42 protein-coding genes and 1 other annotated feature (2 of these 43 running past the window's edge) are annotated in these 57671 nt (G+C 46.6%); of the genes, 5 read left to right on the plus strand and 37 right to left on the minus strand.

The window, feature by feature from the left end; translation table 11 throughout:
* Positions 1 to 685 carry the 3' portion of a hypothetical protein gene (locus A8709_RS01360; RefSeq protein ID WP_065850408.1) on the plus strand. The gene continues 515 nt to the left of window position 1, outside the view, so the window shows 685 of its 1200 coding nt (coding positions 516–1200); its start codon lies off the left edge, out of view; it ends in the stop codon at positions 683 to 685.
* A gap of 123 nt (positions 686 to 808) precedes the next feature.
* Here A8709_RS01360 and A8709_RS01365 read toward each other — a convergent pair whose 3' ends face one another.
* The 7 genes from A8709_RS01365 to A8709_RS01395 all read right to left on the minus strand — a co-directional run bounded on the left by A8709_RS01365 (position 809) and on the right by A8709_RS01395 (position 18799).
* On the minus strand, positions 809 to 2746 hold the full coding sequence (locus A8709_RS01365; RefSeq protein WP_141692380.1) for a stalk domain-containing protein: 1938 nt from the start codon (positions 2744 to 2746) through the stop codon (positions 809 to 811).
* Between the two features lie 212 nt (positions 2747 to 2958).
* On the minus strand, positions 2959 to 4062 hold the full coding sequence (locus tag A8709_RS01370) for a S1 family peptidase (RefSeq protein WP_244163063.1): 1104 nt from the start codon (positions 4060 to 4062) through the stop codon (positions 2959 to 2961).
* 773 nt (positions 4063 to 4835) lie between these two features.
* Positions 4836 to 8315: an SbcC/MukB-like Walker B domain-containing protein gene (locus tag A8709_RS01375; protein ID WP_065850411.1), complete on the minus strand. Its 3480-nt coding sequence runs from the start codon at positions 8313 to 8315 to the stop codon at positions 4836 to 4838.
* Between the two features lie 113 nt (positions 8316 to 8428).
* On the minus strand, positions 8429 to 9607 hold the full coding sequence (locus A8709_RS01380) for an exonuclease SbcCD subunit D (protein WP_065850412.1): 1179 nt from the start codon (positions 9605 to 9607) through the stop codon (positions 8429 to 8431).
* Between the two features lie 52 nt (positions 9608 to 9659).
* The gene (gene addA, locus A8709_RS01385; protein WP_065850413.1) at positions 9660 to 13610 is read right to left on the minus strand and encodes a helicase-exonuclease AddAB subunit AddA; all 3951 of its coding nucleotides are present in this window, start codon (positions 13608 to 13610) and stop codon (positions 9660 to 9662) included.
* Between the two features lie 22 nt (positions 13611 to 13632).
* Positions 13633 to 17163 (minus strand): helicase-exonuclease AddAB subunit AddB, encoded by a 3531-nt coding sequence (gene addB, locus A8709_RS01390; RefSeq protein ID WP_065850414.1) that lies wholly within the window; start codon positions 17161 to 17163, stop codon positions 13633 to 13635.
* A gap of 262 nt (positions 17164 to 17425) precedes the next feature.
* Positions 17426 to 18799, minus strand: coding sequence for a class I SAM-dependent rRNA methyltransferase (locus tag A8709_RS01395; protein WP_065850415.1), 1374 nt, complete (start codon positions 18797 to 18799; stop codon positions 17426 to 17428).
* Between the two features lie 120 nt (positions 18800 to 18919).
* On the opposite strand from A8709_RS01395, the gene A8709_RS01400 reads away from it, so the two are divergent.
* The gene (locus A8709_RS01400; protein WP_065850416.1) at positions 18920 to 19957 is read left to right on the plus strand and encodes a Na/Pi cotransporter family protein; all 1038 of its coding nucleotides are present in this window, start codon (positions 18920 to 18922) and stop codon (positions 19955 to 19957) included.
* Here the strand turns inward: A8709_RS01400 and deoC are convergent.
* From deoC to prmA, 5 genes are all read right to left on the minus strand, one after another.
* A complete protein-coding gene (deoC, locus tag A8709_RS01405) occupies positions 19920 to 20600 on the minus strand; it encodes a deoxyribose-phosphate aldolase (protein WP_065850417.1) in 681 nt (226 codons plus the stop codon). The genes A8709_RS01400 and deoC overlap by 38 nt on opposite strands.
* A gap of 139 nt (positions 20601 to 20739) precedes the next feature.
* Positions 20740 to 22080 (minus strand): tRNA (N(6)-L-threonylcarbamoyladenosine(37)-C(2))-methylthiotransferase MtaB, encoded by a 1341-nt coding sequence (gene mtaB / locus A8709_RS01410; protein ID WP_065850418.1) that lies wholly within the window; start codon positions 22078 to 22080, stop codon positions 20740 to 20742.
* 5 nt (positions 22081 to 22085) lie between these two features.
* Positions 22086 to 22853: a 16S rRNA (uracil(1498)-N(3))-methyltransferase gene (locus tag A8709_RS01415; RefSeq protein WP_065850419.1), complete on the minus strand. Its 768-nt coding sequence runs from the start codon at positions 22851 to 22853 to the stop codon at positions 22086 to 22088.
* Between the two features lie 107 nt (positions 22854 to 22960).
* Positions 22961 to 23632, minus strand: a complete 672-nt coding sequence (locus A8709_RS01420; protein ID WP_065850420.1) for a site-2 protease family protein — start codon at positions 23630 to 23632, stop codon at positions 22961 to 22963.
* A gap of 10 nt (positions 23633 to 23642) precedes the next feature.
* On the minus strand, positions 23643 to 24617 hold the full coding sequence (prmA, locus tag A8709_RS01425) for a 50S ribosomal protein L11 methyltransferase (RefSeq protein ID WP_065850421.1): 975 nt from the start codon (positions 24615 to 24617) through the stop codon (positions 23643 to 23645).
* Between the two features lie 208 nt (positions 24618 to 24825).
* Here prmA and A8709_RS01430 point away from each other — a divergent pair, with 208 nt between their 5' ends.
* Positions 24826 to 25632, plus strand: coding sequence for a glycerophosphodiester phosphodiesterase (locus A8709_RS01430; RefSeq protein ID WP_065850422.1), 807 nt, complete (start codon positions 24826 to 24828; stop codon positions 25630 to 25632).
* A gap of 70 nt (positions 25633 to 25702) precedes the next feature.
* On the opposite strand, the gene A8709_RS01435 is transcribed toward A8709_RS01430, so the two are convergent.
* The 17 genes from A8709_RS01435 to gpr form a co-directional block, all read right to left on the minus strand.
* Positions 25703 to 25978, minus strand: a complete 276-nt coding sequence (locus A8709_RS01435) for a hypothetical protein (RefSeq protein ID WP_065850423.1) — start codon at positions 25976 to 25978, stop codon at positions 25703 to 25705.
* Positions 25978 to 26142 (minus strand): YfhD family protein, encoded by a 165-nt coding sequence (locus A8709_RS33450; protein WP_279615836.1) that lies wholly within the window; start codon positions 26140 to 26142, stop codon positions 25978 to 25980. The genes A8709_RS01435 and A8709_RS33450 overlap by 1 nt, the downstream gene beginning before the upstream one ends.
* Before the next feature lie 71 nt (positions 26143 to 26213).
* On the minus strand, positions 26214 to 26999 hold the full coding sequence (locus tag A8709_RS01440; protein ID WP_244163064.1) for a hypothetical protein: 786 nt from the start codon (positions 26997 to 26999) through the stop codon (positions 26214 to 26216).
* Between the two features lie 12 nt (positions 27000 to 27011).
* Positions 27012 to 28226, minus strand: a complete 1215-nt coding sequence (locus A8709_RS01445; RefSeq protein ID WP_065850425.1) for an ABC transporter permease — start codon at positions 28224 to 28226, stop codon at positions 27012 to 27014.
* Entirely contained in the window at positions 28223 to 28900 is a 678-nt protein-coding gene (locus A8709_RS01450) for an ABC transporter ATP-binding protein (protein WP_065850426.1), read from the minus strand. Before A8709_RS01450 ends, A8709_RS01445 begins: the two co-directional genes overlap by 4 nt.
* Positions 28901 to 28982: 82 nt before the next feature.
* Positions 28983 to 30713 (minus strand): alkaline phosphatase, encoded by a 1731-nt coding sequence (locus A8709_RS01455; RefSeq protein WP_065850427.1) that lies wholly within the window; start codon positions 30711 to 30713, stop codon positions 28983 to 28985.
* A 196-nt stretch (positions 30714 to 30909) separates the two neighbouring features.
* On the minus strand, positions 30910 to 32022 hold the full coding sequence (dnaJ, locus tag A8709_RS01460; RefSeq protein WP_208607620.1) for a molecular chaperone DnaJ: 1113 nt from the start codon (positions 32020 to 32022) through the stop codon (positions 30910 to 30912).
* Between the two features lie 139 nt (positions 32023 to 32161).
* Positions 32162 to 34000, minus strand: coding sequence for a molecular chaperone DnaK (gene dnaK, locus A8709_RS01465; RefSeq protein ID WP_065850428.1), 1839 nt, complete (start codon positions 33998 to 34000; stop codon positions 32162 to 32164).
* Positions 34001 to 34070: 70 nt separating this feature from the next.
* Entirely contained in the window at positions 34071 to 34640 is a 570-nt protein-coding gene (gene grpE / locus A8709_RS01470; protein WP_244163065.1) for a nucleotide exchange factor GrpE, read from the minus strand.
* 75 nt (positions 34641 to 34715) lie between these two features.
* On the minus strand, positions 34716 to 36257 hold the full coding sequence (locus tag A8709_RS01475) for a TCP-1/cpn60 chaperonin family protein (RefSeq protein ID WP_065850429.1): 1542 nt from the start codon (positions 36255 to 36257) through the stop codon (positions 34716 to 34718).
* A complete protein-coding gene (gene hrcA, locus A8709_RS01480; protein WP_065850430.1) occupies positions 36254 to 37282 on the minus strand; it encodes a heat-inducible transcriptional repressor HrcA in 1029 nt (342 codons plus the stop codon). Before hrcA ends, A8709_RS01475 begins: the two co-directional genes overlap by 4 nt.
* A 110-nt stretch (positions 37283 to 37392) precedes the next feature.
* Positions 37393 to 37866 carry an N-acetyltransferase gene (locus tag A8709_RS01485; RefSeq protein WP_244163066.1) on the minus strand — a complete coding sequence of 158 codons (474 nt, stop codon included), beginning with the start codon at positions 37864 to 37866 and terminating at the stop codon, positions 37393 to 37395.
* 141 nt (positions 37867 to 38007) lie between these two features.
* The gene (gene hemW / locus A8709_RS01490; RefSeq protein ID WP_065850431.1) at positions 38008 to 39159 is read right to left on the minus strand and encodes a radical SAM family heme chaperone HemW; all 1152 of its coding nucleotides are present in this window, start codon (positions 39157 to 39159) and stop codon (positions 38008 to 38010) included.
* Between the two features lie 125 nt (positions 39160 to 39284).
* Positions 39285 to 41099: a translation elongation factor 4 gene (lepA, locus tag A8709_RS01495; RefSeq protein WP_065850432.1), complete on the minus strand. Its 1815-nt coding sequence runs from the start codon at positions 41097 to 41099 to the stop codon at positions 39285 to 39287.
* Between the two features lie 73 nt (positions 41100 to 41172).
* Complete coding sequence (locus tag A8709_RS01500) at positions 41173 to 41565, minus strand: DUF3679 domain-containing protein (protein WP_065850433.1); 393 nt, start codon at positions 41563 to 41565, stop codon at positions 41173 to 41175.
* Positions 41566 to 41635: 70 nt separating this feature from the next.
* Positions 41636 to 42868, minus strand: a complete 1233-nt coding sequence (spoIIP, locus tag A8709_RS01505; RefSeq protein ID WP_065850434.1) for a stage II sporulation protein P — start codon at positions 42866 to 42868, stop codon at positions 41636 to 41638.
* Between the two features lie 181 nt (positions 42869 to 43049).
* Entirely contained in the window at positions 43050 to 44048 is a 999-nt protein-coding gene (gpr, locus tag A8709_RS01510; protein ID WP_065850435.1) for a GPR endopeptidase, read from the minus strand.
* Between the two features lie 195 nt (positions 44049 to 44243).
* Here gpr and rpsT point away from each other — a divergent pair, with 195 nt between their 5' ends.
* The gene (gene rpsT / locus A8709_RS01515; protein ID WP_065850436.1) at positions 44244 to 44495 is read left to right on the plus strand and encodes a 30S ribosomal protein S20; all 252 of its coding nucleotides are present in this window, start codon (positions 44244 to 44246) and stop codon (positions 44493 to 44495) included.
* Between the two features lie 68 nt (positions 44496 to 44563).
* On the opposite strand, the gene holA is transcribed toward rpsT, so the two are convergent.
* From holA to A8709_RS34850, 7 genes are all read right to left on the minus strand, one after another.
* A complete protein-coding gene (gene holA, locus A8709_RS01520) occupies positions 44564 to 45583 on the minus strand; it encodes a DNA polymerase III subunit delta (RefSeq protein WP_065850437.1) in 1020 nt (339 codons plus the stop codon).
* Positions 45584 to 45791: 208 nt separating this feature from the next.
* On the minus strand, positions 45792 to 47036 hold the full coding sequence (locus A8709_RS01525; RefSeq protein ID WP_065850438.1) for an anti-sigma factor family protein: 1245 nt from the start codon (positions 47034 to 47036) through the stop codon (positions 45792 to 45794).
* Positions 47033 to 47581, minus strand: a complete 549-nt coding sequence (locus A8709_RS01530) for an RNA polymerase sigma factor (protein ID WP_065850439.1) — start codon at positions 47579 to 47581, stop codon at positions 47033 to 47035. Before A8709_RS01530 ends, A8709_RS01525 begins: the two co-directional genes overlap by 4 nt.
* Before the next feature lie 273 nt (positions 47582 to 47854).
* Positions 47855 to 49891 carry a methyl-accepting chemotaxis protein gene (locus tag A8709_RS01535; protein ID WP_065850440.1) on the minus strand — a complete coding sequence of 679 codons (2037 nt, stop codon included), beginning with the start codon at positions 49889 to 49891 and terminating at the stop codon, positions 47855 to 47857.
* A gap of 180 nt (positions 49892 to 50071) precedes the next feature.
* Positions 50072 to 52627: a DNA internalization-related competence protein ComEC/Rec2 gene (locus A8709_RS01540; protein ID WP_065850441.1), complete on the minus strand. Its 2556-nt coding sequence runs from the start codon at positions 52625 to 52627 to the stop codon at positions 50072 to 50074.
* Positions 52628 to 52835: 208 nt separating this feature from the next.
* Positions 52836 to 53348 (minus strand): deoxycytidylate deaminase, encoded by a 513-nt coding sequence (locus A8709_RS01545; RefSeq protein WP_065850442.1) that lies wholly within the window; start codon positions 53346 to 53348, stop codon positions 52836 to 52838.
* A 108-nt stretch (positions 53349 to 53456) separates the two neighbouring features.
* The gene (locus A8709_RS34850) at positions 53457 to 53939 is read right to left on the minus strand and encodes a ComEA family DNA-binding protein (RefSeq protein WP_208607621.1); all 483 of its coding nucleotides are present in this window, start codon (positions 53937 to 53939) and stop codon (positions 53457 to 53459) included.
* A gap of 319 nt (positions 53940 to 54258) precedes the next feature.
* Here A8709_RS34850 and comER point away from each other — a divergent pair, with 319 nt between their 5' ends.
* On the plus strand, positions 54259 to 55089 hold the full coding sequence (gene comER, locus A8709_RS01555; protein ID WP_065850443.1) for a late competence protein ComER: 831 nt from the start codon (positions 54259 to 54261) through the stop codon (positions 55087 to 55089).
* Positions 55090 to 55116: 27 nt separating this feature from the next.
* On the opposite strand, the gene leuS is transcribed toward comER, so the two are convergent.
* Positions 55117 to 57576, minus strand: a complete 2460-nt coding sequence (gene leuS, locus A8709_RS01560) for a leucine--tRNA ligase (RefSeq protein ID WP_065850444.1) — start codon at positions 57574 to 57576, stop codon at positions 55117 to 55119.
* A gap of 73 nt (positions 57577 to 57649) precedes the next feature.
* Positions 57650 to 57671 (minus strand) — a binding site (T-box leader); it runs 221 nt beyond the window's last position.

A 57671-nucleotide genomic window follows, 5' to 3' on the forward strand; every position in this document is an offset into this window, starting at 1 on the left:
AAGTTCTTCACGCATGATTCTACATCTCAGCAATCCAGATGACCGCAAACAATTCGGCGAGCCGGGATCTAAGGGGCGTGTTACGGTAACTATTCATCAGTATCAGAGCGTGTATGCAGACATTCTTGAAGGTGTCTCTGATACAGCCGAAGTCACACAATTAGACCACATCACTTCTACCCCACCACCGCTAACAGAGGTACTGCCTACCGAACTTACGCAAGCTCTCCGCTCTCACCCTTTGGTTCCAATTGAACTTAACGATAAGAGCTTAACAGCATCTACCACCTATGAACTTATTCAGGGTTGGTTTCTACAGCTAAACAAGCAATATATCAGTGGATTAGAACCGTTTACTCTTAAACGGATTAGCCCTGAACAGAAAGATCAGATTCAATCATGGCTCATGCAGGCTTTTACAGCAGCTCAAGCAGAAGAAATTTCAGCCATGTACGTCCAAAAATCCGGTATACACTACATCATTGGAGGGGGTTATTTACCCTTTAGACCAAATAGTGAAGTGAAGGAAATAAGCCAGCAATCCATACAAATGGAAGGTTCAGACACACTTCAATACACAGGTGTTTACATTCTTTCAGGTATGCATGATGTCCAATTTAGTTATACGTTGAAACGAATAGGCGGAGTTTGGAAAATAGATCAGATCGAGATGAAGCTTATTTAAGAAAAATGGATAACTCTGTTGGCTTTTAGGTGAAGCAATTAAATTTCTACATTCAGTAAAACAAAAAGCTGCTCTAGTCCTGACTTATCGTCAGAAATAGAAGCAGCTTTATCCATGATAAGCTTATTTCGTTGTAATCGTTACCGTTCTGCTTGTTCCATTCCAATTGACGATTCCGCCAAATGTTTCACCTACGAATCTAGCAGGAGCAAGCGTATAGCCGTTCACTAGTCTTGCCGGCTCTTCCAGCTGAGTCGCTTTACCATTGACATATACCGTCGTCTGATCCAGCGTTAGCTTCACCGTAGTAGTCCCCTTAGTCGCCGTTACTGTTCTAGTTGCAGCTTCATAATCAACCTTAGCCCCCATCGCTTCGAAAATAGCACGAAGTGGCGTAAAGGTTGATCCATTTACAATGACCGGGGCTTGCTCAAACTTCTGTACAGCACCGTTGATATCCACTGAAACCTGAGAGGAAATGCCAAACGTTCGCAAAGCTACCTGTTGTCCTGCTTTGTTCATAATCCTCAATTGAAGGACAGAACCCTCTGGCACATCACCAGCCTTCAAATCCAGTCCATAAGGTAAGCTCGTTTGCGAGGCAATGACTCGACCATTTAACAAATACTCCACCTTACCGATGTACACCTCAGGTATTTTGATAAAAGGAATGATCCTTGTCCCCTTAGTGAAAGCCTGATGTTCAGCATCAATCGGCACGTAACCAATATGGTCAGCCGGCTTGGATGCGTCCTTCACCTCAGAAAGCAAATAAGGGTTCGCAATCAATTGTTTATAGTAAGACTGAATTTCGGATGAAGTTGAAAGTGAATAATCGTTCTTCGCGCTCGCCATGCCTTGATCAACATTGAAATAAGTAATGGCCTTCAAGCGCGGATATTTATAGGGCATGATCTCATATAAACGTTGTAGATTCAGTTTCGCCCATTCCGTGTAATCTTCATCTGCTGAGTGTGAATAATGGGGAACCCCTGTCTCACTGAGCATTAATGGCTTTCGTGAAGCATAGGTGTTATATAATCTTGTCAGTCGTTCCACATTACTCGTTGCAAGCATGGACGGCAGGGACGGGTCTCCGTTCTCGTAGGGTTCAATGTACAAACTAACGCCAACCCAATCTACATAGGCATCCCCTGGATAATAAGGATCAATATCGTTTGCCGGAACATCCCCTGGACTCCATACCATCGCCACGTTCGGCGCCTCTGCAGCAAACACATCGTGCAGCATACGAAATTTCGCAATATATTGCGCCGGATTCCCGTGCCATTTCACCCATGCTCCATTCATTTCGCCAGCAAATCGCAAAAAGATTGGAATGCCTGCCACTTTGGCTTCACGCGCCCAATTCCTCAAATAGGCACCATCTGCTACAGGATCTAGCCCATCGTCTGGTTCCCAAGCAATTTGCAAGGCTCCACCAGCCTCTTTCGCCCGTTTAGCATATGTAGCAGGGAAGCTTTGCCCCCAATGTGCATACGCCAAGTAAATGGCGTGCTTTTTGCCGTACTCGGATGCCATTTTCGTGAAAATATTACCCACCTTAGGATCTTGCTCCGAATATACGCCAAGATATGTACCATAAGCAGGTTCAAACTTAGCTAGTTGAGCTCCCTTGGGATCGCTTAGCTGCTGAACTATGCTCTCATTGTTTTCTTCCCGATACAATTCGACCGTTGTTCGAATCTGGTCCGCACGCTGTAATTTGACTGCACCCCAATCCTTACCAGCGTTCACCCAATATTTATTTTCCTGCTCATAATAGTAAATGGCTTGATCATAATCACCTAATGCATCAAAGTAGGCATCTAGCTTCCCACTAAAAAGTGCCGCATTCTCCCAATCCCCTGTACTCGCGTAGTAATTGGTTAGATATTGCCAGTGAGGAACAGCGGCTTTGGAGTTTCCAGCAGCCTGCAAGGCTTCTGCCTGTGTCCAATGATCCCAAACGATATCAGCGCGGGCGGGCGCTGGTGATTGTACGATTCCCGCAGTCATGATTCCAACAGCTAGTGATAAAATCCCGATTCTTTTATTCATTTTCAAAGCATACAAACTCCCTTTCACGTGTTGCAAAATATGCGCATGTACTTCATACGTAATGAAACACGAAAAAGTAGCACAAAATTAAACAAATTGTCAAAATCGTTGATTATTGCTGATAGATGTGAGCGGATGCTTAGGAATACATGAAACAAGCCTTATGCACCTCCCAAATGGAAAGCACTGTGCACAAGACTTGTCATAGGATCCTATTTGGCAGGTTTAACAAGAATGGCTCGGATGCGTTTGCGCTGTTGCTCTGTTAAAGGCTGCACATACGAGGAATTGCCAATCGGTGCTACACCTTTTACCTTACCTGCTATATACGTACCGCCAGCTGTTGGAACTGCAATACGCACGCCATATGTGCTCATCACAAGACCAATTGGATTGCTAATAGAACGTATACCATCGGCTGTGCCCGCAAAATTGAGAGCTGCTGCATATCGATCACTTGCTCGCAGCCACACGGAACCAGAATCTCCAGGAAGTGAAACTGGGCCTGTATTACCATGGATGACGGTCTGATTCCGGAACAATAATGTCCCAAGACTCCCCCCATAGGACACACGCACATCCACATTGTTCGACTCCACTGTACCTCTTACAAAGCCTGATGTACGACCTGTTTTCATTACTTGAAGTCCAACCGGATAGCTTAACAGATGCCCTGGCACTTTAATAAGTCTGCCAGCCCCATTAATCAAATAACGCGGATTTAATCGATGGTTTGAAGTTGGAACCGCAAGCGAGGAATCTTGGAAATTTACTGCACCCGGGCGTAAAGGTACGAATTGAAAGGCTCTACCTACGCGATCTGCGCCAGATACGCCACCATCTGCAGGACCAGGTTGTAAGGTTTCCGAGAAGGAGGCTGAGTTATTTCTAATCAGAACATGATTATTACTGAGAATGTATAACTGATTGTTCTTAATAACAATGACGCCTGCTGTTCCCGTTGCTGCAGGAATGGCTTTACCGATACTGACGCCGCCAGGAACAGGTCGAATTCGACTTGTAAATGACTTCGGTCTAAACACTTTAGGTTTCAGAGCAGGCACCGAATGTGCTTTGAAACTTCCAGACGAGAGAAATCGTACAGGTACAGCTGAACCTAATTTAGCCGCCACGCTTTTTAAGTTATTCAAACCAGAGGGTACGATTTTATCATGCGTATACACGATAACACTCGCGCCCAGCGATGGTTTGTGGGGATCCACATAACCAACACCAACTGCCATAACCTCTGCCCGCTTCAGTAACATAGGTGAAATTCGATTCTTATGTTTCAAAGCTTCATGAAATGTTGCCATGCTCATTCCCCTTTACGTCATGTTGTTGCAGTGTATGCCAACTTGTACGCTTCGGATTGTTGGCTTTACCTAGGAGGGCTGGCTGCGGGAGGAAAAAGGGCTGCAGGGAAGAAAGCTCTGAGGGAATTGGCTGCGGGAAGAAAGCTGTGAGGAATTATTTGCATATATGCGTACGATGCAGGATGTCAATTAAGGCGAGAAAGAACACTGCAGGCGTATTGCATATTAGCTCGGAAATGGCATATTGGGGGATTTTAGACCTCCATGAGAGCTTATTGAGTGAGTGAGTGAGGGGACACTTTGACAAGGACTTATTCGCAGGGAGAGAAGGACTTTTCTAGAGCAATATCACAAAATACGCACTCGCAGATTGCTTATTGTGGCAGAAGACACACAACTGGGGGAATTAAGATCTCTGTAAGAGCTTATTGGGCGGAGGTGAGGACGTTTCATCTGAAGTATCACACAATAAGAACTCCTAGCTTGCTTATAACTACGGAAATCGTAGATGTTGGCAATTTAAGACCACGCCGAGTGCTTATTGGTTGCTTATTGCTGATTCATTCCTGATCGCTACTTATTCAGGTGAAGGTGTATGATACGGGGAGAGTGTTTGGCCCACTTCAGACTCAAAAAGTATTATTAAGTTGGACCTACATTGCCCTCCTAGGAAAGTGCATTTCCCAAGTCATTTAGCTGTCATATGATTTGGAACTCATGGCATTATGAATTAAAAAATGCTAATAACGATTAAATCGTCATTAGCATTTTCCTTATAATCCCTCTACCACTATGCGACTTCCACGCCCTGTAGGCTCTGCAGGTTGAACGATTAATTTGCGAACTAATCGAGCCCTGAGCTCTGGCACGTGGGAAATGACGCCTACAGCCAAACGATCTGTATGAAGTTTCTCTAGTGCACCGATAACCATATCAAGCAGCTCTTGATCCAAGGTTCCGAATCCTTCGTCGAGGAAAAAAAACTCCAGCGGATATTCACCCTTCAGCTGAATCTGTGCGGACAAGGCTAACGCTAAGGCCAACGAGGTGAGAAAGGTTTCGCCACCTGAAAGCGTTCCTACAGGCCGTTTCACGCCACCATTCGCATCATCGCGAATAACAAAGCCACCGCCAGAGTCGACTTCAATGCCGTAACGTCGACGAGTCAATTCGCCCAGTCGCTCAGAAGCCGCGCGACTCACTTGCATTAACTGCTCCTCGGCTAAGTACTCGACGAAGGCATTGGCCTTCAACACGGCTTGCAGCTTGCCAAGCCGCTCCAGCTGAGTCGCCTGCTCAACTCGCTGCGACTCCAGCTCACACCAACGCAAGTGCCGCGCAGCGAGCTCGCTTGCGCCTTGCGCCGCTTTGGCGCGCGCTTCCAGCGCGGCCTCGGCGCCGGCCTTAGCGTCGCTCAGCTGCGCCTGCGACTGCGCCCACTCGGCCGCGCTCAGCAAGCGGCCCTGCAGCTTCGCTGCCAGCTGCGCCAGCTGGGCGCGCAGCGCCTGCTCGCGCTCGCGGTGCTCTGCCGCGAGCTGCGCCCATTGGCGGCGCTGCTCAGGCGCCAGCGCCGCTGCCTCTGCGGCTTCGCGCGACGCGAAGCCGTTGTCTGCGAGCGCGCTATGCAGCGCGCGCTCGGTCTGCGCCAGCTGCCTCGAGGCAGCGGCAGCCGCTTCGGCGGCGGCGCTGAAGCGCTGCGCCGCCAGTGACTGCTCGCGCTGAGCAGCCGCGTGCGCGAGCTTGGTCTGCTGCGCGAGCTGCCGCAGCTGCGCGAGCGTATTGTTCGCCTCCGCGATGAGCTCACTCACCGCAGCGCCAGGCGCGCGCATAGCCAGCTGCCGCGACTTATCAGCGGCAAGCTGTGCTAGACCTTGCAGCCTCTCATGGAGCTGTAAGGCTGTACGTTCATGCTCTTGCGCAGCAGTTTGAAGACTTTCTATGTTAGCGAGCAACTCTTCTAAGAAAGGAATACTCTTCTCAATGCGCCCTCGGATTTCTTCAGCAATTCGCTCATTCTCTAGGATTGCAGTCAATAGATCATCAATAGCATCCCAAGATAACTCTGCAAATCGCGTTTCCCACTCTCGAATTCGCTTCTCAACTTGCTGAACGAGGCCATTCCATCTACTTTGCGCCTCTGCCATTAAACTAGCAGCAGCCTGCGCTTGCGCACTTGAAATTAACGCTTGGCTGGAAAGTTGATGATATGCCTTCGTGATATCTTGAAAAGTTTGCATACATTCGTCTGCCCGAGACATATTCGAATGAACGACTGACTCCAATATCGTCCATTCTTGCTGCCATTTCTCAAATGGCAGCTCAACACGCAAATTACTCTCCGTCAACATAGCATTTTCTAAGCTTACTGCGGCCTCTTGCATCGTCAAAACTCCGCTCTCACTGTATGCATGACGTCCTGCTTGAGCATCTATTTGAAGGACTAATTCCGTTGCTTGCGTGTTGACATCTTTTATTCTACGTGTCATTTGTTTATTTGAAAATTGAACCTCCTTCACCATTTGAAGAAAGGTCTCGTTTTTTTGCAAACTATCTTCTGACAAACCAGTCTCATACGCTCTTTCTGAGCTTCCTTGAATGTTTGTCTTAAGAGGATGTTCCGTTGACCCACAGACAGGACAGGGGGCACCTAATTCCAGCTCTTCTGCTAAACGAGATGCTAACGCATGTCTCTCTTGATGCTTCAAGAGCTTTTTCTGATGCTCCTTCCAACCCTGGAAATCTAGGAGAAAGCTTGTTATTCGGCCATCTTGTTGCACAAGATTTTCTGAACAAGTTGAATGCGAAGTCAACCAGACCATTAACTTCTCTTGAAGACTTCCTAGTTTCTCTTTGATTATCCGGACAGAAAGTTCTTCTGCTGCAAAAGCCTTCGTCCTATCATCACTACCTTGCTTCGCTTCCTTCTCTTGCTCTTGAATTAGAAGAATTGCTTTCTTATCTTGAACTGCGGTTTGCAACAATTGTCTCTTCGCAGTATCCGTCTCCACCAACTTCAATTGCGCTTTTAGCTCCGCTTGTTTAGTTACGGCTTTTTGTTTCGTTTCATTGGCTTTTGAAATTTCTGCTCTTACCTTCGTAAGTGCTGCATTGACCTCAAGCTCACTCGTTTGCATCCTTTGCATTTGAGCTTGAACTTGCTCAAGTTCTTGCTGAATGATTCTCGCTTGCTCCAATTGATCCAAACGAAGTAACAAGGGGCCTTCCTGTGACGCAAGTTCTTGCTGTGCCTTTTCAAAGGCTTGAGTTGTCTGCTCATAGTTCGTTTCTGCTTGCACTTGAGCAGCACTAGCAGTTTCAAGCTGGGACTGACTTGCGAGTACATCTTTTTGGGCCAATGCATGTTGTTCCAAATAAGGGACAACCCGCTCTGCTTGCTCCGCTAATTGAATAAGACGTTCTTTTTCCGCAATAAGTCCACTCTGTTCCTCATGTTTGTGCTTTTCTTGTTGCAGTCCATCTGACTCCTTGAGCCATTGATAGACTTGCTTGCTTTCCTCAAATTGCTTTTCCTGTTGCTCCAAATGAAGCTTACTTCGAGTTGCCTCTGCTTCCGCTTCTAGCAGCCGCTTGTTCGCATCCTCTAACGCAGCCGATGTCGCCTCACCCAATCCCTGCTGTTCTGCAGCAAGTTGTTTGACTGCGCTGTCCGTTTCTTTCACTTTAGAACTAACTTTCGCGCTTAACTGGTCACCATACGTTTCAAGATGAAAAAGTCGTTGCAGCATTTGTCTGCGATCCTTGCCCGTCAACGTCAGAAACTCTGCAAACTTCCCTTGAGGCAGAACCACCGCTCTCGTAAAATCCTGCATCGACAATCCCAAAATATGCTGGACTTGCTGGTTCACTTCACCAGCTTTATCCGCAAGCACAATGGTTTCATCCCCAAGGATATGTAAGAGCCTTGCAATCGTTCCGTTAATGGACATCTCTGCTCCACGTTTAAATTGCCGTTCAACCCGGTAACGCTCAGTCCCAGACGCATTCGTCAGCTCAAATGTAAAAGAAACGAACAACGTTTGCTCAGCATGGTTCATAATCGCTTGTGTACCGCCACTTGCTCTTTCTACTTTGCCATATAAGGATAATGTTATCGCATCTAAAATAGAAGACTTCCCACTCCCCGTTGGCCCAAATATACCAAAGACCCCTGCATCCAAGAGCTGACTGAAATCAATGGTTTGCAGCTCTCGATAGCTTTGTAGACCGGACATCTGTAATTGGATTGGACGCACTGTATCTTCCTCCTTTCATTGGCATCGATTAGTTATCCACAAGTACTCAATGGGAATAAATCGATTCTTGAGCAGCCGCCATTTATGCTAACCCTTCAAATTCGACATCAGTATTATTCGCCTGAAGCGTCGCCTAGATCTTTCTCCTGTAGCAGCTCCAAAAACAACTGAACCAATGCTGGTTCTGGCTGTGCACCGCCGGTTTGACGTGCATAAAAGCGTGTAAAATGCTCTTCCATCGAGAAAGTAGCTTTAGGCAATGCTTCACGCACCGCTTCCATCTCTGGATAGATGGGACGAATATGAATGAAGCCTTCATACGCTTTACGCAATGCTTGTATTTGTTCAATGGACATCGCTGCTGTCATTGTAATTTCCAGATCGATCCATGCTGTGCTATCCCGTTGTTCATCAAGCCATTGATGCACCTGACCAATACCATCTCGGGCTTTCCAGCTCACTAACGGGCGTCCAGAGGTTAAGAAAATTTCTTTCGGTTCCGCAACTTGCCCTGGGGCAAGTTCAAGAATCGTGACGGACTTGGCTTGTCCCGCTTCGGAGAAACTATAAGCAATCGGAGATCCGCTATACCGAATCATAGCATCAGACTTCACAAATTGCGGCCGGTGCAAGTGGCCTAGTGCCACGTATTGCGCACCAGCGTTTAAAGCTTCTGTATCTACAGTATACGCACCACCTACTTGAATAGGTCGCTCTGATTCCGTCTCATGCCCGCCTAGTACATATAAATGACTCATAATCAAATTCACCGTGTTCGGCTCGAATCCGGTTGCCTGCTTGCGAATTAGAGCTCCAACCCGCTCCGAATACTTACTGCGCAGCACTTCTTCCTCTGCTACCTCTGACAACAGCTCCTTTAAGCGTGATTCCGAGGGGTAGGGCAATGCAATTAATCTAGCGAGCTCACCGGTTCTAGCAATTCCAATAGATTGAATGTCCTGAACAGGTAAACCAATCAAGGTAATTCCTTGCGTTGCTGCTAATGGACCTGAAGCTGCAAGTCGATCCGGATGATCGTGATTTCCCGAAATAATCGCCACTTGCCTTTTACCCCCATCAGCGAGCCGGGCTATACCTTCATAAAATAACTGCTCCGCAGCAGCGGGTGGATTCACACTGTCGTAAATGTCTCCAGCAATCAACACGAGATCGATCGCTTCTTCTTTCACAATGCTCACCAACTCATCCATGAAAGCGATTTGCTCACTCAATCGACTTCGCCCTTCCAACGAACGTCCAAAATGCCAATCGGCCGTGTGTAAAATTCGCATAACATGCCTCCTTTCTGACAACCACAAGTGGCCTCTATTCTATGAATGAACGTTACATTTCTACTAGCTTTGCACCATCAAAGAAATAGAGGAACTTCCCAAGGACTGGGCGTTTCCAAATGTGCTCGACAGCTCTCGCATACAAATTAATTTGCTTCTCGTAACGAAGCTGCAGATCCGCATCACTATTGCCTTTCACTGCATCTGTCTTATAATCTACCAAAACAAGGCCCAGCTCATCTTCAAATAAACAATCAATAACCCCTTGAATGAGTACAGTTTCTCCTGCAGCAGTTGAATCTGCCTCCATATAGACTTCATCGGCAGCTAATCCATAACTAAACGGGACCTCACGCTGAACGGTATGCGCTTGAATCATTCTCTTACCAACTGATGTCTCGAAAAATTTTAAAATAACAGGTATATCCACCACATCACGCTGTTCTTGTGTCATGGTTTGTTTATTCAACATATCTTCGAGCGTGGCTTGTATACTTGCTTCTGTAGGCAACTCGAGTAGGGAAAGATTTTGCATCACGGCATGTACAACTGTTCCTTTCTCAGCTGCAGTAAGCTTCTTCTCCTCCATAAATCTCGGTCTACGCCAAATTGTGTTGGCAGGTCTACTTAAAGCTGGCGAAGATTCTTCCTTAACAGAAGTCTCGGTAAGACTAGGAGTCTCAAATTCTGTAACGATACGATTGATCTCGGATAACCGCTTCATTTCTGAGACAGTCGTTTTGGCAAAATGCTTAGGTGCATCTGGAAAATCGTATCGCCAAGACAATCGATCCTCCAGTTCTTTTTTCCATCTGCCCGAGGTTACAACAGCATCACTTTGTTGAATAGCCTGTATACGATCATGGTCCGGGATGATGGCTTCTTCCTCAAGTATCGCGTCCATCTGCAGACTCTCTGGTGTAATGACACTCAGTTTCCATTTGGAAGGATCGTGCAACAAGCGGACATCTGATGCTGCTTCGCTAATACCAAGTCGTTCCCGCCATAAAACAGCATCTGGATGACGCAGCAAGGCAGGGCCTACCCAGTCCAAATAGCTTTTAGCTTTCGCTAACTCAAAATCGGGTAAGTACCAAGCCTCTCTTGACAGATGACGTCCCCAACCACGCAGCAGCTTATCTAGTGATTTCACCGTACCAAGCAAATATAATTTCTCTCTTGCTCGCGTCAGCGCTACATACAATACACGCATTTCTTCTGCAAGAAGTTCAAGTTTCAACCGCTTTTTAATCGCGAGTGAAGGAAGTGTTGGGTAACTGACCCGCAGCTTCGTATCCACAAATCTTGGTCCAAAGCCTAATTCCTTGTGCAGCAAGAACGCTTCGTTCAGATCGCGTTGATTGAACATTTTGGCCATACCTGCTACGAACACGACAGGGAATTCCAAGCCTTTACTTTTGTGAATCGACATAATACGTACGACATCTTCTTGTTCGCCAAGCGCACGTGCTGTTCCGAGGTCACCGCCGCTTTCTTTCATCCGCTCAATAAATCGTAAAAATCGGAATAACCCGCGAAGTGATGTACTCTCATATTGCCTTGCACGATCATAGAGCGCCCTTAAATTGGCTTGCCGCTGCATGCCACCTGGCAAACCACCTGCGAAGTCATAATAACCCGTTTGTCTGAAAATACGCCAAATCAAGTCAGCTAAGGAGCCTTGTCTAGCTTCATCCCGCCATTGCTCTAAACGCTCAAGAAAGTAGAATAATTTGTTCGATAACTCGTCTTGCCCTTCGTTACTCCCTTGGAGCGCCATGCGTAAAACGGACTCATAGAAAGGTACGGATTTATCCGCAGCTCGAATTTGGGCTAAATCCTCAGCAGTCAGCTGTACCATAGGCGAGCGCAATACAGCAGCAAGTGGTACATCCTGATACGGGTTATCAATCACCTTCAATAAGGACAGCATGGTCTCAACTTCCGTTGCTGAGAAATACCCCGTACTGAGCTCCGCATAAGCTGGTATCCCCTGCTTCTTAAGTTCGTCAATTAAGATAGGTGACCATGCTTGCGTCGCTCTTAATAAAATAACAATATCTCTATAGGTTGCTGGGCGATCTCCACCAGTTCGTTTATCAAAAACTTGAAAAACTTCCTGCCCACCTGCACCTAGTAGTCCACGAATTTGAAGAGCAATTGTTCTTGCTTCTAATTGTGCGGTTTCCAGTTCTTCCGCTTCAACAACAGGATCAACTCCGTCGGAACCCTCAACATGCATATCCGTCTCGATTTCATCGGATTCCTCTGTGAATGATTCGTCTTTGTCGGCCCCATCTTTAGCGCGATCAATGAGCAGCATTTCGACCGAGCAGTCGGATGCTGAAGGCGGATAACCCGCTCCATAGACTAGTTCCGCGCGTTCGTCGTAAGCAATTTCGCCTACCGTCTCATTCATCATTTGTTTAAAAATAAAGTTAACAGCATCAACAACTTGAACACGGCTTCGGAAATTCCTCGCTAAGTCAATTCTTCCACCGTTCATTGCCTGATCCTGCACAGGATCTTTGTTGGAACGATACGCTTTGTACTTCTCCATAAATAGACCAGGCTCAGCTAATCGAAACCGATAAATACTCTGTTTAACGTCACCAACCATGAATCGGTTGCCAGGTTTGGAGGTTGAAATCAATTCAACAATCGCCTCTTGGACTCGATTCGTATCCTGATATTCATCCAGCAGCACCTCAGCAAATTGTTTGCGATACGCTTGAGCCGCTTCTGAAGGATACAATTCACCAGGCATCGATCCAGGCGCCGTTAGAATTTGCAGGCAATAATGCTCCAAGTCAGCAAATTCAATCAGACCTTTAGCAGCCTTAGCAGCTTGATATCTTTTGCCGAAATCAACGATGAGATCAACAAGTACATGAAGCAAGGGGGCCATCTCTGCGATTTCTTGATGAAACTGTTCTGGCGTACGTCCGAACAATTCTTCCTTTAATTTGTTAATCTGATCTTTGGCCTTGTTCCTCAGCTCTTTGACTTCTTCCTGCATAGCTTTATCAAAGTCATCGCCTTTACAAGCTTTGAGCTTACCGAATTCAACGGTTTGGAAACCGCGATATAGAACGGACCACGGATACGTCGTTGTTTCTAATAAATTCTGAACAAGTTCTATATCATCTCGCAAATTGTCCAAATAAGGAGCCGGTCCTCCTGGAGACTCTGCGATAAATTGAGCCTGGCGCAGTAAATCAGCAGCCCCTTCAAGCTCAAGTGTCAAATCTCGTACAAGACTTTGTTCCCAAAGGGAGTAGTCCACTGGCGCAGAAGCCGCGGCAACATAAGGAAGCGCCTCTTCAACCAAAGGCACCGCTTCACTCTTCATTTCCTGCGGTGCAGGAGGACCAAACATCGATGCCGTTTCACGAAGCCAGAATTCTGGCCAAGGATGACTGCGAGATACATCATATAGTTTCTGAATGAGCTGCATAATGGCGTTGTCATTGCGTTCCCCACTAAAAGAATCAACAAGCTGCCAGAAGGCACTATGCTCGTCACTTGCAGCATAATACTCTTCAAGCATTTCACCAAGCAAGTCCTGACGCAGCAAATCACCTTCTGTCTCGTTCGCGATTCGGAAGCCGGGATCTAACTTAATTAGGCTAAAATATCGCTGAACAACCTCTAAACAAAAAGAATGCAAAGTCGTAATAGACGCCTTCCCCATAAGCGCGAGTTGTTTACGCAAATGTTGTGAATGGGGCTGTTTCATGAGCTCTTTCTCTAAGGCTTCTCGGATCCGATGCTTCATTTCTGAAGCTGCCGCCTTGGTAAAGGTAGCAACCAGTAATCGGTCCACATCGATAGGCTCCCACTCGCTGGAAATCCGTCGTATGATTCGTTCCACAAGTACAGCTGTTTTACCAGACCCAGCAGCAGCGGCAACCAGCATGTTTTGCCCTTTCAGGGTTATGGCATCCCATTGATCATCCGTCCATGTACTTCCAAGGGGTTTAGGTTCTTGCTGATGCGTCACACGGATACACTCCTTTCTGCCTTCACGGCCCGCTTACCTGTCCAGCCAATTCCGTCCATACCTGATCCTTCGCTCGTTGGCGGAAAACATGCACTTCATTCCCTTCGAATAAAGGGTCTATTTGACAAATAGCTGTATAGGAACAATGTTGGCATGCTGTCTTTTTACCCATGCGGTACGGAGCAATATCTACATGTCCATCTGTAATGTTGGTTCCAATTTGTTTCACTTGCTTACGTACATAGGTTCTAAGGGTATCCCACTGTTCTTCTGTCGCTACGGAGGAAGTTGAATAAAAACTTCCATCTTTCTTTAATGCCACTGGAATAAGCTGTGAATGCCCTGCACTTCGAATCAATTCATCATCCATTAAACCTGCAACTTCAGCATCCGCAGTAATTAAGCCCTTCATTTTGTAACGTTTACGAAGTTCTTTCTCTACAGATGCAGGATCAAGCGCATTTTTTTGCTGCAGCATAGGGTTATGCACATGGAAATAAAGCACGCCTGCCGGCTTTGCTTCTACACCTAGCCAAGTCTCTGCATGTGTAAGGATGACGTCTAGATACGTCAACATCTGAAGGGACAGCCCATAATACACTTCCGATAGCTGTAAAGCTGTCTGGCTTGATTTATAGTCAATAACGCGCAGTAATACACCTTGCTCGCCATCTGCTCGATCTACACGATCGATTCGCCCAATAATCTCCATTGTACAACCATTATCGAGCTCAAATGTAAGCGGAGGTAACTCTTTGCCTGGGCCAAAATCAATTTCCAATCCAAGCGGTTGAAACTGCCCATGCTTCGCATGTTCGCCTAGGACGACGGCAGCTCTACCGACCACCTGCTTGAGTTTTCTAGCAATATAAGCATATCGACTAGAACTTAGTAAAATTTCGCCTTGCAAGCGAGGCGCTAGCTCGTCCACAACTTGTGCCGAACGCTCCATACATTGCTCAGCGGATAAAGAACCCCAATCGAGCTGATCCTGCTGCAGCTTCTGAACGAACTGGTTCAGCGCCGCATGGAACAATTGACCAATATCAGGTGCATCCAATCGATATACACGACGTTCTTGAAGACGTAAGCCATGAGAAACGAAATGCGAGAATGGACAAGCCACATACTTCTCCATCCGTGAAACACTTGCACGTAAGTGCTGCCCATATAAAAGCTTACTTGTCTTGGAGGTGAGTCTCTTTTCTTTGTTTGTATAATTCAGAGCTTGCGCTAGGGATTGCAGCTTCAGCTGCCACTCGGGCTGTTCCGTATACCAATTGTAAGTATCCCACCATAACTCTGACATCCGACCACCCAGTAACCAGTGCTTCATACGTACGGATAAATACGAAATCGCCTGTGTCGGATGTGCTAAATAAGCCGCTTGCTCAACTTCAGATAAATCCACCGAAGGTTCAGCTAGGAGTAAGGATCCCTCTGTGCCAGGAAAAAGTTGCCGCATTTGCTGAATAAGTTCCGAAGGTAATAACGATTTGCCCTCTTCATCTGCCAAGGGATAACTCAACCAAAGTCGTTTACCCGGTACCGTGAGTGAAGTATAGACAATGAACTGCTCATCCAAAAGCTTCCTGCGACTGCCGTCGGCCATGGGTAATCCGGAGTCCATCAATACACTGCGTTCCGCTTCTGTCAGAACCCCTTTCTCAGCCATCTGAGCAGGGATAACACCGTCATTCACGCCTAAAATATAAGCATATCTGATACCGCTAGAGCGTGTACGATCCATACTTCCAATCAATAGCTGATCCATCGAAGGCGGCACTAATCCCAACTGCATACTTTCCATGCCCGTTTCAATTAGACCGTTAAACAGTTCAAGTGAGAGTTCATCGGTTCCCATGGTTTCTACCAATTGATCCAGCATATCCATGACACTGTTCCACATTTGGCTGTGCTCACGTGCCTTCTCCGGCCTTCCAGCAAGTGTAGCCTGTTGTGTCCATGCTTCCAGCTTCTCTGGCGCTTGAACGGTCACCAGCAGGTCATATAACGCTTCAACTTGATCTTTGACTGTCCGAGCCTGCCCCAACCGATTGGATAACGCAAGTAAAGGACGTACAACCCATGATTTACTTGTATTCAACGCTTGTAATTCTGCCGTTTGTTCCTTGATCTGGTCTTCCGCCTGCTCTAAATTCGCACGAAATTGATATGTCCATGGCTTGCCATCTGTCCATCTATAGCCTTGAATCCCGAAGGCAAGCACATAATTTTCTAATTTATCCAACTCTGTACGTTCAGAGGTCGCTTCTAGAGGCAGCAATAAATCCGTTTTGATGCAACGGAATACGGCATCGTAATGCCAATTATGCTGGACGACTTCTAGTGCGGAGCGAATGAACTCCACAAGTGGATGATGCAATACCGATCGTTTCTGATCAAAAAAGTGAGGGATTTCATGATCGGTTAGCACCATGTTTAACAGATCCTGATAGCCTTCCATGTTCCTCACCATGATGGCCATTTCGCGCCAACGAACCCCATGCTCACGAACGAGCTCAAGCATATCACGCACGGCACCTTCTACCTCAGCACGACGATGGACGGCTTCCCGGATGACGAGCTGATCAGAGAGCTTTTCCCCAATGGCAGGCTTATACTTATGCGCTCCTCCACCTATTCGGCGATGGAAATTCTGCTCTAAATACGCAAGCGCTGGGCTATCTTCATAACGAGGTGCATGCTCGGGACTAAGCTGAACGACTTCAGCTCTATCCAGTCCTAGCTGCCAAATCAACTCTTGTAACCGAACCATCGTCATAGCGGTCGGATGGAACAAATCCAACTCATCCGGCTTGTCTTCTGCCTGCAGTTCACGATCTAAACACAAGGTGATCGTCACTTGCTTACATGAAGCAAATAAAGCTCCCAATACTCTGAATTCTTGGGGTGTGAACCCATGGAAACCATCAATCCAAACCGAAGCTGAACGCAAATAAGCGGAATTCACCACTTGTTCAGCGAGCAGTGTCAAATAGTCCTCTCCATCCAAATACTGCTTGGCTACCGCCGCTTCAAACTCTCGATATACGAGCTGAATGTCGTGCATTTTATCACGCAGCAATCCATGCTCACCCAAGTTAGTGACACGTTTACTTTCGTGAGATTCCAACTGCTCTGCTGTTACACAATAGCGCTTCATTTCGGTAAAAAGCTGATTCAACCGATCCACAAAGCCCATTTGCTCAGCGGAATGTCCAAAGAGGCGTAACTCCTCCTTGTGCTTATGTAAAATGCTCGTTAGCAGTAGTTTCTTCCCTGTATCATCAATAGGCAGCCTTGCTGTACCGCCTTCTTCTTGCATTACACGCCAAGCTAAACGATGAAAGCTAAGTACCTGTGCGCGGATCATACCGCGAATATTGGGATCTGATACAAGGGCATGCTCAGCTTGAAACGTGGCTTGCTCAGGGACTAGTAAAATGAGTGGATCACCTTCAGGCGCTGACGCCAATTGCTGCTTGATCTCTGTCAGACAGCGCTCACTCTTACCGCTTCCAGCTCTACCAATAACGAATCGAATAGACATGCAGTGCCTCCTTACACTTTCCGTAGGAAAGCTTGCTTCGTAAGCAATTCTAGTTTTCTATCTCTCTATTCTAGCATACTATCACTTCAGAGTCGGCGTGGTAGATGATGGGGAGAACTGAACGGGACTCTTACAACCCCATAAATACGAACGTACATTCTATTATTATAGCATATTTGACAATAAACACCAGAAAAATTGAATTTCCAGCAACAAAAAACAGGCAAGTCAACCCTCGACTGCCTGTCGGTATATCAAACCTTTATTTACTGCGCACTTCAAAGATGGCAAATTTCAAATAATGACCTTCATCCACACCAAGGATACGCGGGTGGTCCATGCCGGCGCCACGGAACTCGATTAAACGCAGCAACTTACCTGCATCCGTCGCCGCAGCATGGATTGTCTCCAAGAATAACTCAGGATGCATGTGATAGGAACAGCTGGCCGTAACGAGATAGCCGCCTTCGTTTACAAGTTTCATCCCGTGTAAGTTAATGTCTTTATAACCGCGACAAGCCCCTTCAACAGCACTTTTCGTCTTTGCAAAAGCTGGCGGATCTAGAATGACTACATCCCAAGTACGTCCACTTGTTCCGACTGGCTTGGAGGTATCTACCTTAGCTTGCCCCGCAGCCCCTGCTGCAGCACGAAGCTTGCGCTCATCTAACCCTTTAACTTGCGTACGCAAGTACTCGAAGGCATCCGCGACCACAAACTCAACGCGGTCCTCAAATCCGTTCAGTGCAACGTTCGTACGTGCACTTTCGATTGCATGCTCAGAAATATCGAGACAGGTTACTTTTTTGGCACCAAATTGACAAGCATTTAGCGTAAAGCTCCCCGTATGAGAAAAGCATTCAAGTACAGACGCACCATCCCATAGCGGATAGGTAACCACTTTACCATTAGCGTTCACTGGAAGCATTTGCATTTCGCCGTTCTCTTCAACTTCAGCCAACTGAATCCCACTACGATGACCCCAGCCTGTCATAAGTGGAGCAATCGCTGCACGGTTCTCACGCTGATCGAAGAAATAACCCGTCTTCTGACCCTCTTCAATATCAACGCGAATCCGGAGACCATTTTCCAAAATATCCACATGCTTGGAGCAATCGCCGTATAGTAAACCTTTCGTCTGCTTCAGACCCTCAAGCTCACGAATGGGAACATCACTGCGCTCATAAATTCCCGCTGGCTTCATGACTTGCACTAAAGCTTCGACAATACTGTCTCTACAGCGATCCATTCCTAGGGTTAAAACTTGCACAACCAGTGTATCTTCAAATTTATCAACAATGAGACCGGGCAAGAAATCTGCTTCTCCATAGACCAACCGGTAGGATTGAGCTCCCTTCACAAAACGCTGACGGTGCTGGAAAGCACGGGTAAATCGCTCTATGAAAAAAGCTGTCGTCATGGCTTCAAGTGGACTGTACGATACAATTCGTACCGTTAATTGGGAAGCTTCATTGTAATAGCCCGTAGCTAGGTACTTGCCGAGATGATTTTGAACATCTACCAATTGCCCAGGCACAATATCTGCGTCTTCTCGTTCGATTTCACTCTTGTATACCCATGGGTGTCCTTGCTCTAAGCGCGGTTTACGTTTCTTATATAGAAATACTGCTGCCATCTGTTTTTGCCGTCCTTTGCGTGAAACCGTTCACCTATACCATCTGGCTTGTCATGCTTGTCTGTACGGTCACATATATTGGTTGAAAAAGTCGTACATCACGAAAAGGGGAACCCGCTCATGATTCATGCTATTATCCTGCCTGTTATCGCAGGCTTAGCCTTATTCCTACTTGGTATGAAGCTGATGGAAAACTCGCTTCAAACCTGGGCAGGCCCTCGCCTCCAGCTATGGCTGGAGCGATTCACCCGGACACCGGTGCGCGGCCTCATCACCGGCACCGTACTCACAGCGGCGCTGCAGAGCAGCACCGCAATCACAGTCATCGCCATCGGCCTTGTCGGCGCTGGCGTCCTGTCCTTCCCGAGAACACTTGGCGTGATTCTCGGAACGAACATCGGCACGTGCCTCACCACTGAGCTCATCGGGCTCAGCTTAGGCGGCATCGGTGTGCCGATCCTCATCGCCAGCGCCTGCGTCTGGCTGGCGAGCTGGCTCGCGGGTCCGCTGCCACAGCCCAGCGGACCCCGCACGAATGCCGCGGCTCAGTCATTGTCCGCGGCACTCCCTCAGACCGCCGTACAACTCGGCGGTCGCCCTTGGCTTCGCAGCGTCCGCTACGGATCGCTTGCGGTCGCCGGCTTCTCTCTCGTGCTGCTCGGCATCGAGATCATGCAAACCATCGGGCCTGCGCTGCAGTCCCGCGGGCTCTTCGCCTGGTTCGTGCACCAGGCCCAAACCAGCCTGCTCTGGGGCATCCTCGCAGGCGCAGCGGTGACAGCGCTCGTGCACAGCAGCGCAGCCGTCATTGCCATGGCGATGGGCCTCGCTGCCGGCGGAGGCATCCCCGTCGAACTCGGGATCGCGATCACGATCGGTGCCAACGTCGGCACCTGTGCTACCGCGCTGATCGCCGGCATGAGTTCCTCGCGCGCTGGGCGATATGTCGCCTGGTCACACGTGCTCCTAAACGTTGGAGGCGCGGTCCTTTTTTACCCTTTTATCCATCAGCTCGTTAGTCTATCTGCTTTGTTAGCTACTGATGCCTCATCGCAAATCGCCCGCTCACAAACCATATTCAATATCGTAGGGTCTTTAATCGCATTGCCCCTTTGTTATCTTAATATGTGGAAACGCCTTGAGTTCCGTTCACAATAGCTACGCCTGAACTCGTACCTAATCTTGTCGCACCAGCTTCGATCATGGCAATAGCCGTCGCCACATCTCTAACGCCGCCAGAAGCTTTTACGCCAATTGTGCTGGATACGTTTTGGCGCATCAAACGAACATCTTCCACAGTAGCTCCATCAGGACCAAAACCTGTGGATGTTTTCACGAAATGAGCGCCTGCTTCTTCCGAAAGTCGACAAGCTGTTGCTTTTTGCTCATCATTCAGGAAGCCCGTTTCCATGATTACTTTAACAATTGCTTTACCTTTAACAGCATCTACGACTTGCTTAATATCAGAACGTACTGCATCGAATTGACCTTCCATAAGCAAACCAATTGGCAATACCGTATCAATCTCAGCTGCACCATTTTCTACGGCTTTGGCTGCTTCGAAGGCTTTCACTTCACTCAAGCTAGCGCCAAGCGGGAATCCAACAACAGCAGCAACCTTAACCCCTGTTCCCTCCAACGCTTTGGCAGCCGTTGCAACAAACTGGGAGTTCACACAAACGCTGAAAAACTGATGTTCAGCAGCTTCTTTGCACAATGTAAGAATAGCCTCAGAGCTCGCATCTGCTTTTAATAATGTATGGTCAATATAACTTGCAATCTCTTTCGTATTCAATGTCATCTAGAAAGCACCTCATCTAATCATTTTAATGGTTAATTTACGTTTGCGACTTCAAGCCCACACATCGAGAAAACCTCTACGACAGCCATTCACGAATGTGTGACTGCAAGTAGAGGTAGGTTTTCTCACAGGAAATCTGTTACAAATTCACAACGTTAGCCGTTTCAAGCACACGTACGAGTTGTCCCTTACTTTCATTCACACCAGCTTCTGTAACTTTCACACGGCACACTTGACCAATCATATCTTCCGAACCTTCAAATACTAACTGTACATAGTTATCGGAATACCCGCTATATAATCCACTATCCGGAGCGCCTTTGTACGTACGTTCTGGAATCACTTCCAACACTTGCCCAACGAACTTCTGAGCGTAAGCTAGCTGCATTCTCTCTGATAGATCGATTAACTCGTGCACGCGTGCGTTTTTAATTTCCTCATCCACTTGATCCTCCATCCGCGCAGCAGGCGTACCCGTCCGTTTGGAATAAGGGAATACGTGCATTTCAGAGAATTTCATTTGCTCCATGAATTTCAAGCCATCACGGAACATCTCTTCGGTTTCACCAGGGAAACCAACGATGACGTCAGTTGTGATCGCAACATCCGGCATAATTTCGTGAAGGCGTTCAATTTTACGTGCAAACTCAGCTGTCGTATATTTGCGGCGCATCCGTGCAAGCACTTGATCATCACCCGCTTGTAACGGGATGTGCAGATGACGGCACATTTTGTCCGAAGACTTCAATACGTCAATGACTTCGTCCGTAATTTGGCTCGCCTCAATCGACGAAATACGAATACGTTTCAACCCTTGGACTTTATCCAAATCCTTGAGCAGCTTCGCCAAGCTGTAATCTTCAATATCTTCACCATATCCACCTGTATGAATACCTGTAAGGACGATTTCCTGATAGCCTGCAGCTACAAGCTGTTCCGCTTGCGCGATCACGCTTTGCGGTTCACGGCTGCGCATGAGCCCACGGGACCATGGAATAATACAGAAGGTACAGAAGTTGTTGCAGCCTTCTTGAATTTTCAAAAAAGCACGCGTACGATCTGCAAAATCCGGCACATCCAGTTCCTCGAACTGACGTGTTTTCATGATGTTTCTTACGGCATTAATCGGTTGACGATCTGTCTCAAATTGTTTTACGAGTGGAATAATCTTCTCACGGTCCTGCGTCCCAATTACCATGTCCACACCAGGAATAGCCATAATTTCGGCAGGTGACGTTTGCGCATAACAGCCTGTTACAGCGACAATCGCTTCCGGATTACGGCGAATCGCTCGACGAATCATTTGACGACTCTTTTTATCCCCTGTATTCGTAACCGTACATGTGTTAATGACATATACGTCTGCCGTATTTTCGAAATCGACTTGATCATAGCCCTCATTTTTAAAAAGCTGCCAAATCGCTTCTGTATCATAAAAATTTACTTTACATCCCAATGTATGAAACGCTACCGTTGCCATCTTGCTTATCCTCCCATTTCACCGGTTTCATAGAATAGACACGTAAGACCTACCATCGCGGCTGTCTCCGTGCGTAAAATGCGACTCCCCAGTGAAACTGAACGAAAGCCCGCTTCTTCAGCCTGCTTAATTTCTTGTTCTGTGAATCCACCTTCGGGGCCAACTGCTATCACTACTTGTTTACCAGGTCCTAGCTGGCCTGCTGCTACTGCCGCTTGAATGGCAGGCTTCAACTGTTGACCGTCTTCTTTCTCATAACAAATCCAAGCGACATCCGCTTCCTTCGCCCGTTGCAGCAACTGCTTCCACGTGTACACAGATTCAATCTGCGGCACACGATTCCGATGGGCTTGTTCTGCCGCTTCCTTGGCAATTTTCTGCCAGCGCTCTGTGCGCTTGGCTTCTTTCTTCGCATCATATTGTACAATGGTTCGTTCCGATAAAAAAGGAAGAAACCGGGCTGCCCCGATCTCGGTCCCTTTCTGAATAATAAGTTCCATCTTGTCGCCTTTGGGCAAGCTTTGGGCAATCCACACGCCAACAGATGCTTCTGCGTCCATCGTCAATTCCTCGACAATTTCAGCGGTGACCACGCCTTTGTCCAACAAAGAAATACGTACGAGTACCTCTCGGTCCACACCATTGCTGCAGATGACCTTATCGCCAACTTCTGCTCGCATGACCCGCCCCAGATGGTGAGCGTCGTCTCCTTCAATCGTAACGGTTGCTGTATCGGCATGGAACTGCTCATTCGGAAGAAAATAACGTTGCATAGTCAAGCCTCTCTATCTTCGATCTTATCAACATCTACATTAAATATCCACACACCATCATACCTTGTTTAGTCCCGAAAATCCATATGGAACTGTTTGGAGATGGATTACATGTTCAATATCTTTGTAATTACGATGGCAAACTGATTAAGTATGTCATTCCCCAAGCTTAGATAAGGATCCAACGTTACACGACGCAGCGGACCTACAAAAACAACTAAAAGGAATACAACAGATGCCCACTGTTCAAACTTTTGCAAGGAGGCTGAGTATCTAAGATCCACTAAATCTTGGATAATACGATATCCATCAAGAGGCGGAATTGGAATAAGGTTGAACATAAATAATGTGATATTAATATTCAACATCAGTTTTAAGAAAAGGACAATCGCATCAGCGCTTCCTTTAGACATTCCGTCTAACCAGCCATATTTCTGGAACAATGCAAAAATAAAGAGGGAAATAAAGGCCAAAATCAAATTACTAATGGGTCCTGCCGCTGTCACAATAATCCCATATAACCTGGGGCGCTTAAAGTTTCCACGGTTCACAGGTACCGGTTTCGCCCAACCAAAACCCGCAATCAAGAGCATGATCGTCCCGAAAAGGTCCAAATGGACCATCGGGTTAAGAGAAACACGGCCAAACTGATACGCCGTAGAATCTCCTAATTTATAGGCACTATAAGCATGCGCCCATTCATGAATGGTAAATGAAAGCACGAGCACTAATAGCACAAACGGCAACGTGTTCCAATCGTAATATAATAAACCTCCCATGAGCTAACACCTACAGCTTTCTAGCTACGATGGCAACCCAATTCGAATCATAGTTTTTCTCTACGATCGTGAATTTAGCTGCAATCAGCGCTTTTTCTACATCCGCTTCTTTGTTCGTTATAATGCCTGAAGTTATGTAATAACCGCCCTGCTGCAACACCTCATACACGTCATCAACAAACATAACAATGACTTCAGCCAAAATATTCGCTACGACAAGTTGTACCGGAATCGTAACGCCTAGTCCCGCGTCACCTTGGGATTCGCTTTCTTTTAATACGCCTAGCAAATCACTAAGTTTCACTGTAATTTGTTCTTCAAGATGATTCTGCTTCGTATTATCGAGTGCGCTCGTTACTGCAACTGGATCAAGATCAACCGCTAAGACATGCTTCGCGCCAAGCTTGGCTGCTGCAATGGATAGAATGCCTGAACCTGTTCCTACGTCAATAACGTCGTCTCCAGGCTGCATTACTTTCTCCAACGTTTTTAAACAAAGCGATGTCGTTGCATGTGTCCCCGTTCCGAATGCCATCCCTGGGTCTAATTCCAGTATGATTTCACCCTCGGATGCCGTATACTCTTCCCATGTTGGCTTAATCGTCAAACGATCGGACACGCGAATCGGTTTAAAATACGTTTTCCAAGCATGGGCCCAGTCCTCATCGTCAACCTCAACGACTTCGAACGTCGGATTCCCTGTGTCGATATCAAATTCCGTTAGTTGTTCGACGGATGCTTTCAAATTAGCGAGTACGGGCTCCATATCTGTGCCATGATAAAAGTAACCTTTGATAACGGCTCTTCCCTCTGGGATATCGTTGAACGGCGTTTCGTACAGTTGACCAAATGAAGTATCTCTTTCTTTATTTAAGGTTCCGGATTCCTCGATAGAAACACCTCCGGCGCCCAATTCATGAACAAAGTTAGTAATCATTTCTATTGCTTCTTCTGTTGTATGTACAGTCAATTCTTGCCAAAGCATCGGTATTGCTCCCCCTGTCGGTTATTCCTATACAAACCTTCACCTATATAGGCTATTTTCACAAAGAACATTGTACTACACTTCGCTTCTGGGGTAAAATGAAGAGAAAAATGTAAGCGCTTTTTATTTTTCTTAACACTGTTCTAACACTTACGTGCTACATTGAAGAAGTAATCATTATTAACTATCGTATGAACGGAGACTTCTTATGCGCAAAACACTTATGATCCTCCCAGTCCTCCTAGCGGTGGCATTTACTGCCCCTCAAATTACCCATACGATGCTCGCGAGCAACTACAGCCAGGTTACGGCTCATCGCGGAAGCTCAGGATCAACACCCGAGAATACACTGCGTTCATTTCAGCAAGCAATCCTGGATCATGCTGGTTACGCAGAATTAGATGTCCAAGAAACATCCGATGGCGTCGTGATGGTTATGCATGACGATAATGTATATAGAACGACAGGCATTAACAAAAACATGTGGGAAATCAGCTCGTCTGAGCTGAAACAAGCAAGTGCTGGAAGTTGGATGAAGGGCGATTTCAAAGATGTAAAAGTCCCTGAACTACGTGAAGTTATCGAGCTCGCCAAAGGACGTATCAAGCTGAATATCGAGTTAAAAAATAATGGTCACGGTGTTCAACTCGCTAAACGAACCGTAGATTTGATTCAAGCCCATGATTTTGTGAAGGAATGTACCGTAACTTCCTTTGATGCTAATCTGTTACATGAGGTAAAAACACTCAATTCATCGATTAAAACAGGCTTAATCGTTAGCCAAAAAACCGATCATATCGATGACCTGATGCGCAGCTCTGATTACGATGTCATTTCTGCGGCTTATCCGCTTGTAGATGAAGCATTCGTTAAACAAGCCCAGAATCACCATAAAGAAGTTTATGTCTGGACAGTGAATGACACTAGAACGATGAAGAGAATGCTTGCACTTAACGTTTCGAGTATCATTACGAATTATCCAGATAAGCTTATCAAAATAATGAACACAGATTAACCGTTGCATGAAAAAGCACCTATCCTTCCATCTCGTTTCAGGCGAGATCCAAGGCATAGGTGCTTTTTATTTACATCGTGCCGCCTGCAGTTTCAATGACACGAACCGCTTGATCATAGCACTGATCATCAATCACCGCAGCTAAGATAATATCAAGCCCAACAGCATGGAGTTCATCCTCTCGGCTGACCATACTATCGGCCATTGCAGCGTCTAACCCACTGCCCACATCATTTTGAAAACGATCCACCTGCACATCAACAGCTCTCAGCGCTTTAAGTTTGGAAGCGACTCCCTCTGCTTGTTCCGGGGAATGGAAATAGGCAAGAATCCCTCTCTCCGCCATTATTGGTCTTCCTGTCTGTCATCCGCCGCTTGCGCGCGTTCCGCAGCTTCAAAATCATCTCGATCTGCCACTTCAGCTGAAAACTCAACATCTTCCTGCTTCGCAACTGGCAGATTGCTTTTATTTTGCTCTTGATTCATATACCCATGCCTCCTATAAACCACAATTAAAAACCAGTTTATAGTTTGCCAATTGACGGCTCATTTATGCAAAAACCCAAATGTCCGAAGAACAATTATTCCTTCATCCGTTCAAAAGAAGCATCGTAAAGACGAAACATCGTTTTGTAACCCGATTCATCCAGCTTAATGCCCACATCAAGTTTTCCTGTAATGAGAAGCGGTCCTGACGTGTAACGCAGCTTAATGGAATCTGGGACATACACAATCATGATTTTGTTCCAGTATGTCTCATCCCCATTATCGAAGGGACATTCCGCCCCCGGCTTAGGGATTAGAAGAAACCAATGCTTGTCGAATGACAGAACTTCGCCCATAAATCCTTTAATTTGAACCGTTTTCCCATTCATATCCCAGAATTTATTCGATGGCGTATCCTGCTTCTCCGTATCGAAAAACTCATTCCAAGTGATTTCATTGGATAACGTTGGTTTTGGTTTGGCCGCGACTACAGCAGCAGGCTCTGCCTGCCTAGATTCAGGCTTCACCTGTGCTGCAGGAGAAGCGTCGACGACAGGCTTAGGTGATGCTACCGCAGGCACAGACGTGCTTTTATCAGCATCGGCCTGAGGAGAAGGCATCGGTGTGACCGTAGATGTGATCGAAGGAGAGGCTGTGACTCCCTGCACGACAGGTTTTGAGCTCGACACAGCAGACGGTGTCTCCTTGGAGGAGACAGGGCTAGAGCTCCCAGTCGGAGCCGGTGTAGCGGCTGTTTCTACAGGACTTACTATACTTCCGAAGGATTGTCCTGGCATCTCTGCTTTCTTTTGACCACAGCCTGAAACAACAACCATGATAGCTAAAAGACTAATCCAGGCGATCTTGCTTTTATTAAACATCATCCACTCACCTCAAGACCGAAATAGTTGTAACGGGTCAACTCTGTAAGCTTGAATGGCTGGACCGATTGACGCCAACACAGCGATTAGCAGCGTGATTGCAATGAGCAAAGATTCTCCTGGCAAGAAAGTTCCTGCTTGCATCTGCAGCCCCGTATAGGCGAAAACCGCTTCCCGGCTTAGATAGCCGCCAATATGTCCAATTAATAACCCGGCAATTAAGCCAACCAGTGTTAAAATAACACCTTCACCCATCAACGACATCCAAATGAACTGCTTGGATTTCCCGATAAGTCGAAGCAGCGCGACATCTTTTTTACGCTCATGTACGGCGGCTACCAACGATAGCAGAATCGATCCCGCAGCGAGCACAACGCATATCACAGTAACGAATTTCACTGCCTGTGTTCCTTTATCAACCACATTGACGACATCGGCCACCGCTTTACTCGTATACACAGCCTGCACATTGTTGTACCCGGCGAAGGTTGTTTTGATCGACTGCGCCCCTACAAGAGACTTCGGTTTTACAAGTATGGCGGTAATATCCTTTGTTCCGCTCTGCTGACTTTCGTGGACCGCCCATGCATAATCCAATGTCGTGAAGACAGCCCTATCGTCAGACGTCATTAGCGGCGGTAAGATACCTACTACCGTATACGTGAAGGTATGGTGGTGCTCTTCTTCCGCGCCATCCTCGCCATCTGCATCTTCATCTAGGCCTTTGATCAGTCCGTGAGCACCAACAAATGTATCTCCCACATGAAGTCCAAGCGAGCTTGCCACATAGGAACCGACGATGGTCTCTCCCAGCTTACCGTAAAGCGTGCCATGCGCCATTTGTTTGGCAGCGCCATAGCGCGTTAAGAAATAACCTGGTTCCATCCCAATAATGGGGAATCCATTATAGTTATCTCCGGTCGTCATCGCGAAGGCGGCATCAACAAGGTCATTTTTGCGAACATCCTCTAATACGGTGTAATGAATATTTCCTGTCGGCGCACCGATATGATAATAGGTATTCAAAGCAAGCTGTGACGCGCTGCCCTTAGCTCCAATCGTCACTTCGAAGGGGCCATAACCTTTCTCTGCACCTTGCTCAACCCCTTGACTGCAAAGCATGAGAAATACGACAAGAGCAGCCGTGATCGCCACGGAACATATGGTTAATAACGATAGCGTTTTGCGATGCCAAATCTGTCTCCAGAGCAAGGAAATCACTTTCATACGGATACACCCCTATGCAGATCATTCAGGTCTTGCATGTGGACACGTCGGGGGAACATATCTGCGATATGCCGATCATGCGTAACTGTCAAAAGCGTTAACTGCTCATCTTTACAAATTTCAAGCAATAGCGACATCATCTCGCTGGCCGTCTCCCAATCTAAGCTGCCTGTTGGCTCATCTGCTAATAGAAGCGGCGGCTTCGTGATCAATGCGCGCACAATGGCAGCCCGCTGTTGCTGACCTCGAGAGAGCTGTGAAGGCAGATGGTTTCCACGATCCGCTAAGCCCACACGCTCAAGCCAGTATCCGAGCTTCTCTGCCCTTTCCTTTTTCGTCCAGGTGCGCGGCAAAATTAATTCCACATTCTGCTTCACCGTTAGCGATGAAATCAGATGAAAATCTTGAAAAATATAGCCGATGTAATCTGCTCGAAAACGATCTCGTTTACTTTCGTTGAACAGATGAACGGGTTGACCATCGACCCACACTTCGCCTTGATCAGCCGTAATAATTCCGCTCAGGAGATGTAATAATGTACTTTTCCCGCAGCCGCTCGGCCCCATGAGTGCAAGGCATTCCCCCTTGAGAATCTGCCACTCTGCTACTTGGAGAATCGGTAATGTTTGACCGTGCAGTCGGAAGGATTTCGCTATTCCCTGCAGTCTGATCATATGAGCACCTCTCGTTTCATTTCAACTCCAAAAGAAAAGAGGACACAGGGAAGGAGCTCCCCATGTCCGTCTGCTCCTACGATTAATTTTTCACAATGCGCTCATTGAAGGAATCCCATGTAAAGCTTTTACCAAGCAATTGGTTGAAAGCCTCAAGCGGCAAGTACAACTTACCGTTATCCACATTGCCAACCCATGTACTTGCTGTGCCATTCACTGTAATTGCACCAGTGGAAACCAGTACGGATAGCTTTTGGCTGTCTTTTGTGAATGTAACAGTACGACTTGCTTCATCCCATGCTACTTGAATGCCTAAGGATTCAGCCAAAGATCTTGCTGTAAATAACGTTTTGTTATCACGCGTTACTTTGAAAAGTGGGTAGATGTATTTATCTTGAAGCTCTTTCGTTGCTGCAGCCAAATCAGCGCCGATCACTTTCGCACCATTTTTAGCAATATCCGTGTTATCTACATCGCCTTTTACTAATGCAGCAATTGGACCGTAAGCCCAAACACCAACATCAACGCCTGTATGACCATGTCCCGTCCAACCAATAGCAAGTCGCTTCGACACGACGTTGTTGTAACCACCAGCACGTCCATAGGAGGAACCGTCACCAGCTAAAATCAATTGAATTTCTTCATTCGTCAAATCCGTGAAGCCAATGTTGTCAGCAACGATTTTACGAACATCGTCAGCTGTTTGTGCTTTTTTCAAAATACCATCCAGGTACTCATAGGAGTGTTTTTCTTTGTTGAATAAATCAACATTCAATTCGTAGACATTATCACGACCCAAGGACAAACCGCCTGTCTCATGGTCAGCTGTTACGACAACAGATGTGTTTCCATCTTTTTTAGCAAAATCAACTAACGTTTTGAACGTCGCATCCAACTCTAGCATTTCTTGAATGTTCGCAGGAAGATCATTCGCGTGACCCGCGTGGTCAATACGGCCTTGCTCAACCATCAAGACGAAACCATTTTTATTTTGGGATAAAATATCAAGTGCTTTTTGGGATAATTGCGGCAAGCTAGGAATCGAATCTGTACGGTCTAGTACGTAAGGAATCTCTGCATCCGCAAACAGTCCAAGCGCTTTTTCAGCAGTCGCTGGAATCGCATCTAGCCCTTTTTTATCAAACGCGGTTTGGTAGCCTTTTGCTTGGAAGTCAGGAATAATATTTTTGTCTGTACGTTTGCCATTGTCTTCTTTCGTCGTGAAGTTGATTTTACCACCGCCGAAGAATACATTCACACCGCTATTCAAATATTGCGATGCAATCGCGTTTTGGTTGCTGCGCTGACGAACATGAGACGCCCATACTGCTGGTGTAGCCCCTGTGATGTTGTCTGTCGTGACAAGACCTGTTGCTTTGCCTTGCTTCATTGCGGCTTCAATAACGGATGCATATGGCTTTGCTACGTCTCCGTTGGATACGCTAATCGCGTTGTTATACGTTTTATTACCCGTTGAAAAAGCCGTACCTGCAGCAGCTGAATCCGTTACAGCTCCTGATTCTGTTGTATAAGGGCTAGGTTGGGAGTATGTAGTCGCTTTCCCTACATAATATCCGCCATCCAACTCCAGATGATCTTTATTCAGAAATTTCTTTGCGTAATAGCGCGCTGCTGTTACTTCTGCAGGACCCATGCCATCGCCAATGAGAACAATCAAGTTTTTGGAAGGTGTTGCTGGAGCTGCTGGAGTCGTTGTTGTTGAATCCGCTGCTGAAACCGTACCTGCTAGACTTAGAGCCAATAAGGAAACTGCCAGTCCTGAACCCATGATTTGCTTTAACCCTTTTTTCAAATGTTTTCCCTCCAAAAATAGTATTTCACCTTCCTAGCATACGATTCATAGATTTGGGGAAATTCAAATGGATGTGAATTATTTGTAAAAAATATGTGATTTGTTAACTGGGTAATAACACCAAAAAAACACCTCGCCTGGGTGGCATCCGGAAATCATCCGAACATCCACCTAAACGAGGTGCTCTTTCTTACTTTCAATCGCCTAAGAAGGCTCTTTTCATACGTTCAAAAATAGACTGTCCTTGCTCATGCGTATGCTCGCCGCTTTGCTTACCGAATTGACGAAGCAAATCCTTCTGATCTTCGGACAAGTTCGTTGGTGTCATCACGATCACTTTCACGTGTTGATCCCCTTGACCGAAGCCGCGAAGATGCGGAACGCCCTTGCCTTTGAGTCGGAAGTACGTATCGGTTTGCGTGCCTGCTGGAATTTTGAGCTTAACTTTCTCTGTCAGCGTTGGAATTTCGATTTCATCGCCAAGCGCTGCTTGCATGAATGTTAGCGGCACTTCACAGTAGACATCATTGCCTTCACGTTGGAAGAATTCATGAGACTTCACGCGTATCACGACGTATAAATCTCCGGATGGACCTCCACGTGTTCCGCCTTCACCTTCACCCGAAACGCGAAGTTGAGCACCATCATCTACACCAGCTGGAATCTTGATGTGAATCGTGCGTTGCTTCTTCACTTTACCAGCGCCGCTGCAAGTTCCGCATTTCTCTTTGATGATTTTACCGGAACCATTACAGGACGTACATACACGACGGTTCACAATACGGCCGAAGGCTGTATTCTGTACCACTTCTTGTTGACCGCTGCCGTGACAGCCGCCGCACGTTTCTGGTTTCGTTCCTGGCTTCGCACCTGAGCCGTGACACGTATCACAATTTTCAGTACGCGGAATGTGAATATCCATTTCTTTACCAAAAATAGCTTCTTTGAACTCCACGGTCATCGTGTACTGCAAATCATTACCGCGCTGCGGCGCGTTCGGATTACGACGATTGCCACCGCCGCCGCCAAAGAACATATCAAAGATATCCCCGAAGCCGCCGCTGAAGTCTTGGCCGCCCATTCCTTGATTCGGATCTACGTGTCCAAACTGATCATACTGTGCTTTCTTCTGATCATCGCTCAGCACATCATAAGCATCCTTTGCTTCTTTGAACTTATCTTCAGCGTCTGCCGCTTTGTTTACGTCAGGGTGATATTGACGTGCCATTTTGCGGTAAGCTTTCTTGATCTCATCCTGTGAAGCATCTTTACCGAGACCTAACACCTCGTAATAATCACGTTTACTCACTTGTTCCACTCCCATGTTCAAGACTACAAACGGAAAGTCAAAGCCACGGAGAAATCTCCCTTGGCTTTGACTCATACGTTAATTGATAACCAACAGTGTTTAAAAACCTACTTTAAACTTCTATTTAGTTAGAATATGTTTATTTTTTAGGTTCGTCAACCACTTCGTAGTCAGCGTCAACAACATTTTCTCTTCCTTTTGGAGCTTCACCCGCGCCACCATTAGCGTCAGGACCTTGATCCGCAGAAGCTTGCTCATATAATTTAACAGAAAGCTGTTGAATCACTTCAGTCAATTCTTCTGTCGCTTTTTTGATGGTTTCAAGATCGTTACCTGCTAGAGCCGCAGTTACTTTCTCTTTTGCAGCATTCGCTTTATCGATCTCGCCTTGGTCTACTTTATCACCAAGATCTTTGATCGTTTTGTCAACGGAGTATACCAATTGATCCGCTTCGTTGCGAGCTTCTACAAGCTCTTTACGCGCGCGGTCTTCTTCCGCATGTGCTTCCGCATCTTTCACCATTTGTTCAACTTCTGCATCACTCAAGCCACTGGAAGAAGTGATCGTGATTTTTTGGCTTTTGCCTGTTCCTTTATCCAAGGCAGACACGTTAACGATACCGTTCGCATCGATATCGAAGCTAACTTCGATTTGTGGAACGCCACGTGGAGCTGGAGGAATGTCACCTAGCATGAAACGGCCAAGTGTTTTGTTGCCGCTAGCCATGGAGCGCTCACCTTGAAGAACGTGAATCTCAACGCTAGTTTGGTTATCTGCATAAGTGGAGTACACTTGTGATTTCGTTGTAGGAATCGTTGTGTTGCGGTCGATCATTTTCGTGAATACGCCGCCTGCTGTTTCGATACCCAAGGAAAGTGGTGTTACATCAAGAAGAACAACGTCTTTCACTTCACCTGTCAAAACACCAGCTTGAACAGCTGCGCCAAGAGCAACAACTTCATCCGGGTTAACACCTTTGTGTGGTTCTTTACCGATCAATTTTTTGATCGCTTCAACAACCGCAGGAATACGAGTGGATCCACCAACAAGAACTACTTTATCGATTTGGCTTGTGGACAAACCGGAATCTTGAAGTGCTTGACGAGTTGGTCCTAGTGTTCTTTCAACAAGCGCCGCGGAAAGCTCTTCGAACTTCGCACGCGTCAAGTTCAACTCCAAATGCTGTGGAACGCCGTCTGCTACTGTGATGAACGGAAGGGAAACTGTCGTTGTTAGAACACCGGAAAGTTCTTTTTTCGCTTTTTCTGCTGCATCTTTCAAACGTTGAACTGCCGCTTTATCTTTGGAAAGGTCAATGCCTTGCTCTTTTTTAAATTCAGCTACAAGGTAATCGATGATCACTTGGTCAAAGTCATCGCCGCCCAATTTGTTGTCGCCGCTTGTTGCTTTAACTTCGAAGAAGCCATCGCCTAGTTCAAGGATGGATACGTCAAATGTACCGCCACCAAGGTCATAAACAAGGATCGTTTGATCTTCTGTTTTTTCCAAACCATAAGCAAGTGCTGCCGCTGTTGGCTCATTGACGATACGAAGAACTTCAAGACCCGCAATTTTACCAGCATCTTTCGTAGCTTGACGTTGGCTGTCGTTGAAGTAAGCAGGAACGGTAATTACTGCTTGTGTAACGGTTTGGCCAAGGTATGCTTCAGCATCAGCTTTTAGCTTTTGCAGGATGATTGCAGAGATTTCTTGTGGCGTATAGTCTTTGCCATCGATGTGTTCTTTGTGGTTTGTACCAATGTGACGCTTAATCGAACTGATTGTTTTGTCTGGGTTTGTGATCGCTTGACGCTTCGCTGTTTCACCAACTACACGCTCGCCATCTTTTTTGAAACCTACAACGGATGGTGTTGTACGATTACCTTCTGGATTTGGAATTACGACGGCTTCTCCGCCTTCCATAACGGCAACGCAAGAATTTGTAGTACCTAAGTCAATACCAATTACTTTACTCATGTAAAGATGCCTCCTTATGTCCCATAGGAACGTCATTAGTTTATTTTAGAAAGATAAGAACCCTTAACTCTTATACGCTAACTTTAACCATCGCAGGTCGGATGACCTTATCTTTAAGAATGTAGCCTTTTTGCAATTCTTCTACAACGATACCTTCTTCATGTTCCTCAGACTCCACTTGCATAACAGCTTGATGGAACTCAGGGTTGAATGGCTGACCAATAGCTTCGATAGGCTTAAGCCCTTCAGCTGTCAATAGTTGATCGATGCCGCGGTACGTCATATCCAAGCCTTTCACCAAAGCGTCAAAATCCTTCGTTTCTTTGCTTGAAGACAGCGCGCGATCAAAGTTATCCACAATCGGTAATAGCTGCTCAATCAATTTTAGCGAAGCGTATTTCGCGAAATCTTCCTTCTCCGCTCTTGCACGGCGACGGAAGTTGTCGAAGTCCGCTTGAACGCGTAATAAACGCTGATAGTTTTCTTCGGCTTGCACACGCGCCTGTTCCAATTCGCTGTTCGCTTCCTCGGAAACGTTCACTTCTTGGGCAACTTCTTCTTGTTCAGTCGTTGCCTCGTTATTGGCTGCGTATGTAGTGTCCATGTCTTGCTCGACTGTTTTGTTATCTCCAGTACTCAATTGTCCTTCACCTCCTATACATAATACACAACGTAATCCTAGTACGCGGCACATTTGGGCTTAGTTTGCCCATCTTTAGCCCTCTTCAAAAGGCTGCTTCATCTTAATCACTGTATGGATACGCAGTACCGCGGCGGCCACTTCACCAGCCGCTTGCAGCGCGTGAATTTTCACATCTGTCGGATCCACAATGCCCGCCTCTACAAAATCCGTGATCAGCCCCGTATCGCAATCGATCCCTAGGCTGTCCGTATCTTGAGCAAGTTGGGCCGCTTTCAGCTCTTCCACCTTCTCTAGTGGATTATAACCTGCATTCACCACGATTTGCGACAATGGCTTGCGCAGTGCCCCCGCGACAGCGGCTACACCGAAGCCCTCCATGCCTTTCATCGTCTCGCGCACGCGTTCCAAATCGTGAGCGACGGCCATCTCGGCCGCGCCGCCGCCGGGTAAGTACCCGCCGCGAACGGCGGCTTGAACGGCTGAGGCTGCGTCCTTCGCGATGCGCGAGCGCTCATGCGCCGCTTCGCGCGTTGCGGCGCCAACGATCACGGTCACGTGCTGCTCGCCGTGACCCTGCGCGACGCGCACGCGCTCTAGCCGCTCGTCATACGCGGCATAGCCCGCGTGACCGAGCGCCGCGCTCAGCTCCGGCGCGCTCTTGCGCAGCGCCGTGCGCCGCACCGGCCTAGCGCCGGTGTGCTCGCTCAGCAGCTGCAGGTCCCTGCGGGACAGCCGCTGCATCACGAGGATGCCATGGTCGGAGCAGAACTGCTCCGCCTCAGGGTCAACCCCGCGGTCTGATGCGATCAGACCGACGCCAAGCTCCAGCAGCGAGCCTAAGCTGCTGCGGAACTGCTCCCGGAGCTGCATGTAGCGCTGGAAGCCTGCCTCGGTGACCAGCGATTCCTCGCTGACCGCCTCAGGCTCCAGAGCATCATGCAGCACGAGGATGCGAGCATCTCGCCGCTCATGCTCGAGATGCAGGTTCATCGGCTTCTGGTTCAGCAGAATGCCGGTCCAGACCTCACTGCTCGCTTCTTCATGTGCGAGCACACTGTCTGCGAAACGATAGCCCTCTTCGCGCAGCTTCTCCTCGCCGACCGCTTCGGCCGCTTCGATGATGAGCCTCGCGATATCGGTCTGCTCTCGCCCAGCGGTGTAAGCGATCCGTTGCAGTGCGCGATCTGCCAAACTTTCAATAGCGCGACTGCGGCCTTGTAAGCTCGCTACGGCTAATTCTATTCCTTGCAGCATGCCTGTGACAACTTTTGCCACTGGAACGCCGCGTGTAACCTGTGCGACACCTTCTTGGACCATCGCCCCTGCAAGAACAGTAGCCGTCGTAGTTCCATCGCCTATTTGGCGTTGTTGACTGCGTGCGACTTGAATCATCAATCTGGCAGCAGGATGCGTGACATCCATCTTTTCCAAAATAGTGACGCCATCGTTCGTAATTATGACATCCCCTTGGCCGCCAACGAGCATCGTGTCCAGCCCTTTAGGACCTAGTGTGCCTTCGACAGCCGAGCATATCGCTCTGACTGCCGCAGCATTATTGACTAGCGTTGAGTAGCGATCTTCACCTTCACTGTGACCTGTCTTGATTCCACTCATTTGCCGTACCAACGTCCTAGGACCAGTTCCATATGCTTCGATAGATGCTCCATTAAACCGATGACTCTGCCATACTCCATGCGCGTAGGCCCAAGAATGCCAATTGTACCTAGCGGCGTTCCACCTATTGAATAAGAGGCTGTGATTAAACTGCAATTCGATATCGCTTCAATACTATTTTCAGCACCAATTTTGATCTCGATGCCTTCGTTGGATGGGGTAAATAACTTGATCAGGGTCGGCGCTTCTTCTAGCAGATCAAAAATACTCTTCACTTTCTCCACATCCTTAAACTCAGGCTGTGTCAGCATATTCGTCATGCCGCTAAGAAAAACACGATCCTTCTCATCACTTTGCAGTACACTTTCCACCATGCCAAGCAGCTCTTGATACCCATTGACATATTTACTTAACTCATTGGAAATCTCATTGTACAGCTTCGATTTAAACTGAACCAGCGGCACATTTTTAAGCCGTGTATTCAAAATATTGACGACCTTCTCGATTTCGGACATTGGAATACCTTCTGGTATCGTCACTGTCTTATTCTCAACATGTCCTGTATTCATAACCAGAATCGCAACAGCTGTCGTCTCCGATATCGGGATGATTTGGATATGCTTCAAAGTCGTACTAAACACTTCAGGACCTAGCACAATCGATGTGTAATTCGTAAGGCTGGAGAGCATACCCGCAACATGCTGAATGACGCCTTCCATCTCTTGAATACGCTCAGCGAAAGCGCCCTTCATGGAATCCAAATCTTGCGTTTGCAAAGACCCATGCTGGAGCAAATGATCAACATAATAGCGATAACCTTTATGGGAAGGAATACGACCTGCGGACGTATGAGGCTGCTCAAGATAACCCATTTCTTCGAGATCAGACATCTCGTTGCGTATCGTTGCTGGACTAAACCCAACATTCCCACGCTTCGAAATACTTCGCGAACCAATCGGCTCCGCTGAACGGACGTAATCATCTATGATGGCACTTAAAATCATGCGTTGGCGCTCTGTCAACATGAGTACCTCTCCTCCTCACTTATCACTATTCGTTACTTTCGTTAGCACTCGTATTTAGTGAGTGCTAAATCCTAATACAAAAATAACAGACCCTAAGGTCTGTTGTCAAGTCAATCCAAACGTTTAAGTACGGCGATTTCGTCGCAACAATACTGTTTTTTGCAATGCATGCAATCTCGCCAAACCTTCTCCGGAAAAATCTCCTTCGGAACTAGTGTAAAGCCGTTTTTTTGGAAGAATGCAACTTCATACGTAAGTGCCATAACTTTAATGATGCCTTGGCTTCTTGCCTCTTCAACTAAGAAATTAACGAGCTTACCGCCGATACCCTGCCCTTTGTAGCCAGGCGTCATCCCAAGTGAGCGAATCTCAACAAGATCTGGCCCTAACCTCGTCAGTGAACCACAGCCAATTAATAAGCCGTCAAATTCCGCGACAACAAATGTATCAATCTGCTCCTCGAGCATTTCTCGGCTGCGCGGCAGCATAATGCCTTGCTTCGCATACCCTTGTATAATTTCATAAAGCTTCTCAATATCATTCACGGAAGCTTTTCTTACAGACACCGTAGTTGATGTATTCACGTTTATCCCACCAATCGCACAAAAATGCATAAAAGCCACGCTAGCGCCCTGCGGCTTTCCGCTGTTTCGCTTGTGGATTCATGTATAAATATACAACAATGCGTATAAATGCACAAGCGTTTTTTGCTGAAAAGGCTGGTCTTACGTTAGAAATGAAGCGAATACTTCATTGCCCAGTAATATGCCATGTTTGGACAACCGATAGCCATCGGACGTTTGTTCAAGTAACCCTTTGCTCAACCAACCCTGCAAGGTATCACCAAATTGGGATTCAATCGTAATGCCGAATTGATCCATAAAATCCTTATTCCGCACACCCTCAAGTAAACGCAGTCCCACCATCATGAAATCTTCCATGGCTTCCTGCGGCGTTACTTCGAATTGTTCCATGATCGGCAAACCTAGTTTGGTCGCATCAATGTAAGGCTGAATTCCTTTTACGTTCACGTGGCGTTGCCCATTCATATAACCATGCGCACCTGCGCCGAGCCCATAATAGGAACGATTACGCCAATATTGTGTGTTGTGTCTGCTCTCACGACCAGGTTTAGCAAAGTTGCTGATTTCATATTGCTTGTAACCCGCTCCTTCTAACCTTCTCATGATGAGCTCGTACATATCAACTTCCTCATCCTCACTTGGGAGTGGCAATTGATTTTTATTGAACAAGGTATGGAAGAGTGTATTCTCTTCGACTTTGAGGCTATAGATGGAATAATGCTGCAGGTCCAAAGATAATGCCTCATCTAAAGTAGCCTGCATAATTTCTACCGTTTGCTTGGGAAGCCCAAACATCAAATCAATCGATAGATTATCGAAGCCAAGCTTCTTCGCATTCGCGATGCTTCTATGCACATCTTCTGTATTGTGAATACGGCCGATTGCCGCCAAAATGTCATTGTTAAATGACTGCACACCAAAGCTAATCCGGTTCACACCGCCAGCTTTCATCACAGCCAGCTTATCTTCGTCTGTCGTACCTGGATTGGCTTCCATGGAGAACTCGACTTCCGCGCTGTCCGCAGGGAAATAAGTACGCACGATGCGAAGAAATCTCTCCATTTGATCCGGCAGAAGGACTGTAGGGGTTCCGCCGCCTACGAAGATCGTCTCCACCTTTTGAGGAGGATTCGTGCGTACTGTGAGTTCCATCTCCCGCTCAAGCGCATCTAGATATTCCATGACAGGCTGTCCTTTGAGGACGTAGGAATTGAAATCGCAGTAATGACATTTATTTGTGCAAAATGGGATATGAATGTACACCGCTGTTGGCGTTGTATAGTTTACTAACATAGGAGTATTCCTTTCTAACTGCGATCTGTCGATCCATTTGAGACGCATGAATTATTCAAGGTCATCTATTGAGAAAAAGCCAAGGGACAGCGTCTGCTGCCACCCCAGCTTTTGATTCCTTACTTCTATTCGTCGATTTTCAGAACAGCCATGAACGCTTCTTGCGGCACCTCTACGCTGCCGACCTGTTTCATGCGTTTCTTACCTTCTTTTTGCTTGTCCAGCAATTTACGTTTACGCGAAATATCTCCGCCGTAACACTTCGCAAGTACGTTCTTACGCATCGCTTTAACCGTCTCACGCGCCACGATTTTCTGTCCAATCGCCGCTTGAATCGGCACTTCAAACATTTGCCGCGGGATAAGCTCTTTCAGCTTATCACAAATGATTTTGCCGCGGTGGTACGCCGTATCTCTGTGAACGATGAAGGAAAGTGCATCCACTTGCTCGGAATTGAGCAAGATGTCCATTTTCACGAGATTGGATTTCTTATATCCGGAAACTTCATAGTCGAATGACGCATATCCTTTGGTACGTGATTTCAGCATATCAAAGAAATCGTAGACGATTTCTGATAACGGAATCTCGTATGTCAACGTAACACGATTCGTATCTAAGTATTCCATATTCAAATATTCGCCGCGTTTGCCTTGGCACAGCTCCATAATGGTACCTACATAATCATTCGGCACAATAACGGAAGCTTTCACATAAGGTTCTTCCACGAAATCAATCCGTTGCGGATCTGGATAGTTGGATGGGTTATCGATATCGATCACATCGCCATTCGTCAATGTAATTCGGTAGATAACACTTGGTGCCGTTGTAATCAGTGGAATATTGAACTCACGTTCAATCCGCTCTTGAATGATTTCCATATGTAAGAGTCCTAAGAATCCACAACGGAAGCCAAAGCCCAATGCCGTTGACGTTTCTGGCTCAAAGCGCAGGGAAGCATCATTCAGTTCTAATTTTTGCAGCGCTTCACGAAGATCATTGTAATCTGTCGTTTCGATTGGGTACAATCCGCAGAACACCATTGGATTGATCCGACGGTAACCAGGCAAGGCATCCGGTGAAGGACGATCTGCTTCCGTTACCGTGTCACCGACACGGGTGTCTCCGACATTTTTAATACCAGCCACGATAAAACCAACGTCTCCAACTTCAAGTGAAGGAACGGATGACATTCTTGGTTTGAACGCACCAACCTCAATGACTTCAAACACCTTGTTTGTCGCCATCATTTTGATTTTGGAGCCTGCTTTGATCGAGCCATCCACGACACGCACATACACGATGACACCTTTGTAGCTATCGTAATGGGAGTCGAAAATTAAAGCCTTCAATGGAGCGTCAGGATTACCTTGCGGTGCCGGTACCTTCAAGCAAATTTGCTCGATGATATCTTTGATCCCGATACCCGACTTCGCTGAGGCAAGAACAGCATCGCTGGCATCAAGCCCGATCACGTCTTCGATCTCTTGCTTCACTTTCTCCGGGTCCGCGCTTGGTAAGTCAATTTTATTAATGACTGGTAAAATTTCTAAATTATTTTCCAATGCGAGATATACGTTTGCTAGTGTTTGGGCCTCAATCCCTTGCGCCGCATCCACAACCAACAGAGCGCCTTCACAAGCAGCGAGGCTTCGTGATACCTCATACGTAAAGTCTACGTGTCCTGGTGTGTCAATCAGGTTAAGAATATAATCGACACCATCATCCGCACGGTAAGCCAATCTTACCGCTTGCAGCTTGATTGTAATCCCCCGTTCGCGCTCCAGATCCATCTGGTCGAGAACTTGCTCTTGCATCTCACGTGTTGACAATGCACCTGTATATTCCAGAATGCGATCCGCAAGTGTAGACTTGCCGTGATCGATATGAGCAATAATTGAAAAGTTGCGAATTCTTTGTTGTCTTTCTCGAATGTCCGTCATGCTAAAGACTAACCCCCACTACATGCAAATAATTTTCATTATAGCAGTTGTGTGAAGTTGGGGCAATGCACGCCTAACCTTTCCCCAAAACAGCATCAAATAACGAAACGAACAATTTAATGCCATAGTGCGCTGTGATCTGCAGCACTTCTCCTAATTTGTTCCCTACATGGTTCAAGGAATTATCGTGATCGGCGATCGGAACCACCTGCTGCTCAGCCGTTTGTTTCGACTTGTTTATGCCATCTTTGACCGCTGCTGTAGGCGAGGGGGTAACGGTTACAGCCGTAGTCACTGTTTTGCCAGTCGTTTTCACAGCAGCTTCTTGTGCGATCGCTTTAGACGAAGGCTGAGGACCTTCAATACGTTCCATGCCGCTTGAAGCTAAGCTGACGCCGAACAAAATACAGAACAGCAGCAGCAAACCAAACAAGCTCACCTTGATATAAAAGTGCCTCAGCTTCATCACAATTCCTCCTATGTTTAAACTACAATACTTGCATGGTTAACCCACTGCTTTACTCAACATTGTTAATTTATGATTTCTTTGGCGAACTAGCAGGAGCATCGACTTTCTTAGCATTTAAAATCACTTCTGAGATCGCTTCTGCCAACCAGTCTGTCGTCCGGTAACATTCTTCGAGGGTATTGTAAGGCCCGCCCACTTCAATCAAAATACTGTTCGGTGAAATGTTCTGATTATACAAACCATTGCCTTCACTGGCCTCTTTGGCATGGATGCCCTTCGAAACGCCTGGATGCTTCTCTTCCAAAACTTGATGGATCTTGTTTGCAAACTCTTCATTCTGCTTCCAGTTCGGATTCTTACCACCAATGATGAAATACACCTGAGCCACATCTTTCCCATCAATCGTTACCGTTGTTTTGTTGCGAGCCGCTGAATCCCGGTGTATATCGAAGAAATAATTCAAATCTTGATGTGCGGACATCGCATCCTGCAGAGTTTTCAACGAATATTTGTAAGAGTACGGATATTCAAAGTTTTTGACTGTACTTGGGTACACGGTTTCGGAATGAACAGCGCCAATCCCGTCTTTTTCGAGATTCTGAGCAAGCCGCTGACCTACGGAAATGATATTCACCTTATCGCTGTAAGCTTTATCAGGATCAGTTACACCCTTTAATTCTGGTAAAAAGGATTCATTGCTATGCGTTTGATAGATAAAAGCGATATTATCACCAGCAGTTTTCGGCGGTTGTCCAACTGGATTTGTTGAAGGCGCTGCACTCGTGGTTGGCGAAGGCTCTGCAGATGCAGTAGGAAGCGGATTAAGAACCTCCTGCTCCAAATCTTTCGAATCTGGATTATAGTAATCAATCGGTGAACTTGGATTGGTTGCACTCCCTCTTACCAGTACAGTGGATTGCGTTGCATCCATCCCTGGCACCTCACTAGCTACCAAGCTCTTCGGATCACTTGGATTAATATCCGTTAGGAATTGAAAAGCAAAGTGAAACACATTGTGCTGGGAGAAGGTAAATTTTTTCTGATCCTTATTTAAATGAGGGACTTCCATACCCAGCATATCGATAAAAAACTGATTCGTGACGGAAGCGGCGAGACCTTTCATGGATGAAACCGGCGACGTTGTCATTAAATTGCTTTGCAGGACGCCACCCAGCCCGATTAGAACAAAGAGAGCTAAGGTCGAGGTGCTGAGTACAATGAACGTTTTCCCGACGGAACTGGCGCTCTGAAAGGTTTTGCGAACTTCGCTGAGATTCCAAGTGGCTGATGTCCATTTCATAGTCTGATTCCTCCTAAACTATCTTAATTCAATCTATGAAACGAGCCTGAACGATAGAACCCATTTCACTAGATTTTTTTGATAGAGGAGGTTTCAGTAGGAAACCCGGCTAATTTATGCTTCCCCCCGACGACAAAAAGAACCGCGCCCGCCCTCCAGCAGACCCAGTTCTCCTATTTAGTTAGTGCGTGTAAGCAGCCACGTTATCGACATCCACAGCATCATGCAGCGCCGCATTCAGGCCGCTGGCAATGATATTGGCAATGTCCTCGATAAATTGATCGATTTCCTTTGGTGTAACGAGCAGATCGTGTCCTACAGGGTTTAGCACTTCTTTAACCAGCTGCAACCGCTCTTCTTCATTGATATTGTCTAAGAGTCCAAAGATCTGGCCCGTATTGCTCGTTTGCCCGCTGAAATGCTTCTGCATCAGATCAAATGCATTATTTACAATCGTCGATGCATACACGACAGTCGGTACGCCAATCGCAATGACGGGAATCCCGAGATTCTCCTTCGTCAACCCTTTGCGCTTGTTGCCGATCCCAGAGCCAGGATGGATCCCCGTGTCCGCAATTTGAATCGTCGTGTTGACACGATCCAAAGATCTGGAGGCGAGCGCATCGATGGCGATGATGAAATCAGGCTTCGATTTATCAACGATCCCCTGTACAATATCACTGCTTTCAATCCCCGTTGTGCCCAGTACCCCTGGCGCCACGGCACTGACTGCACGATATCCTGGGCTGACATCTTCGGGAACCAGTTCAAAATAATGTCTTGTCACCATGACATTCTCCACTACAAGCGGCCCCAGCGCATCGGGCGTTACATTGCCATTGCCCAGTCCAATAATAAGCGCTTTTGCATTTTTGGGAATGCCAATCTGCCTTAGAAACTGCTCAAACTCCTGAGCAAGCTTCGTAGCAACGCGATCCTGGAGCTGGCTGTCCTTCTCCCGCAGTGCAGGCACTTCAATCGTTATATAATGACCCAGAAGCTTACCGAGCGCTTTGGAGCCTTCTTCGTTCAATACATTGATTTTGGTCACGCGAATCCCATTCTCCCGTGTAAACTCCTGTTCAATTCCAGGAATCGGTTGTCCTTGATTGGCCGCGTGTGCCATATCCCTTGCATCGAGCGCAAGATCCGTTTGTGTGTTAAAATTGCTTAAATCCATTGGAGGTCCCCTTTCACACGTCAATTGCATCTCTTATTGTGTGACAGATTCCAATCGCTTATGCAGAGAAGAAGACCACTGAAAACCTATTGACAGCTCTTGCATTTTCAAATATTGCATGGTAGAATACTTAAAGTTGTCAGCAAACATACAAATGTAACGTTGATCGTGTTTTGTAAGTAGGAGGTGAATTTCATGCCAAACATTAAATCCGCTATTAAACGAGTAAAAGTTAGCGAAAAGCGTCGTCTTCGTAACGCTTCCCACAAGTCCGCTTTGCGTACTGCTGTGAAAGCTTTCGAAACAGCTTTAACCCCTGAAGCTTTAGTTTCTGCTTCTAAGAAATTAGACAAAGCTGCTTCTAAAGGTTTAATCCATAAAAATGCCGCTAACCGCAAGAAGTCCCGTCTAGCTAAAAAGCTAAACGCTCTTACGGCTCAAGCGTAATACACGGACATAAAGCAAAAGACTAACTCTCCTCGGAGAATTAGTCTTTTTTCCTTTTCCCATCCTCCCTAGGCAGCCAGCCTAAGAAGGAATAATTCCAATCCTAATACCTTATCGATCTTCCCCGTTTTCATCTGCAAATCGAGATCCGCGAGTTCCCCCATGATGCGGCTCAGCTTATCGCCATCATACTTCCGCGCTTGTCCCTCTGCTACTTTCACAGCAAAGGGATGCAAACCGATCTGTGAAGCCATCTGCTGCTGCGAATAGCCTTGTTTCCCGAGCTCTTTCACTTGCAGCATGATGCGGAACTGTCTGGCGATGAGTGAGGCAATTTTGATCGGCTCCTCTCGCTGCTTCAGAAGCTCCTCTAAGATGACAAAAGCACGCTCCAATCGCACATTCACAATATCCTCAATAAGGATGAATACGTTCTGTTCTGTGCTCCGAGCGACCAACTGATCGATCACATTCGGTGAGGCCTCACCATTCGCACCCACATATAAGGAAATTTTCTCTAGCTCCGCCGATAAGGATTGTAAATTACCACCGGTGTACAAAATAAGTTGGTCAGCAGCTCCGCCTGTAAAGTTAAAACCTAGCTGACTCGCTTGTTTCGCTACCCACTGCGTCAATTCCTCAGGGCTCAATGATAGAAATGGCACAGCGGCTTCCATGTCTTTTAAAGCTTTAACAATTTTCTTACGCTCGTCCAATTTATCTGCATCAACCGTGAATACGACAACCGTGTGCTCTGCGGGGGATTTCAAATAAGCTGTCAATCGATCCAAATTATGCTCAAGCTTCGTGTTTTCCTTCGCTCCCGTGAAAAACAACGCATTCTTCGCGATGACGAGCTTCTTCGGCACCATAAAAGGAAGCGTCTCCGCATCATCCAACACGGAAGAAAGCGGCATTTCGCTCAAATCGAACTTACTTACCGCGAACTCTTTGTCTTCCGGGTCCATGAGGGAGTCCGTTAAAATTTGAATAAATTCACGCATTTTATATTTTTCAGGACCATAGCACAAATACACAGGTGCCGGTCGTCCTGCTTGTATATCTTTTAATGCTCGTTTGGCATCCATGACAGCACTCACCCCTTCCCTTCATTCTAACAACAACAAAGGGATTACGTCAAAGTCCGAAGACCTTGAAGCAATCCCTTGCCAGTCTATTTAAACACCGGTGTAAGGCCCTAGAAACCTTAAGCCGAGTGGATAATTAACTGTTCTGTGTTTCTATATAGAATAACATACGCAATCCATATCGATTTGGTGCAAGATATTCTTACCTTTATTTACTCGCTTCCGTCTTCTCACTAATATTGATCAGCAGAGTTTGGATTGATCCTTTGCTTGTAACCTGATAGAACAAATTGTCATCCTTCGTCCATTCCAGGAGCTTGATCTCATCATCTGACTGCCACACATGGTTGGACGTAAACACGACCTCTAAGGTGTTGCTATTACGAATCACAACATGCGTATTCTCAATGTCAGCCACATAAGTACCCGTTGCTGATTTCAGAGAAGCTCCAATCTGAGGTCCAATGAAAGATTGTACACCTAGATTCGCATCCGTACGATCTGCACTCGCAGGATCCGTTAACGGAACTGGAGTTGTTTTTTTGTTAGGATTTTCCAACTTAACATCATTAGGCGTACTTGGCGCTACTGAGCCTGGCGTTGGTGAAAGAGTTGTCGAAACTTGATCCTTACTTGCTGTACCTGAAGAAGCTGTATGGTCTGGAACTACCATGCGTGCAGGAGCGGTGGTCGAAGGCGATGTCTGCCTGTCCATTGTGTCACTCCCACCAATAGGTGAGCTGATCACATCAGGTTTCTCGATTTTAGCATCCGTAGTCGTCTGTGGACCTGATGGAACCGCACCACCACTTCGATCAGTCACTTCAGGCTTCGATGTTCCAATGGCAAAAGTATCAGCATTAGGAGCGTCCTGCGACGCTTGATTAGAAGTTGAGTCACCCTTCATTTTCTTCACTACATCGCTGCTCTCATCGCCGTGATTCACTCCTGAAGCTGTAGCAGCCTGTTTTTCTGGGGCAGCTTTGGTATCTGAGCTTGATTTGAGCAACCTAAAGCCATCAGCCTGATCTATAACCGGATGACCTAAGTTAAAAGCAAAGAAACCAAGAATAAGTCCCGCGGCAACAACACCGCTTGCGATTTTCCAAGAAAACTGATTTTTAAATCGAGTCACACCTGATCTTGGCGAACGTTCCTCCGTCTCTTGTACAGCAGCAGGGGCATGGAACGCGATGACATTATCCGTAACGGACTCGTTTTCTGATTGTTGATCTAATTGGAGCAGCTGTGGCATGATTGCATCAACCAAACTGAAAGGTGGCATTACCTTAGGTAGTTGGGACAATTCGTCAGACAGCGCCTGCAGACGTTCAAACATCTCTGCGCAGTCCAAACAATGCCTTAGGTGAGCATGCAGCTCATCTTCCTCATTAGGAGCTAAGTCTCCATCTAGCTGTCTTTGCATGTATATCATCACCTCTTGACATTTCATCCCCGAACACCTCCTTTCTGATAATCTTGGAGTAACGACTGTAAGGTGTGTCTAGCTCGAAATAAGTAAGACTTCACCGTATTGAGTGGTAAGTTAAGCGATTCTGCGATTTCATGATACGAAAAGTCCTGCAAATAACGAAGAACAACCACAGTGCGATGGTGCTCGGGAAGCTTATCGATCGCTTCTCGAATATCTTGGGCTAGGTAGCCCGTTAATATTTCTTCTTCTACATTTTGTTCAGCAGTAAACGTCATGTCATGCTCATCCATAGAAACCGTCGGCTTCGCTCTGCGAAATTTATCGATGCAGATGTTTGTGACAATCCGCTGTACCCACGTTTTGAATAAGGCTTTTTCTTCATATGAATTAATTTTGGTATAAATCCGAAGGAGAGCCTCCTGAGAAGCGTCCAGCGCATCTTGTTCATTATTCAATATATAGAAAGCCGTTCGGTAAACGTGAGACTCAATCTCTCGCAATAGGGTAATGAGCGCATCACGGTCACCGGCTTGTGCTGATCTTACCAGTTCGGGTGCTATCACTGGGATCCCTCCCCCTTGCAATCTTACAGACGCACGCACATCTCATAAGGTTGCAATATATTTGGAATAAATAGAATGAAATTTTGCTAACTTGCACTTATCAGAATAACAAAAATATAGGCATATAACACCTTTTAGACGAAAAATAGCTGAAATAGTTTCATCCTTGTGACGAAATACCAATTAATTCTTGCTTACTGCCCTTCTTCATGAAAAAATCCTAGAAGAATACCTCCATTTCAAGGTTTCAACTAGGACTTCCTTTATGCTTTATTATACTTTAAATTTGGACAAGGAGTTCTGTAGGGCGTTGGATAACTCTTCTAGCTTCGACGATAATCCCACTAACCCATCACTAATGCGTAACTGTTCCGAGCTCAGAGCGGCGACTTGTTCCGAAGTGGCCAGCGACTGCTGTGACACGGCACTTACGTTCATCATGGCATCACTGAGGACAACCTGTGATTCTTCTAATTTCAACACTGTCTGACTCACGGCAGCCAATTGGGAAATAAAACTGCCCATTCGTTCTTGCACTTGTTTGAATAGTAGATCCGCTTCTTTGACCGAATGAATTTGTTCTTGGAAAATCGGATAAGCCTCGGATAATACCGCAACGGTATCCTCAATTTCTTGTTGAATCGTCTCTGTGATTTGACCAACATAATCAATAGACTGCTTGGACTGATCCGCTAGTTTCCGAATTTCATCCGCTACGACCATGAAGCCCTTTCCTGCACTGCCCGCCCTTGCGGCTTCAATCGTTGCATTTAGTGAGAGGATATTCGTTTGTTTCGTCATCCCGCTTAAAATATCGAGCACCTTGCGAATAGATTGTGTGCTGTCTTTCAACTTATCTACTTTGGATACCATGGAATGTGTCATGACTTCGGTCTTGCTCGTCTTGCCAATCAACTCTTCCATATACCGAATACCCGATTGACTGGAATTCTGAACTTCCTCTGCGGAAGCGCCCATTTCCTCATTCGCATGAACGACGCTCGCAATTTGTTGACCGATATGAATGGTTAATTCGTTACCGCGTTCTGCTTGGGTTGCTAATCCTGCTGCGCCTCCAGAAATTTCTGTAGTGGCGACGGCAATTTCTTTGGCCGCTTGGGCTGTATGCTTCGAGGAACTGGAAATTTCACCAGCCGTCTGCAGTACTTCCTCTGACGAAAGGTTCGTTTGTCTGAACAGTTCCGTAATTTGCTGCATCATCGTGTCGAAACTATGACCCAACTGTCCGATTTCATCTCTAGAGGTTGTCTGCACACGGATTCGTAGATCTCCGCCTGCTCCCCCCTCCATTAAATTGCGTATATGGCCCAGCGGCTTGCCAATCATCCTCGCAACGAAATAGCCAATTGCCGAAGCAATGATTAAAGCTCCGAGCGCAACAATTAATGTCAGATTATAAATAGAACTCATATCTTTGGTAAGATCCATCGTCGGGATCGTACCAATCGTAAACCAATCGGTCATGGCCGATTTCGAGAAAACGATTTGCTTCGTCCCATCCTCTGACATGAGAATATCATTTGTATTTGTTTTGCTATTTACAGCATAGGCTGATTTACTTCCCATTTCGGCTGCCTGTTGGCTATAAATAACTGTTCCAGCTTCATCTATGACTTGAATGGAACCTGTATCACCCATTTTAATGTGCTCTAGCTGCTTCTTAATAACATCGAGGTTTATATCAAAAAGCGCAATAAACACCTCATCCGAATTGGCTTGATGAATGACGCTCCCGACCGAAAATACCGGTGTTTGAATGCGGTTATCCTGTAATTTCGTCGAGAACCAAACGGGTTCCCCATCTTTCGCAACTACACGCTTAAACCAATCCTGATCCCCATAATTTTTGTCCGGCATCAAGCTTGATTTCGTTTGGATAATATCGCCTTTTTTCGTAAATAATTCGATCGACTGAATGCTATCATTTGCATGGAAATAGTTCGTTAAAGATGTTTCAAGTGCTGAGAGGTTGGCAAGATATGCCGATGAATCTTTCGTTAATTTCCCAGCATTCGTAACCTGATTTTGAAGCAAATCATCCATAACGAGCTGCAGCGTAAATTTTTCATAGAGATCATAGATGAAATCGAGTTTCTGACCAGCTTGCTCAATCGTTTGTAAGGAAGCGTCGCCAACCTTTTTTTGCATGACATTCTTGGAAATTTGATACGACACAATGCCCATAAAGAGGACAAGCAACAAGCTGCTTACGATCATAGTAACACTTAACTTTACACCGACGGATCGAAAACCAGTTCGAGATTTCTTGCTTTGTAGTTGATTCTTCATTTCTTCTCCACCGCCATGTCGTATTATGTATATTACTGGTTACCTCCTTTACAATTTCGACATATTCTTAAAAATACCTTTAAATTTTTGATCATTTCAATCAAAATTTCGAGGAAAATATTTCCTTAGAACTAGTTATATAAGCCAAAAGACTCTTTACATACTCGTATCGACATGTCTTTAATTGAAACCTTTCAATCGTGTGAATATTCCATCTTTTCTCACTTCCATTTGAATTTCCCCCATCTGATCTGTGCGAAATACGCCAGCTTTTACGTTTAACAGATGGTCAATTATTTCAGGAGAAGGATGTCCATACGTATTCATAGCGCCCACAGATATGACAGCAGCCGTAGGATTCCAAAAGGCAAGCCATTCTGGCGTCGTGGAAGTTTTGCTGCCGTGATGGGCAACTTTGAGCACGTCTATTTTGTGGTTGGTGGTGGAAGATCCTCCTACCAAATCAGGATGCTCATGGAGATATGCAAGCACAGTCGCTTCGGACTCTTTCTCCATATCCCCGGTAAACAGCCATCGTGTTCCTTGCATGTCTAACAAAAAGACGACAGATCTGGCGTTCTGTTCTTTGACGATTTCAACGTGGGTCTCTATGTTTTCCAGGGGATACAGGATCTGCAGTTTCGTTTGGGGATCAATCTCGATCCAATCGCCTACATGTGCTGGTAACAAGGGAACTTTCTTCTGGAGAAGAGTCGTAAACATCGTAGTCATACTCCCTCCACTTTTGAACGTTCCGTTAAAGAGGAACTGCTTGACCGGGATTTGTTCGAAAACAGCCTGTAAACCGCCGCTATGATCAGCATCCTCGTGCGTAAGAACAACGAGATCTAAACTGTGTACACCCCTTTTTTTGAGAAGAGGAACCAACAGTTTTCGACCTACTTCATAAGGATCTTTACGGTTCTTCCATTCTTCACCCGCTTTTCGAAAAGAGAGCGTTCCCCCGCCATCAATTAGTAGCTGACGTCCATACGGAGTCCGAATCAAAATTGCATCGCCTTGTCCCACGTCAATAAACTGCACAAGCCCATTTCGCAGGAAACGATCCGGTGTATATCCGATCCATAAAAGCAGGAGAAAGCCAGCGCACGTAAGGCTTAATACTATTTTTGGATTGACATTCCTTTTATTTTTGCTGTTCGTGTAATCTAACTGAATAGGTAATTCATGCTCGAGAGTCTGGTGACTTCGGTACCAAAGGAAATAAATAAACACGAGCAGTCCATAATAGCACACGATCCACGGTAGACTGGGTGTTGGCCAAATCATTTTGACATAAGGAAGCTGTTGGAGTTTATCGGTAATCCAGAAAATGGCTTCATTTAACCATGAGATCAGCCATCCGATGCTTCTGCCTAAGGGCATATAAATGAGGCCAAGGGTTAGCGCTACTAAGCCTGCTGGAAACACGATCATACTGATTACCGGAACCAGTACAGCATTGGCTAACCAAGAGAATAAGGAAAATTGATTGAAATAGTAAATGGATACTGGAAATGAAACGGATTGCGAAACGAGTGTTATGGCGAGGGTATTTCTGAGTGTTGGTGAAGTCAAATAGGGCTTAATTAAGTCTGTTACTCTTTGTACGCCAAGGATAAGGCCTAAGGTGACAAGAAAGGAGAGCTGGAAGCTCACATCTAACAAAAAGTAAGGATTCCAGAGCAGCATGCCCCAAGCGGCAATGGCCAAAATATGTAGAACATCTTTCATCCCGCCACGCCTAGCTGCATACAAAGCAATCATTGACATCAGACCCGCTCGTACAATCGACGGTGATGCACCCGTGATAAGGACATAGAACGGAAGCAAACACATGCAGATGAGGAGATATGTCTCTTTGGCCATTCGGAACCGGCGCATGAGCCAAATGCAGACACCTAAGAATACAGCTATATTTAATCCTGATATGGCTAAAATGTGAGTCAGACCCAGCTCCGAAAATTGCTGGAAACGGTCAGGATCCAGATCGTCCGTGAGTCCGATCAGCATGCTCTTCATAAATCCCGCCTGCGAAGCGGGAAAGATCCCATCCATCCGCCTGCTTAGCGCAGCGCGAAGTTCGTCGTTCCAGCGCAGCAACTGAGCGACGCTAAAGCGCGCAGCCGCAGGCTGCACCTGCGCCTGATCCACCCCTTTGGCTGACAACAGCCAGTGGGTGTGGTGAAGGCGCAGGTATCGGCGGTAGTCGAAGCCGCCGAAGTTGCTGGCCGGGGACGGGCTGCGCAGCGTCCCCGTCAGGGTTAGGGCGTCGCCTCGGCGCCAGCCCGACGCCACGGCTTGCTGCGCCTGCTCCATCAGGCGCAGCGAGACCTGCACGCTTTCCCCGCCGAGCGGGAAAGCGTCGGTGTCTTGGAAGCGGACGGATGCCGCTTCCATCGTGAAGCTAGCCTTGTCACCGTCAATGGTGACAGGGCTAGCGAACCGGCCGAGCAGCGTGACCTCGCTGCCGGCGTCCTTGATCTGCCCCTGCTGCGCCAGCGGCAGGGCGGAGATGTTGCGCTGGTCGGTCCCTTGGTAATAGCCGTAGGCTATGACGACCAGCAGCAGGGCGCCTAGCGCCTGCCGGCCAGGCAGGCGCAGCGCATAAATGATGACAAGCGCGGCTAGCAGCAGCGCGCTCGTCATCCAGGTCAACCATGGAAGCTCCGTGTACATGGCGAGCACATAGCCACTTATCCACAGACAGCATCCTTGAACAACTGGTCTTTTCATACTTGGGGGAACAACTCCTTTATTGATATTAGTTCTTGCGTCGCTATGCAGCTCGGTTCCGAATCCCCCGCTGCTATATCCACATTAAAGTTCCGCTTACGGGCCTGCTCAACCGCTCAATCCCCCTGTCTTCCCACACAAAAAACCTCCCCCTAACGCAACCATTTGGCTGCTGTTAGAGAGAGGTTCTTCCCCTCAGACACACTATTTAATTCACAACCTCGGACACGGTTCCCGCTGGCGGCTCGTAGGTCGTCATCTGACGGAACGAAATTCCTCGCGCTACCATCAACTGACTAACTTTCTCCTGATCCTTGGGATAGCCCCGATGAAATACAATTTCCGTGACGCCACTGTTAGCCAGCATATTAGCGCAAGTCCAACACGGCTGATCGGTCACATACACTGTAGATCCTTCGCGATCCTCGCGGTCGGTAAACAGCAGGAGATTTTGTTCGGCATGAATGGTCCGAATGCATCGCTGCTTACGAACGACTTCCTCTACGTCAGCAACGAGCTTCAGCTCGATTTCTTCCACCAGCATGCATCCTGCTTCTGTGCAATCCGGAACACCCATCGGTGCACCATTATAGGCTGTGCCTAGCAGCTTTTTACCCTGCACAAGAACTGCTCCCACATGCCTCCGATTACAGCGCGAGCGCGTGGATGCCATATAAGCAATATCTAGAAAATACGTATCCCAATCCTTACGGATGCTCATGATGATTGATCCCTCCTGATGGCTCTTTCGATGGTTGCTCCCATTGTTATCGATTACCAAATCTATTGCTAGTATTTTCTCATACTTCACTAAAAATGAAAAGATAGACTAGGATGGCGCTACATACACAAGCCCTTTCAGCTTCGCAAACATTTTCTCACCAATGCCTTTCACATCCATTAGTTCCTCGACCCGCTTAAACTTCCCTTTCTTAGCACGGTGTTCAAGTATCGCCTTCGCCTTACTCTCTCCAATACCAGGCAGCTTATCTAATTGTTCTAAGGTAGCCGTATTCAAATCTAACAGTGTTTGCTGCGAATTAGATGAAACTTGTGTTGATTGTGAAGTTTGCGCGTGTTGTGCAGTTGATGGAATAGGCGGGATCGGTGATCCCATTGGGACCGTGGAAGAAGACTCAGGAGTCAGAGCCGAATGCGTTGAGTCGGTTGCTGAATTAGGAGCAATCCCAGGTGATTGGGAAGGAGAAGATTTGGGGGAAGCAGCAGATTTTGGCGATGGTGTAGGTTTAGGGCTTAGTAACGATTTTGCACTTGATTCTTGTGAAAGCAGCTCACTCATTTGATTATTCATTGGCATAAAGGAAGTAGTGATCAATGCTCCTCGCCCATGGAGAAAGGGCCATACAATGCAGACGCACAGCAAGACGGCCCCGATGAGCAATAGGAGTCTTTTTGTTTTATTCCCATAAAAATCCATGGACTACCTTCTTTCTTAGCATATTTGCACACGCGCAGCCATATACATGAAAAAGCGTCCGAATGCTGGCAAGTATCGCTACCATTTAAACAGGATGCAAATATATGCTCTTTCTTTGCCATTCATGGATAAGAGACCGCGTTGGTATGAAGGCGCAGGATAAAGTCTGATTTTTTTCGGGAGGGATTACTTGATGAAAGCTGGATTCATCGGTACTGGGAGTATGGGAAGTATTCTGATTGAAGCATTCATTCATTCCGGGGCATTCAATCCCGAGCAAATAATTGCGAGCAATCGAACCTTAAATAAAGTTGAACTTCTTGCGGAGAGATATCCTGGCTTGCAGGTTGCTGAGACGAATAGCGAAGTCGTGCGAATAAGTGACCTGATTTTCCTTTGTGTGAAACCCTCTGAGTTTAAAACCGTTATTGATGAAATCAAAGAGGACGTGCTTTCCTCTCAATTTATTATATCCATTACGAGTCCAATCCTGATCAGTCACCTGGAGGCCCTTCTACCTGCCAAAATCAGTAAGATAATTCCAAGTATAACGAACTATGTGTTGAGCGGTGCTACGTTATGTATTCACGGGAATCGGATGCAGCCTGAAGATAAAGAATGGCTCGAAAACATTTTCACTCATATCTCAACGCCTATTCGAGTATCTGAAAACTATACAAGGATTTCATCGGATTTATCTAGCTGTGGTCCTGCATTTTTGGCGAGCTTTATTCAAGCATTTATTGATGCGGCTGTAGAAGAAACAGGAATTTCTGCGGAGGAAGCTACTTTGCTTGCGAGTGAAATGACATTAGGTACAGGAAAGCTGCTCACTACCGGAGGCTTCAATCCTGCCTCTTTGCAAAAGCGTGTTTCTGTTCCTGGGGGAATTACGGCGGAAGGCTTGCGGATTCTTGAAAAGGAACTTGCTGGGGTTTTCTCACAGGTCATCTGTGCGACTCATGCGAAATATGAAGAAGATCTTGAGAAGGCCAAGCTGCTTCTCGCTTCGAAGCAGCAGTAACCTTCCCAAATCATCAACTTCCGGTTCTTAACCTACAACGATATTGACTAATTTACCCTTCACAACAATCAATTTGCGAACGGCCTTTCCGGCGGTCGCTTCTTTGACTTTGTCGAGATCAAAAGCCATTTTCTCCATCGCTGCTTCATCTGTATCTTTCGAAATCATCACGCGATCAACGATTTTACCATTGATCTGTACCACGATTTCGATTTCATTATCAACGGTCCATGCTTCGTCATACGTTGGCCATACTTCGTACGTGATGGATTCCGTACCGCCTAACTTCTCCCATAGCTCTTCCGCTAAGTGAGGTGCGATCGGGGAAAGCATTTGTACGAAGTTTTTCATTGCTTCCAGCGGTAGACGCTCTGTTTTGTAAGCTTCATTGACGAAAATCATCATTTGGCTAATCGCTGTGTTGAAACGAAGTGCATCGAAATCTTCCGTGATTTTCTTAATCGAACGGTGCCATGTGCGTTTGAAAGTGTCACTGCCTAGTGTTTCATCCGCGCTAATTTTCGTTTGAATCTGACCGCTGTCATCAACGAACAAACGCCACACACGATTCAAGAAACGGTAAATCCCGTCAACACCTGTTGTGTTCCACGGTTTAGTCGCTTCAAGAGGCCCCATGAACATTTCATAAATACGAAGAGTATCCGCACCTTGATCGCTAACGATATCATCCGGATTCACAACGTTCCCGCGTGATTTACTCATTTTCTCCATGTTCTCGCCAAGAATCATCCCTTGGTTAACAAGCTTATGGAACGGCTCTTTGGTATGAACAAAGCCAAGATCATAAAGCACTTTATGCCAGAAACGCGCATACAGCAAGTGAAGAACAGCATGCTCCGCGCCGCCGATGTACAGATCTACTGGCAGCCATTGCTTTTGCAGCTCATCGGAACAGAAAGCTTGATCATTCTTCGGATCGATGAAACGCAGGTAATACCAGCAGCTTCCCGCCCATTGTGGCATGGTGTTCGTTTCGCGGCGAGCTTTCATGCCCGTCTCTGGATCAATTGTGTTGACCCATTCGGATACGTTAGCAAGCGGTGACTCACCCGTACCTGAAGGTTTGATCTCATCCACTTGTGGAAGCAATAATGGCAGCTGATCCACAGGAACCGGCTTCATCGTGCCATCTTCTAAGTGAAGAATCGGAATCGGCTCTCCCCAGTAGCGCTGACGGCTGAACAACCAATCTCTCAAACGGTATGTCACTTTGCCGCGACCTTTACCGTTCTGCTCTAGCCAAGCGATCATATGGCTGATCCCTTGCTCAATGTTCATGCCATCGATAGGACCGGAATTCACATGCTTGCCATCGCCAGCATAAGCTTCCTTCTCCACATCTCCGCCTTGGACAACCTCAATAATCGGCAAATCGAACTGCTTCGCAAATTCCCAGTCGCGTTGATCGTGACCTGGAACCGCCATAATCGCACCTGTACCGTATCCGCCTAGGACATAATCAGCGATCCAGATTGGCACTTTCGTGTCATTAACCGGATTAATCGCATAAGCCCCTGTGAACACACCGGATTTGTCTTTTGCTAAATCCGTACGCTCCAAATCGCTCTTACGCGACGCTTTCTCTTGATACTCTTTGATCGCAGCAGCTTGTGCTTCTGTCGTAATGTGCTGAACCAGTTCATGTTCAGGAGCCAATACGCAATAGGTCGCACCGAATAAGGTATCTGGACGCGTTGTAAAGACCGTTAGACTTTTCTCGGATTGACCTTCAATCGCGAATTGAACCTCTGCCCCGGTTGACTTCCCAATCCAGTTGCGCTGCATATCTTTAATACTTTCAGACCAATCAAGCTCCTCAAGATCTTCAAGTAAACGCTCCGCGTACTCCGTAATTTTCAAAATCCACTGACGCATCGGTTTCCGAATGACGGGATGGTTGCCACGTTCACTTAATCCGTCAATAACTTCCTCATTCGCAAGTACTGTGCCTAAAGCCGGACACCAGTTAACTGGCACCTCATCGACGTAAGCAAGCCCTTTGTTGTACAGTTGGATGAAAATCCATTGCGTCCATTTGTAATACTCGGGATCTGTCGTACTGATCTCACGATCCCAATCATACGAGAAGCCCAACGATTTAATTTGACGACGGAAGGTGTCGATGTTCTTCTTTGTGAACTCACGCGGGTCATTTCCTGTATCCAAAGCATACTGCTCAGCAGGAAGTCCGAACGCATCCCAGCCCATAGGATGAAGCACATTGAAGCCTCTCATTCTTTTGAAACGGGAAACGATATCAGTCGCTGTGTAGCCCTCTGGATGTCCTACGTGCAAGCCTGCTCCTGATGGGTATGGAAACATATCCAGCGCATAAAATTTCGGTTTATCCGAATTTTCCAGCACTTTAAATGTTTTCTTCGCATCCCAATATGCTTGCCACTTGGGTTCAATCGCTTGCGGATTGTAGCCTTGTTGTTCTTTGGTTTCTTTCAATTCCTGTGTCATGATACAAATCCTCCTTCAGATTGCTCTTATCTGCGTATGCGCACAAAAAAACCTCACATCGCTAGCGGATATCGCTAGGGACGAGAGGTATAATT

Source organism: Paenibacillus pectinilyticus, assembly GCF_001700435.1.
GTDB lineage: Bacteria > Bacillota > Bacilli > Paenibacillales > NBRC-103111 > Paenibacillus_E > Paenibacillus_E pectinilyticus.

Bases quoted from the DNA above. Each gene is read 5' to 3' on its own strand.
- A8709_RS01475 (WP_065850429.1), bottom strand. From the start codon at position 36,257: ATGAGTGGAATCAAGACAGGTCACAGTGAAGGTGAAGATCGCTACTCA.
- A8709_RS01500 (WP_065850433.1), bottom strand. From the start codon at position 41,565: ATGAAGCTGAGGCACTTTTATATCAAGGTGAGCTTGTTTGGTTTGCTG.
- A8709_RS01545 (WP_065850442.1), bottom strand. From the start codon at position 53,348: ATGAGCATCCGTAAGGATTGGGATACGTATTTTCTAGATATTGCTTAT.
- A8709_RS34850 (WP_208607621.1), bottom strand. From the start codon at position 53,939: ATGAATAATCAAATGAGTGAGCTGCTTTCACAAGAATCAAGTGCAAAA.
- mtaB (WP_065850418.1), bottom strand. From the start codon at position 22,080: ATGGCAACGGTAGCGTTTCATACATTGGGATGTAAAGTAAATTTTTAT.
- comER (WP_065850443.1), top strand. From the start codon at position 54,259: ATGAAAGCTGGATTCATCGGTACTGGGAGTATGGGAAGTATTCTGATT.
- deoC (WP_065850417.1), bottom strand. From the start codon at position 20,600: ATGACATTGAATACGAAAGAGATTGCAAGTTATATTGACCATACATTA.
- A8709_RS01400 (WP_065850416.1), top strand. From the start codon at position 18,920: ATGATTCATGCTATTATCCTGCCTGTTATCGCAGGCTTAGCCTTATTC.
- A8709_RS01445 (WP_065850425.1), bottom strand. From the start codon at position 28,226: ATGAAAGTGATTTCCTTGCTCTGGAGACAGATTTGGCATCGCAAAACG.
- A8709_RS01525 (WP_065850438.1), bottom strand. From the start codon at position 47,036: ATGAAATGTCAAGAGGTGATGATATACATGCAAAGACAGCTAGATGGA.
- A8709_RS01365 (WP_141692380.1), bottom strand. From the start codon at position 2,746: ATGAATAAAAGAATCGGGATTTTATCACTAGCTGTTGGAATCATGACT.
- gpr (WP_065850435.1), bottom strand. From the start codon at position 44,048: ATGGATTTAAGCAATTTTAACACACAAACGGATCTTGCGCTCGATGCA.
- leuS (WP_065850444.1), bottom strand. From the start codon at position 57,576: ATGACACAGGAATTGAAAGAAACCAAAGAACAACAAGGCTACAATCCG.
- A8709_RS01370 (WP_244163063.1), bottom strand. From the start codon at position 4,062: ATGGCAACATTTCATGAAGCTTTGAAACATAAGAATCGAATTTCACCT.
- addB (WP_065850414.1), bottom strand. From the start codon at position 17,163: ATGTCTATTCGATTCGTTATTGGTAGAGCTGGAAGCGGTAAGAGTGAG.
- A8709_RS01395 (WP_065850415.1), bottom strand. From the start codon at position 18,799: ATGGCAGCAGTATTTCTATATAAGAAACGTAAACCGCGCTTAGAGCAA.
- A8709_RS01440 (WP_244163064.1), bottom strand. From the start codon at position 26,999: ATGTTTAATAAAAGCAAGATCGCCTGGATTAGTCTTTTAGCTATCATG.
- A8709_RS01380 (WP_065850412.1), bottom strand. From the start codon at position 9,607: ATGCGAATTTTACACACGGCCGATTGGCATTTTGGACGTTCGTTGGAA.
- A8709_RS01430 (WP_065850422.1), top strand. From the start codon at position 24,826: ATGCGCAAAACACTTATGATCCTCCCAGTCCTCCTAGCGGTGGCATTT.
- lepA (WP_065850432.1), bottom strand. From the start codon at position 41,099: ATGACGGACATTCGAGAAAGACAACAAAGAATTCGCAACTTTTCAATT.
- A8709_RS01540 (WP_065850441.1), bottom strand. From the start codon at position 52,627: ATGAAAAGACCAGTTGTTCAAGGATGCTGTCTGTGGATAAGTGGCTAT.
- hrcA (WP_065850430.1), bottom strand. From the start codon at position 37,282: ATGTTGACAGAGCGCCAACGCATGATTTTAAGTGCCATCATAGATGAT.
- A8709_RS01535 (WP_065850440.1), bottom strand. From the start codon at position 49,891: ATGAAGAATCAACTACAAAGCAAGAAATCTCGAACTGGTTTTCGATCC.
- A8709_RS01415 (WP_065850419.1), bottom strand. From the start codon at position 22,853: ATGCAACGTTATTTTCTTCCGAATGAGCAGTTCCATGCCGATACAGCA.
- holA (WP_065850437.1), bottom strand. From the start codon at position 45,583: ATGGATGCCAAACGAGCATTAAAAGATATACAAGCAGGACGACCGGCA.
- hemW (WP_065850431.1), bottom strand. From the start codon at position 39,159: ATGTTAGTAAACTATACAACGCCAACAGCGGTGTACATTCATATCCCA.
- A8709_RS01435 (WP_065850423.1), bottom strand. From the start codon at position 25,978: ATGGCGGAGAGAGGGATTCTTGCCTATTTCCATTCCCCGGAACAAGCA.
- prmA (WP_065850421.1), bottom strand. From the start codon at position 24,617: ATGCTTTGGCAAGAATTGACTGTACATACAACAGAAGAAGCAATAGAA.
- spoIIP (WP_065850434.1), bottom strand. From the start codon at position 42,868: ATGAAATGGACATCAGCCACTTGGAATCTCAGCGAAGTTCGCAAAACC.
- dnaK (WP_065850428.1), bottom strand. From the start codon at position 34,000: ATGAGTAAAGTAATTGGTATTGACTTAGGTACTACAAATTCTTGCGTT.
- rpsT (WP_065850436.1), top strand. From the start codon at position 44,244: ATGCCAAACATTAAATCCGCTATTAAACGAGTAAAAGTTAGCGAAAAG.
- A8709_RS01420 (WP_065850420.1), bottom strand. From the start codon at position 23,632: ATGGGAGGTTTATTATATTACGATTGGAACACGTTGCCGTTTGTGCTA.
- A8709_RS01450 (WP_065850426.1), bottom strand. From the start codon at position 28,900: ATGATCAGACTGCAGGGAATAGCGAAATCCTTCCGACTGCACGGTCAA.